Raw genomic sequence first — 56,610 nt, 5'->3', positions numbered from 1 at the left:
TCATGCTCCTCTGTAGTAGTCCTCGCTGATTATCTTTCCTGTTCCGGCGTTGATTATCATGACCCCGTGGACGCCTTCGATGCACCATACGGGAAGGTAGAACAAACCCTTTCCAGCAAGAACAACGTCCTCAGGACTAGGAGAGAGCACCTTCTTCTCCATGACCGTGACCTTCCCATCGTCCTTGATGAGCTCCTTCTCGTAGGTATGGAGATGGATTACCTCCTCCTGGACAGACTCCCGGGCCTCGTCGATGTCGATCATTGGCTCAAGGCGTCGGTGGTTCAATTCGATGCCGTACACCGTATCAAACTCCTCCTTCCAGACATCGACCTTTCGGGTCAGCGCGTTCACGGCCAGCATTCCGCTCTTCGAGACCATCTCCTCACCGTTGACATCCAGTCTGCATCTGTACTCGAAAACATAGTGAGGGACCAGTTCCAGCCTGTGCCTGAAACCTCCTACGGTCTGACGAGAGATCTCCTTGATATCGTCAATATCGATGACCGGGCGAATGATCCTCTCCCCCACTTCCGCGACATCCATTAGTTCGAGTTCTTCTTGAGAGACCATCTGAGGATAATCATCGGCGGATATCTCGTCCAGGAGACCGTGATCCTCCTCACCCAGTATCTTCTCTACCCGGGTCCGGCCGATCTCGTGTTCGATCGCTTCCCTATCCCAGATGAAGATCTTTTCCTCAGCGGCTCCCTTGGGCATATTATCCAGGGTGGCGATTATCTTGATCCCCTCGAACTCCTCGTACTCGTCCAGAAAACGACCTGCCGCCTCCCTGTCGTACTCGGGTAGAATGCAGAATACAACATTGACGTCCCCCTTCGTTCCGAAGAGGTGATTGTCCTCTTCCCAGACCTCGAAATCTCTGGAGAAAAGTATCTCTGAGATAACTCGCTTCAAGGAGGTCAAAGGTGCACCCAGGCCCAAATCAGGCTCTGGAAATAAAAAGATTGGGGCGTATAAGATATTAATAAGGCATTAAAGAATGGTCAATGGGGGGTTGACAATTGAGTGACCGCAAGGATCAGAGATTGCGGAGAATGCCTGGAATCCTTTCATTGGCATTGGGCATCATAGGGCTTGGGATCCTGGTCTTTCTGTCATTCTTTCCGGGAATGTTCATATTCATCTTCGGGATGCTCGTTTTCCTTACTTCGATTGGTCTGATCGGAGGGGAGAACGAACACACCAGATCCTTCTGGGCTTTCGACTGTGATGATAATGGCAAGTGGGAGGATGTCGACAGAATTATCCGTAGATGGCTAAACCAGGCAAGATACTATATGCTTCTATGCATCAGTCACCCGTTGAATGATGTCTAGAATGCTGGTCAGGGCATCTGGTTTGATCCTGATCGCGTCATCGGCTTTGCTCCTGATCTTTGCAGCGATAAGCGGGGACCTCGAGTTGACGATAATATTCATCATCCCCGTGATCGCTGGTAGGGGGTTGATACCGGCCCTGGGCGGAATTCTGCTATTCTTCGGAATAATGTTGCTCTTCCTGTCCTTCATGATGAGTCATGATGTTCCCAATGATGGAATTTCTGTGAGGGAGGTTCAGCCCTGGGAGGGGGAGAAAAAACGGGAAAACCGGTTCGGAGGAGTCGTTCTTGTAGGACCCATTCCCATAGTTTTCGGTTCCGATCGGAGGATGGCTTTGTGGGCGGTGGTCATCGCAATCATCTGTCTGATCGCGATTTCACTATCAATCTTCCTCTGGTCCAAGTAGATGCCTGGCAGCCTCATGGATCTCCTTCTCACCGCTTCGTGATTCATCCCGAAGGTCGGATATCAGGCGGATGTAGTCTTCGAAGGACCCGCCCTTACTCTTGACGGCCCTTGACAAGGCTGACTCGAAAGAATCCTTCCTGCGCCAGATGTTCAGCGCCTCCTTCAAGAACGCCCTGTCCTGCTCGCTCAACTGTGCCATTCCTCGACGACCCTCAGGAAGTTCTTGAAGATCTCGTAGCCGTGCTCGGTGTTCTCGACCTCCGGATGGAACTGTAGCCCATAAATGGGCCTGGAATGCATCTTCACTGCCTGGATTGAGCAGCTGTCAGAGTGGGCCAGTACCTCGAAATCCAATGGAAGCTCCTTCACCTCGTCGTTGTGACTCTCCCATACGGTGAACTCCCGCGGGAGGCCTAGAAACAGGTCATCCTCCTCGTCGACAAAAAGGGTGGTCTTACCGTACTCTGGAACCTTGGCGGGTCCCGTGCTCCCACCGAAGTGGCCTGCCATGAAATGGAGTCCCGCGCAGATTCCCAATATGGGGAAATCTGCCCTGTCCAGGTATTCGCCGTTCCTGCCCATCCTTGCTGTATCCATGGCGACCCGAGGAGCCCCTCCGGAGAGAACCAAGCCATCAACGTCTTCGATCTCCTCAAAGGGCGTGTCGTTAGGAACTATCTTGGTGTCCACCTTCAGATACCTGAGCACCCTCCACTCCCTGTGGGTCCACTGGCCACCGTTATCCACGACAAAGACCTTCATTACGGGTGAAAAGGCGGAGGCCTGTATTAAGGATTTCACTTAGTATGTTGACATTCAGGTCAATCAAAAGGTTAAAGACGGTTGCCAGCATCCATATTTAGGATGAAGGCGATCGTTTTCGACCTTGGTCACACGCTCATCGACTATTACGTCGATTGGAGAGTGCCCGAGAACCGTGCGATCTCTGATTTTTACAGTGTGATCTCAGAGAATGCGGATGAGCTACCAGACAGGAGTGTGTTCGCGAAGACCCTGGTCCATGAACTGGATAATGCCAGGAGAAGGCGGAGAGTGGAGATGATCGAAATTCCGCTTTACACCTTCCTGGGTGAGCGCCTGAAACAGTTCGGGCTTCCCTTTGACGAGGAAGTGATCCAAAAGGGGCTCGAGATCTTCTACGGTGCACTCCTGGAACACAGGAAGCTCATTCCCGGCACCTTGGAGATGCTCCATAACATCAAAGAGAATGGATACAGGGTGGGCCTCATCTCGGACGTGGCATGGGGGCTGCCATCATACTTCCCCAAAAGAGACATGGCATTCTTCAAACTGGATGTTTACTTTGACAATCTGGTTTTCTCGACCGACGTTGGATTGAGGAAGCCCAATCCGAAAATATTCCATATTGCGCTTGAGAATCTTGGGATCGAGGCTCAAGAAGCAGTGTATGTAGGAAACAACCTTCAGGCCGATATCAAGGGAGCACACAATTCAGGCCTGAAGGCCGTGCTGAAAAAGTCAAATTATTTCTTCCCGGATGATAGCATCGTTCCGGATGCATACGTGGATGACTGGTCGGAATTGGAGAGCATCCTGGATGCCCTGTGATCACTCCCACTCAATAGTTGCCGGGGGCTTGTTGGTGATGTCATAGACCACCCGGTTCACCCTGTCCTTCATCTCGTTGGTGATCCTTCTGGATATTCTGTCCAGTACATCGTGAGGAATCTTGGAATAGGCGGCGCTCATTCCATCAATGGACTCCACGGCTCTAACGGACACTGTGCCCCCATATGCTCTTTGATCACCATGGACGCCCACCGACATCACGGGAAGGAATGCCGCAAAGTACTGCCAGGGCATTTCCATCTCTCCCAGGGCAGCGGCTTTCTCTATCTCCTCCTCGGTAATTGCACAGGCCTCTCTCACGATCTCTATTGAGTCCTTTGTAACCTCGCCGATGACTCTTATCGCAAGCGCTGGTCCGGGGAATGGCTGCCGCTCCGAGACATCGATGCCAAGGAATCGGGCGACCTTCCTAACCTCGTCCTTGTAGAGATCCCTGAGAGGCTCCACAAGCTTGAGATGCATGTCTTCAGGAAGCCCACCAACATTATGGTGGCTCTTGATCGTGTCCCTGACGTGATCTCCGCTCTCGATCCAATCGGGAGCGATTGTACCCTGGACAAGATATTCGGCATCGTATTCCTTCGCCTCCCTTTCAAAGACGCGGATGAACTTCTCACCGATGATCTTCCTCTTTTCCTCGGGGTCTATCACGCCCTTCAACGCCTCAAGGAACTCGTCCTCAGCGTTCACAATCTTGAAGTTGACCCCTAGGCGCGTGAGGATGCCGCTCACGCTCTCCGTCTCGCCCTTCCTCATCAACCCGTTGTCGACGTAGATCGTCAGCAACTGGTCCCCAATAGCCCTGCTGACCAAGACCGCGGCCACGGTGCTGTCCACGCCACCGGAACAGGCGATGATCGCTCTCCCCTCGATCGAGGAGCGCAGTATCTCCACCGATTCGTCCACGAATTCCTTTGGGTCCATCAAGAATCCTCAACCTCCATGGAGTCCTTGATCACCTTGTCAGCCAGCTCCTCTCTGTATTCGAGGAGCTTCTTGTTGAGCTTCTCGTCGGAAAGCGCCAGGATGCTTATCGCAAGCAGTGACGCGTTCTCTCCACGGTCCAGCCCAACGGCTGCTACGGGAATCCCCGGGGGCATTTGCAGCACCGACAGAACGGAGTCGAGATTCATCTTTCCACTGACCGGTACCCCAATGACAGGCCTCGGGGTCGTGGAGGCGATGACTCCGGGCAACGCAGCGGAAAGCCCTGCAATCGCAATGAACACCTTGGCGGAGCTGGTTTCCACCATTTCCTTGACCCGCTCAGGCGTGCGATGGGCAGAGGCAACGACCATCTTCGCCTCTACATCGAATTGTTCTAGAATCGCAATGGCCTTGCGGCCGACATCGAGGTCACTTTTACTTCCCAGAACCACTAGGACGTCTGGCATTAGTGTTCACTCAAAGAGTAATAGAATAAAAAAATTTCGAAAGGCTGAGTTTTCAAGCTCAGCTCAGGATTTCATTATTGCTACAAGGAATATGCCAACTGCGATCAAGGCTCCGATTATTGCGGCCAGGATGTAGAGGAAGGCGTTCCAAATAACATCTGCAAGAGTCACTTCGATGATATCGGTGAACCCCGCAAGATAAACCCAGATTATTCCCACCACTAGGCCTATGATCAGAAGCGCTGCGCCGATAGCCCGGCTCCTCCCACTTCCGAAATAGGCGGTGAAGGCCCCCGCAAGCACCATGAACAATGCGAAGACCAGAATGACGATTGTTATGAATTCCCAAAATCCCATCATTGTAGTCACCCGTTAGAATTTGATACCGGTCAACGTTTTTGTATCTATGACGCCGGGAATGGACCTGATCCTATCGACCACGACCTGACCGAGAAGATTGAAGTCCTCGGCTTCGATCTTGGCGATGAGATCGAACTCCCCAAATAATGGATGGAGCTCAACAACCTCCTTGACCTTGAGCAGTTCATTGTATACCTCGTGCTCTTTGGCCGGAGCGGTACTTATCAGGACAAACCCCACTGCCATATTCCTACCTGTCGGCCCTTTACGGCTTGATTGGTCTTAAATATTTCGTTGTTGGTTCTTGGCACATTGGAGGGTTTCTGGGGGTCTGGCTTCTCTTACGTCGTTACCTTAGCATGTCCTCCGCTCGTTCAAGGACCTTTTCCCATATTGGTATGTTCGAGAGGCCTCCCATGGACTCCACCGCAAAGGAGGAGGTTGCACTTCCAAGAATGGCGCAATCGTGAAGGTCGTACCCACGGTATCTCCCAGCATAGAACCCTGCTCTGAAGGCGTCACCCGCTCCGGTTGTATCCACCACTTTCTTGGTCTTGATGGCGGGAACATGGATCTCCTCCTCGATGGTGTAGATGACGCTGCCTTCCGAACCCCTGGTGTTAATGATTACCCCCACTTGGGTGAGCATTTCCTGTGGCTCCTTCACACTCATATAGCGCATTGCGGTTTCCAGCTCACCTCGGTTGGCGAAAAGGATACTGCTCATCGGGAGCGCCTCGGAGAAGGTCTCCTCTGACCAGATGTGGTGTATCTCCTGCGCGGGATCGAAGGATATTTTGATGCCTTTCTGGGAGAGCTCTCTCATCAATCGCATATAATAACCTGGTCTCCCAGTGTAGATATGGACCTCCTTCGATCTTACGGCCATGTCGGTCCTGATCTCGTAGGTCTCCATGTCCTTCATAGCCCCCTGGAATACATATGCTATCTGGTCGTGCACAGCATCGGATACCACCCATACCGTGGGGGTCTGCTCTCCTTTGACGACAACCAAATCGTCTAGCAGCACCCCTTTCGATCGCATGAAATCTTCGAAGTCCTGCGGGAAGTCTCCCCCCACATAGGAGACAATGGCGGTGGGAACCCCCAGCGAGGCCGCTGTGGTAGCGAGGTTGGCGGCCGTTCCCCCATAGTAGAGCCTCTTGTCCAATACATCTATTGAGGTATTGATCGGTGGGAAGCGCTCCAGGGAGATTATGTAGTCGAGGGCCACGTGGCCGTATACGGTAAGGTAAGGTTCGGTCATGTCCCATCTTCCCATCCCGAGAGATACTTCCTCTGCGCCTCGGTGAGCTCGTCTATCTCGATTCCCATGGTCTTCAACTTCAGCCTAGCTACTCTGTCATCGATCTCGGCTGGGACGTCATGGACCAAAGGTTCCATCCCTTCCCAGTTATTGGCGAGGTACTCCAGGGAGAGGGCTTGAATTGAGAAACTCATGTCCATGATCTCCACGGGGTGACCTTGCCCCGCGCCCAGGTTCATGAGGCGTCCCTCGCTTATTAGGTACGCCCTCCTGCCATCTGGGAACCTGTATTCGTCCACGAAGTCCCTCGCCCTTCTGGATGAGATCGCGCGCTCGGACAGATATCTGCTGGAGATCTCGTTGTCGAAATGCCCAGAATTTCCCATAACGCATCCGTCCTTGAGCACCTCGAGGTGTTCGGGTCGAATGATGTCCTTGTCCCCAGTGGCGGAGATGATAATATCGGCTAGCGGGGCGGCCTCCATCATGGTCATTACCTGGAAACCATCCATTACCGCTTCTATCGCCCTGATTGGGTCGATTTCAGTGACGATGACGTTGGCACCCAAACCCTTCGCCCTCATGGCTATTCCCCGACCGCACCAGCCGTATCCGGCCACAACAAGACGCTTACCCGCCACCAGGAGGTTCGTGGCGTTCATGAAGCCATCAAATGTCGATTGTCCGGTTCCATACCTGTTGTCGAAGAGGTATTTCATGTGGGCGTCGTTGACGGAGATTATGGGAAAGCGCAAGATCTTCTCTTTGGCCATGGACCTGAGTCGGATTACTCCGGTTGTGGTCTCTTCGTTGCCTCCCTTTACCTTTGGAAGAGCATCTGTCCTGTCCATATGGAGCATGGTGATGAGGTCCGCTCCGTCATCGACTACGAAATCCGGTGAGAGATCGATGACCTTGTTGAGATTCCTGTAGTATTCATCATTGGTCTCACCCTTCCTTGCGTAGACCTCGAGACCATAGTGTTCTCTCAGCGCAAGTGCAACAGAATCGTCAGTGGAGAGTGGATTGCAGCTTGCGAGGCGGATCTTGGCACCGGCCTCCGCGAGGGTGATCGCCAGCATTCCGGTCTTGGCCTCCACGTGCAGAGCCATTCCCACTCTGAGTCCGTCCAGAGATCCCTCTCTGGTCATCCTATCTCGGATCTCCTTCAGTACCTTCATGTGAGTGAATGCCCACTCCAGCCTGCGGATCCCCTTCTCGAGTAATTCGCTCAATGGAACACCGTCACCGAATCGTGCATTTCGGGCTTATGCTTTCCCCTGATCGATATCCCCCACGAGATTATTGCACATCCTCCGGGCAACGCCCTGGAGATTCCTCTGGTTGTCGAAATCATCGATCAACCTGCGCCTCTCTTCTGGATCAGTTCTCAATTCGCTCACATAACGTTCGATGTTGGGAATTGCCCTTGTTACCTCATCGACGATCGATACCGTCGCTGTCCTTGAGGTGCGGGAGAGCGGGTTAAGATCGATGGCCATTGCGACCTTGCCTGCCGCAACAAGCGCCTCGGCCCTGTCACCATCCTCGAGGGGCACCAGTATCACGTCCGCCGAATAAATGCCCTCCTTGGTGCAGAGCGCTCTATCCGAAGCAATTCCTTCAAGTCTAGCATTTGGACTTCTACCCAATATTCGGTTCGCCCCCTTGGATTCCATGTACGAACAGACAGCTTCAATCCGCTGTTCGCTCCTGTGAAAGAGATTCACCTCCATCTTGGCGGGAACCGCCTTTGCTAAAGAGATTATATCCTCAGCGCATAGGGCCGCAGCGTTGCCGTTGATGGATATCACGGGATTACTAGCCTCAAGCAGATAGGCGGCAGCAACCCTCTCGGCATTCTCCCCCTCTCGTACCGTTCTCTCGCCTAGCAGATAGTCATAGGCTTCGCCCCTTCCGTGGGCAATGAGGCCAGTGGAGGCAACTATTCCCCTTCGGGAGAGTTCAGCCATCCTCTCTCTTATAGCCAATGATTTGTATCTCGGGTGGTCCTTGGATATCTCCACGACTGAATGAATGAACACCACAACTTATATTCTTTGATGGGCGGCGGTCGATCGTCTTTCGCAGCCATGTGACATATGTTAACACGGACGCAGAGGGGAGCCAGATTTTTTCCTGCGAGAACCGAAATATATTAAGTCTTTACGAAATATTTATATACCAGCTCTAGAATGTAGAGGGAAGTCGCCGGTCGATATAAGTCTCTTACGGTGAGGAAATGAAGGTTCTAGGCACCGTCCAAGAAATCGCTTTTGATGGTAAAATGATTGTCAGAGCGAGTATCACTCCACCTCCCAAATCGAAGGTCGTGGACAACCGCAAGAGGGCTATAGGCCGGGTGAGGAGGGTCTTCGGACCTGTTGACACCCCCTACATCTCAATAGATACCACTGGAGAGATCAACCTGATTGGAATGATAGGAAAAAAGGTCTTTATCGAAGGGGTCGATGACAATGGCAAAGGTAAGAGAAGGCACCGAAGAGATTGAGCGCTGCCCCGAGTGCTCAAGCAAGCACCTCGTTCGAGATTACGAGCGGGGAGAGCTCATATGCGAGGATTGCGGACTGGTGATTGACGATCAGTTCATAGACCAGGGACCCGAATGGAGGGCCTTCGACGTCGAACAGGGAGAAAAGAGGGCCAGGACTGGAGCCCCCATGACCTATACGATCCATGACAAGGGTCTCTCCACCGAGATCTCATGGAAGAACAAGGATTCTTACGGAAAGAGCATCCCCACCAGGAACAGGGCTCAGCTTTACCGGTTGAGGAAGTGGCAGAGAAGGATCCGTGTGTCGAATGCCACTGAGAGGAACTTGGCGTTCGCACTCAGTGAGCTGGATAGAATGGCCTCAGCCATGGGTCTGCCCAGGAATGTAAGGGAGACGGCTGCCATGGTCTACAGGAAAGCCGTGAACAAGAACCTGATCAGGGGAAGAAGCATCGAGGGCGTTGTGGCCGCTTCGCTCTACGCAGCCTGCAGGCAGTGTGGTGTTCCTCGTACACTCGATGAAGTGGCAAACTCGTCGCGCGTTGGCCGTAAGGAGATCGGGCGCACCTATAGATTCATGACCAGAGAACTCAAGCTCAAGTTAATGCCCACCCGCCCACAGGATTACATACAGAGATTCTGCTCTGAGCTCAAGCTCAGTGGAGAGGTCCAGTCCAAGGCGGCGGAGATATTGAAGGATGCGGCAAAGAAGGAGCTGACTTCAGGTCGAGGACCTACTGGGGTTGCAGCTGCCGCTATCTACATAGCCTCCATTCTATGCAATGAGAGGAGAACCCAGAGGGAGGTAGCGGACATTGCAGGTGTGACAGAGGTCACCATAAGGAACAGGTACAAGGAACTGACAGAGAAGCTTGGCATCGAAATACAGCTCTGAATGTCTGGAATTTCCTGCCTATGTGGGTAGGATTCTGGAAACCTATATAACGCTGGTTCCTGATTCACAGACGAGGTTGAGCTATTGACTAAAGTTCCTGCCTTTCTAAGAGTGTCCGGCATCTGGATGTTGATCGGCGGAATAATCACGTTGATCTCACCCATGATACTAATCTATTATTCACAAGTAGACACCGTGATTGGCATCGTCCTTACCCTGATCTTCATTCTTCTTGCCAGCTTTGAGATAGGAGCTTCGAGAGTCTCTTTTAAGGGGGAGGTCGGAGGCTGGAATGGGGTTGTCAATGCACTCCTACTCGCCTTGCTGGCCAGGGTGATAATGATCTTCCTGGCAAGGGATTGGTATCTTTATGCCAACGTGATCATGGGTGTTGGGGAATTGGGACTGCTGCTGGTCATCTACCGCCGCAAGGATCTCTTCATGCCCCCTGCTGAAGAGATAGAGAAGACCTTGAAGCGTCTGGCTGGTCCAACGGTCAAGGTTGCCTCTGAGTGCCCAACCTGCCATGAAGTGGTGGAGATAAATTGGGAGTCCTGTCCCTACTGCGGAACCAAGCTCATGAAACACTGCGGCAACTGTGGGATGGAACTCGAGGAAACCGTGGCAATCTGCCCCAATTGCGGAACCCCCATTGAGAGTATGGACGCAATCACCAAGACCATCGAATCCTTGAACCAGTCCATTCAGGAGCTGGATTCTCCTGAGACCCGTGCATCTCAGTATGCCAAGCTGGGTGAGAACCTATTGAAAACGGGAGACAACGATGGAGCGTTGGATGCCTACACAGAGGCGATCAAGAACACTGAATTCACCAGGAAGAGGAGTTATTTCATGGTGAAAATGGCTCGCATTCTCAAGAATATTGACAAAGAGAATGAAGCCCTGGAGATGCTCGATACCGCAATGGAGCTTGATCCCGAGGACTATGCTGGAGCAGCCGAGATGAAGCAGGCGATACTCTCTCCATCCCCTAAGGAAGAAGAATCGAAGGGTGAACCTCAATCATCATAGGCCCTTCAGGGGCGAATCCTTTTGAGCCTGAGATAATCGACCTTGTCTTCACAGACTCTTCCGAATAGAATCTCCTTCTTCACCCCATGAGCCAACCTCACGGCCCTAGAAATCTCGGGCCAACTGGCTTGGTATCCATCTGGAACCGCGTGAACAAGATACCTGGCATGAATCTTCTGAGGGTTTCTCTCGTAGACCCTGAAATGGCAACCGTACTTAAACCCCGTCTTGACTACCAGGCCCTTCTTTCGTAGATCGCGGTATGTATTAAGCCTGAGCTCAAAGTCTGGCTGCATCTTGGAAGCCATTCTTCGGAATCCCTTGGATGAGAGTTTCCTGCCACTAGCCGCGCTTCTGAGCTCTATCACATCATTCTCAAGAAGGAACGCGGTCTCTATCAGAGAGAGTTGAAGGCTTTGACCCAACGACTTCCCGAAGTACCCTCTCTCGAAGAGCGCCTTTGCATGATCCTCATCAAAGACGAGCACTCGGTCCTCCACGAGAAGACCAACTGAACCACTATCACCTGGACCTGGATCAGTCCCCTTTGGCTCACTGTTAGTTGCTTGGTAGAAGGTGATGTCGCCTTCCTCATCCACCACGGCCAGGAGCAGGTCCTTCCGGGTGCGATTGGCCTTCTTCAACTGCTCGAGGAAGGCCCCTATGTCAAAGACAGCCCTCTCCGATATGGCCATCACCCAGTACTTCGTTTGTGTCGAGGTTGGCGTGCCACCTCGGGGGAATACTCTGAAATCAAAATCCCCTGAGTGTGCCTTCACCACGTAGCCCCGCTGTCTGAGGTCCCTGTAGACGATGAACTTGATCTCGAAATCCTCGTAAGCCTCAGCGCCCATCCTTGCCATTTTGGAAGGTTCGACCGCCATCCCTTCTTGGAGTATTTCTAGCCTCCCGCACTCCATGAGATATGATGCTTCCAGGAGGTCAAGCTCGAGACCGCCGCCTGAAAGAGGATATCCATAGAACCCCTTATTGTATATCTGGCTGGCCTCCGCCTCGTCCTCCAAGATCACGCTTTCATCGACCAGTTCACCGGCCATGTCCCTCAAACCCCATCCAATAATTATAGTTTCTTCCTCGGATATGGTCACCGACCATCTCCTATGGTCTCAAGTTAATCTTATATAATAGTTGATGATAATTAGTATACAACTAAATGTTAACTAGTTGGTGTTTCCATGTCACAACTTGATATTCTGCTATCGATAATCGAGAATCCGACGAGGAGAAGGATATTGCAGGAGCTGGTCCGAGAACCTCATTACCCGCTTCAGCTCTCTAAGGAGCTTGGGGTCAGTCAGCAGGCTGTGATAAAGCACCTGAAGATCCTCGAGGAAAATGACCTGGTCTCGTGTTACATGGAGGAGAGCGATCTGGGGGGGCCCCAGAGGAAGCGGTATGTTCCCACCATGAAGTTCACTCTGATCGTGGATGTGGGCCCGGCCTACTTCAATGCCGAGCTTCTAGATGTCGATCTATCCAAAGGCGATGATGGAAATGAAACAATGGACGAACATCAGCTTGAGGATATTGGCTTGGGCGTCAGCAGGTTGAGGGATCTTATCTCCCAAATCGACGATGAATTGGGAAAGCTGCAGATTAGAAGGGGTGAACTCGTGGAGCTCAAGGAGAGAGTCCTGAGCGATGCGAGGAGGCTGGTGGAGGAGAATCTCGATGACTACCAATTGAGGAGAATACTGTACGAATACATTCACAGACCTAGTCTGGATCTCATTAAGATTGCCAGAGAACTTGCCCTCAGGGACGAGGTTGTGAGGGAATCTATCAAACGCATATTGGGTGAGGAGGAGATATGATGTGGGACAGGGTGAGACTGCAGAAGCTGGCGGATGAGTACAAGGAAGAGTTGAAAAGAATAGCGAAAGAGACCGAGGAACGCCTGGATAAAGCCATAGAGAAACTGGAGTATGTGAGCGAGGAGATGTACGAGGCGGTATGTAGGGAGACCAAGGAAGCGGGTGAGGAACTTCAGAAGTACGCCAAGGATATTTACGAGGACGTAAAGGAGGAGGGACCACGAATCAAGGAGGAGATTCGGGAGATGGAAAGAAAGGTCAGGCGAGGATTCGAGCGCCTGGAAAAGGAGTTAAAGGAGTAGTAAACTACTTATAGAAGTTTTAATAATATGTGTAATTTGAAATTAGTTGTTAACTTAAGGTTAACATCTTAGATGATAATCGAGGGAGGCAAGAGAATATGGTAAGAAGAGAAGATGAAAAGGACGTTGTGCCAAGGGACTATTGGAGCCTGTCCATACTGGATGAGATGGAGAGGGCCTTCGCCGACTTCAGAATGGGGATAAGAGATTTCTGGCTACCTTCGATTTCCAGCAAAGACTTTCGGGTACCGGCTGTCGATTTCAAGGACGCCGGAAACGAGTACATCGTGGATGTAGAACTTCCAGGCATAAGCAAAGAGGACGTGATTATAGAGATCGTTAGAGACGGTCTTTTGGTCAGTGCGAGAAAGGAAGAGATCAAGGAAGAGAAGGGGGAGGGTTACCTCAGACGAGAGAGGGGACATCTGTCCTTCAAAAGGCGGCTGCTGCTTCCAGGGAATTCAGACACGGAAGCAATTGAAGCCAAACTGGTTGATGGCGTGCTACACCTCAGTATCCCGAAGAAGGAAAAGGCGGATGATGAAAAGAGGACAGTGGAGGTCAAGTGAGGCCTCTTTTTTCATTTCAAAGGAGATAGAAAAATGAATTCAGAGAAGGTTTTGAAGGTTGCCGAGGCCAAGTCAAAGGACGCGGGGAGAGGTATTGCTAGAGTGGACCCTGCCGTAATGGAGGTCATGAACCTCTCTGCGGGAGATGTCATCCAGATAGAAGGCAAGAAGCGCACCGTCGCGATAGTGTGGCCGGGATACCCAGAGGATGCGAATCGTGGCTTGATAAGGGCCGATGGAACTATCAGGAGGAATGCTGAGGTCGGCATAGACGAGAAGGTGGCTATCAAGAAGGTGACGGTATTGCCGGCCAAGAAGATCAGCTTCGCCCCTACCGAACCATTGAGAATAATGGGTGGAGAGCAATACCTTGGACAAGCCCTGGAAGGGAGAGCATTGACGCGGGGAGATGTCCTCGAGATCAATGTTATGGGAAGGAAGATCGACCTGGTGGTCATCTCATTCCAGCCCGCCTCTGATGCCGTACTGATGCAGCGTGATACTGAGATCAAAGTCAGTGAGAAACCCCCCAAGGAAGCCATTGGGCAGATACCGAAGGTATCATACGAGGACATAGGAGGTCTTTCCGAGGAGGTGAAGAAGGTAAGGGAGATGATCGAGCTCCCGCTTAGACACCCCGAACTTTTCGAACGCTTGGGCGTGGAGGCTCCAAAGGGCGTCCTTCTGCATGGCCCTCCAGGAACTGGAAAGACGTTGCTGGCAAAGGCGGTGGCCAGCGAGACTAACGCCAACTTCACCTCCATCAGCGGGCCAGAGATCATGAGCAAGTTCTATGGAGAGAGCGAGGAGAGATTGAGGGAGCTTTTCAAATCCGCTGAGGAGAACGCCCCTAGCATCATATTCATCGACGAGATTGATTCGATAGCACCCAAGCGAGATGAGGTGACCGGGGAGATGGAAAGGCGGGTGGTTGCCCAACTTCTCGCCCTCATGGACGGATTGGAGACCAGAGGGAAAGTGGTAGTGATCGGGGCCACCAACAGGCCGAACGCACTTGACCCCGCCATCAGGAGACCTGGAAGATTTGACCGGGAGATCGAGATCAACATTCCAAACCGAAACGGCAGGTTGGAGATCCTGCAGATCCACACAAGAGGCATGCCCCTGGACGATGACGTGGATCTGGAGCGGTTGGCAGACTTGACACATGGATACGCTGGGGCAGACCTGGCGGCGCTCTGCAAAGAGGCCGCCATGCACTCCCTGAGAAGGATTCTTCCCGAGCTCGACCTTGAGTCAGAGAGCATCCCCATTGAGGTTCTGAATAAGATCAATGTGGAGCGGGCTGATTTCTTCGATGCCCTCAGAGAGATGCAACCCTCAGCGATGAGGGAGGTTCTCATTGAGTCGCCTAACCTTCATTGGGACGAGATCGGTGGACTAGTCGGTGCCAAGACCGAACTCAGGGAGGCGGTGGAATGGCCCCTCAAATACGGAGAGGTATTTGACTTCATGAACGCCCAGACACCAAGAGGAGTACTCCTCTACGGCCCTCCTGGTACAGGAAAGACCATGTTGGCCAAAGCTGTGGCCACGGAGAGCGAGGCCAACTTCATTAATGTGAAGGGGCCAGAATTCCTCAGTAAGTGGGTCGGTGAGAGCGAGAAGGCTGTCAGGGAGACCTTCCGCAAGGCCAGGACGGCGTCTCCATGCATCATCTTCATGGACGAGATCGATTCGATCGCCCCCACCCGCGGTGGGGGTTTCGACTCCCACGTGACCGAGAGGATGATCAGCCAGCTTCTCACCGAAATGGATGGGTTGGAGAGCCTCAACAATGTGGTTGTCATCGCTGCGACCAACAGACCGGACATGATCGACTCCGCACTGCTCAGGCCGGGGAGGTTTGATCGATTGGTGCATGTTCCTACACCCGATCTTGATGCCAGGAGAGCCATCCTGGAAATCCACAGCAAGAAGAAACCACTCGGGGACGATGTCAAACTGGATGATCTGGCCAAGAAAACGGAGGGCTACTCCGGAGCTGATCTTTCAGCACTTGTCAACGAAGCTGTCATGCTGGCCATAAGGGAATTCGTTTCCAGAGGGGAGGAGATAACCATTGATAACCTGAAGAAGGAGAAGATCGGGATGAGCTACTTCATCAGGGCACTTGAGAAGGTCAAGCCGGCGACCAGGAAGGGGCTAGGTAGAGTGGAACCCCTTGCAGAAGATTATGAATACGTGAGGTGATGAGATGAGGAAGGACAAGAAAAGGAGTCCCTGGGACGATTTCTTCCTCGACATCGACGATGAGTTCGATGATATGAAGAGGAGGATGGACCGCATTCTCGAGAGGATATCAGAGAGCGACTCCTCATTCGATGGCAACCCGATGATCTACGGATTCTCGATGAGGGTGGGACCGGATGGCAAGCCCAAGATACAGGAATTCGGGAACACCACCGACCCCAGCAACTACCAGGAGTCGAAGCGTGAGCCTCTAACCGATGTGATTGAGGAAGAGAACAGGATCCGGATAGTGGTGGAACTTCCTGGTGTAGTGAAGGAAGATATCCTCCTGGACACGACCGAGGACACCCTGAACATAGAGGTGGATACTCCCACCCATAGGTTCAGCAAGCAGTTGGACCTACCGTGTTGCGTTGATCCCGAGAGCGCAAGGGCGACCTACAACAACGGCGTTCTTGAGGTCTGCCTTACCCGGATCGAGATGCACAAGAACAGCAAGAAAATAGTGATCGAATGATAGGTTTTCGCCCCTGTGATCACGGGGCGTTTCCCAATTTTTATCTATTGTTTCCATCGTTCCACCTTTGGATAATCATTATATAGAAGAACAACCCGTTCGAATATTCGGTGCAGAGGAACGAGCTACTGGAACGGGTGAGATTCTTTCTGGCCAGAACAGGATTCTACGTTTCAAGACCGCTCCCCCGGCGAAGCATAAGCTTCGATATAGTGGCCAGGCGAGATGACACTCTGATGATCGTGAAGGTCCTCTCCAATGTCGATGCTTTCTCGAGGGATAACGCCGAGGAGATGAAGGTTCTTGCAGAGGCACTGGAAGCCTCGCCTCTGCTCGTGGGAGAGCGCTCGGGTTCCGGCAAGATAGAGGATGGAATAGTCTATTCCCGGTTCAGCGTGCCCATCATCGCGGTGGAGACACTGGCCGACTACCTTATGGAAGGCGTACCCCCATTCATCTTTGCTGCCCCCGGAGGTCTCTATGTCAAACTGGATAGCCCGCGCCTTAAGAGTATCCGGGAGGAGAGGAACATCAGTCTTGGCACACTAGCCGAGGTGGCCGGGGTGTCAAGGAGAACCATCCAGATGTACGAATCCGGAATGGGCGCGATGATCGACGCAGCTCTGAGGCTGGAGGAGTATTTGGATGAGTCGTTGGTTCTCCCCATAGACCCATTGGCACAGACCTCGGAGTGCAGTGGACATGAAATGGAACTTCAGGAGCTGGACATATTCAGCAAGGAGATCTTCGAAATGCTGTCCGGCATGGGATTCTCCATTCTGCCCACCGTTAAGTGCCCGTTCGAGGCTCTTACCAGTGATAATGACCTACTGTTCCTGACCGGCCTGGGAAAGGACGAGAGGAAATTGAAGGACAAGGCTCGGATGGTCACCGACATCTCCCGGATCACCGAGAAGAGGTCTGTCATATTCATCGAGAGGATCAGGAGCAGAGGGAGTGTCGAGGGCACCGCCTTGATTGGAAGGGATGAGCTGAAGAAGCTGATCAACACCGACAAGCTGCTCGATCTGGTCGAGAACAGAAGTGATTCAAGATGAGCGTCGTTCAAATCGGGACCTCTCGAATTACTGTGGTTCCGGTGATCAGGGGACTTCTTTCAGAGAGAGATAAGGTCCGTGAGGCGGTAAAGGGCACCATCCCCCAAGCTATAGCTGTTTCAATATCAAAGGAAGAGCTGGCAGGCTTGAAGAGCATGGATGAAGACCTTGAATATGATATGAGCGAGGTCGAGACCCTCTATTCTGATGTTCTAGGCGGTTTTGGTGAGGTGAGGCTGCCGCCTCCCTGTTTCTCGGTCGCGCTCGAGGTGTCCGAGGAACTCGCCGTGCCCATTCTGCCCATCGATATGAACGAGGAGTTGTATTCGGCCACCTACTGTACGATGGTGGGGACTGTGGACCTCATCCGGGAATCGCTTTTCCTGAAGAGACTGAGAAAGAAATTGATGAGATGTACTTCACCGGATGAATTCGTCATCACCTGGGATTCATTGATTAACCGCTCCAAGGGCTTCTCACTTCTAGCTGCGGAGAGGGAGGAGCATATGGCCGGGGTTCTCAAGAGGATATCCAGGAAGTACAGCGAGGTTGTTGCGATCATAGAGTTGGAGAGGGTGGAGGGAGTTCTTTCGCAACTCGAAGGGATTTCATCTGAAAAGGGATAGCGCATCAAACCAGGGATGAGAAGAAGAGTCTTGGGAATTTTCGAATCGTCTGACGGAGCAGTCTCATCCAGGTGACCTCGCCCCGTGCGATCTGGAGACAGGTCAACACGAGTTCATCATCGCCACTGAACACCTCGAAGAAGCGTTCAGTGTTGACCACACCCACCAGCCAGTGGAGAAGCGGACCGATGAGCATGGTCGCCCTCAGATCCGGGATGATACTGTCCTCGCACCAATGCTGATACCGCTCCAGTTTGCGAATGTCCCCTGTGGACAGGGCTTCCTCGACCGCCTTGGCCGCTAGGTGACCGCTTTCAAGTGCGTAGGACATTCCCTCACCGGTGATTTGGTTCACGAAGCCAGCAGAATCCCCGGTCGCAAGGCAGCGCCCAGAGCATACGATCTTCCTTGGAACCATGGGCAGCGGTGCGGAGCATATATCCATATCTTCTATGTCACCGCCCATCGCCTCGAAGGCACTGGCGGCTATTCCTCGAACTCGATCCCGTAGCGTCTCGGCCGAAGTTCCTCTCCCAACGACCCCGATGTTTGCTCCTTGCTTAAGCGGGAATAACCACCCGTTCAATGGAAAATTAGGACCCCATCTCAATTTGGGAGATGGCGTCTCCATGAGATGTATCTCAATAGAATCCTTTGGGGGATGTTCCAACCTGATCTCTGACGCTAGGCCAAGAGCAAGCCCGTTGGGGACATAGGGGCCCAGAACCTGCCTGGCTGATCTCGAAGCCGCCCCTTCGGCAATTACGAACGCCCTGCATCGATGCGAACCATCAGGAGTAATCACCTCCACGAAGGATGATGATTCTTTCACCTTCACGACTTGGGTGTCATCAATGAGTTCCGCACCCGCATTGCAGGCTGATCGCGATAGAAAGGCATCGAATGCACTTCGGTTCACGGTGATCCCTGCGAGCTTATCGAAGGACACCCCTAACCTGAAATCATCTTTGACCACCGTGAAGCCGTTTATCTCCCTCTCGATGATCTCGTCGGGTATCTCTAGACCTACCCTGTCCAGTGCCCTTCCCAGGACCCCCCCAGCACAGCATTTTCGACGAGGAAGGCGATTCTTCTCCAGAAGGAGGGTTTGGAGGCCGGCTCGAGCGGTTCCAAGCGCAGCGGCAGAGCCCGCCGGACCCGCTCCCGACACGATCACATCGTACACGACCCCCAATCGAGTTCTTGGAGAATAAATGATTGATGATAATCTGAAAATTCAGATTGTGAACGAGCGCCTAGCATTTATATAAACAGTGTTCGATGAGAGACTATGACTAGGGGCCAGGAAGGTGCAACGATAGAGGAACGCCTCGGTCATAAGATAGATTCGTTCGTCCTCTACCTCGAAAGGAACAGGCTGTCCATACTTACGATATTCCTCTATGTGGTCCTCATAGCTCTCCTTAGGGACCTTTCAGAGTACTTCCTGCTTGACCAAGAGTTCGTCACCACCTCCCACCCCTGGATATTCAGCATCGCCCATCACGTTTCATTCTTCGTCGTCACCTTCCTGGGCCTTGTGCTGCTTCTCTCGGCGTTCACTCAGAGGAGCGTTAGGAAGATCGTCAATTTCATCTGCACCTTCTGGTGGATAATAATCCTCCCGCCCTGGATAGACCACTACATCAGCGGACTTGATCACAACTACGAGTACTTCTCTCCCACGGACTTCATTGATGCACTGCTCCACTTCAGCGGCAAGGGCTTCCACATTGGCCAGGCTACCGAGGTGGTGATCATCCTGTTCGCTCTCTTCGCCTATGGCATATGGACTCAGAGGTCGAACCTGTACAGCGTTGCAGGGCGGGTGACCACCGGCCTAAGGGTCTTCTTCTTGGTCCTTTTCACCTTGATGACCATGTTCATCCTGGCCACCCCTGGTCTCTACCTTCCGGTGGGCAGCGTGGATGGGGTTCCAGTGTTTCCGGCCTTCGATCTCACGAAGTACTACCAGTACCACCTGTTCCTAGTGATGTACTACCTTCTTATGGGGGTGGCTCTGGTACTTGCCATTGGCTATTTGAACACCCGTGGGCGTTTCTTGGACATCCTGCGAAGCATGCGTCTGCCCCAAACGCTGTTCTTCTCCATTATCGTGGGCGCTGGTATCGTGGCGGGATGGAAATATAGTGGGGGACTCTACCTCGCGACGCGCATTTTGGAAACACCGTTCTGGGTGAACTTGAGCTTCGCGGTGATCGCAATGGTGTCTGCGATCATGGCCTGGCAGGTGGGCACCATGTGGAATGACATAAGCGACCGGGGAACGGATGAACCTACCAGGAGGAAACGCACACTGGCATCGGGGATGATTTCAACCAGAACATACCTTGAATTCTCATTGGTACTCGTTCTTGTGTGCCTCGCTCTTTCTGCACTACTGTCCCCTCAACAGTTCCTTGTTCTCGCCATAATATTGGTACTGGCATGGACCTACTCTTTCAAGCCGATAAGATTGAAGGAGAACGTGATGAGCCCCATGCTCATGGGTCTGGGCACATTCCTGGCGCTCCTGTATGGTGCGCTCACGCCCTACAGCGAAGTCCTGTTCATCGAGGGAAATCCTCCGGTCCCATACCTGACAGGAAGCGTGATCTTTCCATCGCTTGGGCCGGAATCCCTTCTGCTGGGGTTCTTCGTGTTTGCGGGATTGGTTGTGGGTTCCATAATCATGGACATCGAGGGATATGAGGAAGATCTCAAAGGAGGCGTCAAGACGGTCTACACCACGCTAGGCCTGGAAGGCGGTAAGAAGGTGGTATCGGCGTTGATCTTCATTGCCTCCCTGTTGCCCCTTGCACTATTCGACGAGCCTCATGATGTGATTGTCTTCCCTGCCCTGGGCATCGCCGCGGCTTGTTTATTCTGGAAGTATGGAAAGCCCTCTCAGGTGATGCTCTTATCGTTCATCGGGCTGGTCTACGCAGCGTTGAGATATCTGAACCTCATCTGAGACTCACATCAAAGTGAGGAGAAAAATAGCCTAGGGAAGCGCGTGATGACCTTGCTCAGCACCGGCCTCCAGTCGTATTCACCAGTGGCCGCGGTTGCAATTCTCTCCAGGAGCTCGTCTTCCTCACCAAAAGTTCGCATGAGCGCACCCATGTCGGTAAGACCGGTGAACCAATGGAGGATCGGGCTCAGAAATCTGGCGGCCTTCATGTGGAAGATTATCTCGCTGTTGCACATGGCCTGATAGCTCATCAGGGTTTCAGTTCCTTCCATTGCTCTGTCAATGGCCTCGAAGGCGAGGCGTGCGCTCTTGAAAGCGTAGGTGAGGCCCTCGCCTGAGAAAGGGCTCACGAGACCAGCTGCGTCACCGACCGCCAGCACCCCTTTGGAGCATAGCTTCTTCCTGGGAGCCAGCGGGATGGGGTGGGCGCAGGTGTCCCTCCGGTTCTTGATTCCGAAGTTATTGTTGATATCAGCGACCATGAGATCCAGTGCGGCGAGCAGCTGATTCTTGCTGGATTGATTGGAGACAACGGAAGCCGTGATCGCCCCCTTCAGTGGAAAGGCCGCACCATTCAGTGGAAATGCATGCGGCCCTCTCGATCTTGAGTTACCGAACAGATAGATGATTAGTGAGCTGCCCGTAGGGGATTCGACCTCGCACTCTTTGGCCAGACCGACAGCCATAGCGTCCTTTTCCCGGGGTCCAAGAAGGCTGTTGGACAGAGAGCCCTTGGCCCCCTCAGCGATTATCAGGAAGCGGCCATGGAACTTCCCGCGATCGGTCTCAACCTCTATACCGTCGGGCAGATGTTCTGCAGAAACGACCGGGGTATTCTCGAGTAGGGCCGCACCGCATCTCTCTGCCTCGCGGGCAAGGTGTGCGTCGAGCTCCTCCCTTCTTACGGTAACTCCAATCCGCTTCCTCAGGTCGTAAGTGGCCCTTTCATTCTGGTTCACCAAAGTGACCGAGTCGAGCTCCCGCTCGATCAAGCGGGATGGTATTCCTCCTTCTAGCTGATTGAGTGATCGCTCGAGCATACCTCCAGCGCAACACTTGGGACGGGGGTGGCTCGCTCTCTCGAGAAGGAGCACCTCCATCCCATGATCGGCGCATAGCCTGGCGGCTTGACTTCCTGATGGGCCCGATCCGGCCACGATCACTTCATAGCGGTCCAACTGGTCCACCCTTCTTCGACAGGGTCGATCGACTGATGGCTCACTCGCGCTTTCGGCGTACGTACTCGGTGACGGCGCTTGCCATCACGATGCCCAGTATGCCCATGAACGGTATGAGTATCGTCAGGTCCACGTATCCTGTAACCACGTTGATCGCTGACTCCCCTGTGCCCAGCACGTTGATGGTCCGGTCATCGAACTGCCAGCCGCCTGGAAGGGGCTCGTTCTCCAACAGCCAGAGGGTTGGCGAAGTGCCTCCCGATCTACCTGGGGAGTAACCTATAACCAGCACTATATCGAGGTCATAGTCACCATCGATGTCACCAAGGGCAACGTTCATTGTGTTGTACATGGCGTTGTCTGTAACTTGCGCAGCCAGATCTGGAGTGTCAAGACGCATCACGTTGGTGAATCCCCCGCCACCCAGGTTCTGAGGGAACAGGTACACCGAATGGGTGGAGTCCCCTGCGCCCACCTTGGAGGTGGTGGCAACAATGTCGGGGAAACTGTCCGGCTTGTAATCATAGGTGAACTTACCAAGATCCCCTACCGCGATGGCTGTGATGTACTCACTACTCACCAAATCTGTGGCAACGATATCGTACCGATCGGCGTTTGACCAGGTGACCTGGGGAGTGTAGTGCTCCAATGCTATCATGTTCATGCAGATTGTGTTGTTGAAGGAATCGGTGGCCGAGGCGTCGCTATCCCTAACCCTGAGATAGATTGTGTTCTGGGTGCTGTGGGGTATCGAATAAGCATATGTCAGCTCGGTGGTCCCGGTTATCTCTGAGCGGTCGTTGAGGTCCGTCAGGTTGAACCAGGTGGTGTTGTCCGGGGAGTACTGAAGATAGAATGAGCCGTTGGCCTCCAGGCACTTGGCCACGACTGTTAGCTCGTGGAATGGATAGTCGTAATCATTTTCCAGGGTCCAGACCCAGTCTAGCTGGGTGCCCTCGACGAAGTAGACCTCGGCCCACACATAATCGAAGAGGACGGCTCCGTCACCGGCACCTCCAGTGTTGAGCAGTTTTACTTTCAGAGCGTTCAGCTCTTCCCAGGTGTCTGCCCCTGCCGCTAGCAGATCATAGGTCACCACGACCATCTCTGTTTGAGAGGACAGGGGCTTGATGCTGGTAACATAATCGGAACCCCAGCCCAATGAGGTTATTGTAATGTTTTCAGATCCAAGATAGCCGGCTTCGACCGCATACTTGACCCGCATTGTCGCGTTCGAGATCACTTTGGTCTGGTAGTCGGTGCTGATATTGAACAGGGTCACGCACATCTGCTTGCCCCCGCCAACGTTGTAGGTCACACCATCGTCATTCATTATATCGGTGATGTTCGCCCCGGTGGTATCTATGGGACCTTTTTGCTGCGGTTTGCCGGTGTTCAAGGGATAGTTCTTCCACACCTCGGTGAGATTCTCGTAGCCTGTGTCGTTGGCCGTGAGGTTGGTTATTGAGCCAGTGACATGAGCCACCACTCCAGGCCCAGGACTGAACTCGCCTGATGGGTTGAATGTGACAGTTGAGGAACTGGAAGGCATTGTAAGGAACACCGATACTATGTTTGAAGCGGTGCTCGTCCTGACGATGTCGGGGTAGCCATTGGCGTCGATGTTGGCCACCTCAACCTTTGGATATCGGGTCTGGTACTCAGTGCTGTAGTAGTGAGCACTTGTATCCCATGGTCTCTTACCAGCTACGGTGGGTGTGAGTTCCACATATGAGCTTGGGGTGCCGAAGGCCCCCTCCTGCTTGTCGCCCGAGGCCTCGAGATAGCGGCTGAACCAGACGAATGTGGCACCGTTTGCATTGCCGTCGCGGTCGGCCTCACTGACTCCGACTATGTCATCGTAACCATCCTGGTTGAAGTCGCCAGTGTCGAGGTCCATTATCGCGGAATTGCGGTCCTCGTTGTCCCAACCGTTCGCGATCCAGTCAGTGGTGCTGTAAAGGGTGGTCCTCGTCCAAGAACCATCATTCCAGAAGACGTAGACGCCGCGGTTGAAGAACATTCCGTATGAGTTCGAAGGTCCTGCATTACTCCTGCTGCTTGCGGTGGTGTAGGTGACCGCGTGGACGAAGCTCGCCACTATATCATCATCACCATCGCCGTCAAAATCACCGACAGCCATGTCCGAGCATATCTCCGGAGTTGAGTAATCTCCATCATCGGGATAGAATCTGTTCATGGATGGCCAACTGGTCCTGTAAACCCAGACGCTATTGTCCTCGCTTGTGCTTCCCTTGGAGCTTGTCTCGGCGTTCTGGGTACCAGCCCGTGCGTCAAAGGCCGAGCTGATGAGGTAGGGGGTCTCGGACCACTCCGAGCCGTCTGACTTCTCATTGCGGTACCACACGAGGCTTACAGAGCTGTCCTGGAAACCGACGACCAGATCTTCGTACCCGTCGTTGTCGATGTCAGAGAGTACCATCGCGATTGGCCCGTTGTAGGTGTTCGCATCGATCGTGGTCTTCTTCCACTGATCGCTCCTTTCAGTGCTGCTGAACCATGCGAGCGCGCTGTCGTCCCACTCTGCCGCGGTGGCGCTCCAAGTGTAGCTACCTGATCCAATGCTAGTAACGATGTCGGTGGTGCTGAGAGGCGCGGTAATGTTAATCTGGAGTGTCAGGTCATGGTAGGTCTCACCGGGCATCTCCGAAACTATGGACACCTTTAGGGTGTAGGCGTTCGTCCTAGGTAACCACCAACCCTGGTACGCATCCTGAGGCCTGAGATATATCGTGTATGCGGTTCCAAGAACCACTGTGTTGTCAGCAAGACGCGTGGGACCTGTCCCATTGGTCTTGAAAAGTGAGCTGATGGGTGCACTGTAATCAGTTATTGGAAATGCGGAGAAGTCTGCTGGCACCTTCTTGATGATGTACTTGCCGGTGTAATCACTGACCTCGACCGTCCCCACATAGACGCTATCGAGGTTTGATTCCACGCTCTGGGTGATCATCCTGACATAAATGGTGTCGGTATGATTGAATGATGAAGGGGACTCGAACTGTCCAGTGGTCTGGTTCACCCTAAAGACCTCGAGCCTTGGATAGTCCGCCCCGGAGATCGTGATAGTATCGGCGATATTGACCACGGTTCCCGTGTTGTCCTTGAAGTTCATTTGGATCGTGTAAATATAGGGCGTAGTAGGAGCGGAGAAGTTGTAGACATATCTATTGAAGGTCGCGTAGATGCCGCCGTACGTGAATGCGTCAGATTTGGTCGGAGGGACCATGGGATCGCCCGTTAGCGGATGATACATGTAGAAGTTGTTCAATAGCGCCAGGTTCATGAGGGAATTGCTGTAGACCTCTATCATCACCCTGTCACCAGGCTCGAAATCACGCGTTATCTCTAGTGTGTCGGCATTCCTGACGTAGTAGAAGGTGGTGCCTACTACACCACCAGTTCCACCGCTCTCCCCACCAGTTGCGTCGGGTGGGTAGGTCCCATTCACAAGGTAAGAACTGTAGTTGTAATATGGCCCATAGTAGGAACTGCCCCCACCCTGAGAGGTAATGGTGATCACGAATCGACCGGTGGTGTTCCTGCCTGTCATGTCAGAGGCATTGAATATTACCTCCTTGCCATTCCAGGTCGCCTGCGCGGTGAATGTCTGTGCAGAGGTGAAGATGCCATCGTTGTTCGTGTCCGTCATGGGAACGGAACTGAACGAGGCTCCCAGTGAAGATGCGTTTGCGTAGACAGATGAGGTGTTCAGATTCCCATCTGGATCAATTACTTTAACGAACAGCGTGAAGGTGGTCCCAGCGTAGATTGTCGACGGGCTGGTTCCCCTGCTCCCGATTATGGGAGCGAAGCTCGTTTGCTGTCCACGAAGAGTGACATCATATACTACAGAGTTGGCCTCCGTATCTACCACCATCAAGCTGAGGGAGGTGGTGGAACTAACCCCTGTTACATTATACCACCCTGTCTGTCCAGTTTTCCATTCTGAACCCAGGTGAAATTCTGAGAATGTAAGTGTCTGGGGTGTTCCGTCGATGAAAAGGTAGATATTCGTACGGAAATCCTTCAATGTTTGACCCCCCTCGTGGGTGACGGTCACGTTTGCGTAATTGGCTCCAATATCAACACTGGACCCGAAGTCGGTATAGACCTCCTCCGAAGGCATAGGCATCGTTGACACGAAGATCATGATGCTGGAGAAAAGCGTCACCGTTATGCCTAAAATCAAGAGGTTGCCCACGATCTCCGAAACGCCGTGTTTCTGCCAGTGTTTCCTCTTTGTAATCCTTTTCATCGATACTCCCTCTGCAGAGATTCAGCCTGATGGCTTGCGCTTTCACTTACTCCCAATGTGGGTATATAAGAATTGTCTGATAATTACCAAATATCATTCTTTGATGGACGGCCACCAATCTGCAGGATAATAATCCCTGGAGCAGTCTTTTATACAATTACGCTCCTGTAAAAATCTAGATGCCCAGGTTGTCCTCCAGTTACAGAGCGCTGCTTTATCTCTACGACAGGAGAAGAGAGGTTACAGATGATCATGCCGGAGAGGGCGTCACTCAATTGGGGATATCCGAAGGGCTAGGAATCCCGAGATCACATATCACGAGGGTTGTAAGACCCTTGGTGGAAGATGGCCTTCTTGTCGAGGAGAAGCGGCATGTCGTGGACAAGGATAGGAAGCTCAATGTCTACTCGCTCACATCTAAAGGGTTGGCCAAAATAAAAGAGCTGATCGATGAGACATCCGACCTCGAAGTCACTGTAAGGGCGAGGGGAAGGACTGAGCGTATGGGGGTTTCAGAGCTTCTAGAAACACCAAATATCAGCCTCCTCGATCTGATCGACTCTGCCAGAGACGGAAAGACCTTGGAACTTGGAGGGGGCAGGTTCATCGTGTGCGATGGTGAGCTCCGCGCGAATCCTGTTCTTGACCGGGAAGAGGAGTTAATCATCGCTGAAGAATTCCTGGAGGACAAGGCTTCAACCTTGGTCGTTTTGTCTAACCGGGGATACGGTTCATCAAGCCTCATGAAAAAGATCGCCTTAGAGATGACGGACAAGCCCCTGCTTTGGCACGATCTCTCCAATGATGGATCGAGAACTCGTATCGAACGAGAGGTCAGTGCCTTCGTCAAGACCATATCCGATGAGGAATTGGTAGAGCTGAATGACGTGGGGGCCATACTCTGCTTCGATAATTACCACCTGATACCAGAGGATGGTGTGGACGCCATGATGGATCTGATGAGAAGGTTGTCCGGGGGATGCACCAAGCTGATGGTAGCCATGAGAAGAGACAATCCCTCATACAATAGATTCTACCAGAAGGAGGACGTTGACGCGGGGAGGGTGGTAGAGGTGTACCTGGGACGTCTGGGATATGAGTGTGTGGAAGACATGTTCGGCTCCGATATGGATCCCGAAGCGTTGAAGCTCATCTACATGATGACGCGTGGACAGCCTCTGGCCCTGGACCTGCTGAAAAAGGGTGACGATGAAGGTCTTCGCTCTATGTACCCCAATGAAGAGGTGCGGTTCATGATGTATCTCCGAACTAAGAAAAGAGAACGACTCTATGATTGATTGAGACCTCGTCAGTATTCGATACCCCTTCTGGCAGGCATCCCCTTTTCGAACGGATGCTTCACGGCAAGGAACTCAGTTATGTAGTCAGATATCTCATAGAAGATTGGGGGTGCGTACCTTCCGGTGACCACCACCTCAACTCCTTTGGCCCTGCCCTTGAGAACCCTGGCGGCCTCCTCGGCTTCCAATAGCTTGAGGTGGACGGCGACATTCAATTCGTCGAGAATCACCAAGTCATAATCTCCTGATGAAAGGACCTGCTCAGCGAACTCGAGACCCTCCTCAGCAAGCCGTACATCCTCTGGAGAGGGGGCTCCGTTACCGAAGAATCGACCGGCTCCGAACTGTCTTATCTCCATTCCCTTGATCGAACTCACCGCCTTGAATTCACCAGAGTATTCCGTGGATTTTATCCATTGGATAATGCAGACTCTGAGATCCTGTCCCCATGCTCTGAGCGCCAGACCAAAGGCTGCCGAGGATTTGCCCTTTCCATTTCCGGTGTATACGTGCATGAGACCTAGAGATCTCTCGCCCAATGCGGTTTCCCCCTTCCTCCCCTGAATTGAGGTTACAATAGATATCCGTTTCTAATCGACGGAAAGTACTTTCCAGTTCTAAAGCAAAGAGTAATCTAGCTGGAATGAAAGTCCATGTCTTATGTGCCCGGATATTGAGGTTGAAGTGAAGGTCCCCTGCTACGATTTGGATGAATTGGAGGATAGGCTGATGAAACGGGGTGCTAGAGCTGTCGGAGAGGTCACCCAGGAAGATGTCTATTTGGCTCACCCCTGCAGAGATTTCGGCAAAAACGACGAGGCTCTTAGAATCAGAAGGTCCGGAGAAGAATGGAAACTCACTTACAAGGGACCTAAGCTTGACGGGGAGACGAAAACACGGGAGGAATTGGAGATCCACGTTGACCCAAAGGTGAGGGGCATCCTGGAGAAAGTAGGGTTCGAAGAGGTCATGACCATTCGCAAGAGTCGGAGGATACTAATGCTGGATGAGATCGAGATCTCCTTGGATAGGGTTGAGGGGTTGGGGGATTTCGTCGAGCTCGAGTATAAAGGGGAATCGGTGGAAGCAGGCAGGATAATGATCTTCCAGACCATGGAACGGCTAGGATTAGAGGGCAGCGAGAGAAAATCCTACCTCGAACTGTTACTAGCTCGAAATAGAAAAAGAAACCCTAAATAAGGGCTCAGAGGTCAGTTATTCTGCTGATAACGAACTCCTTTACTTCCGCCTCGTCCGGGATAGTCAGGGACTTCTTAAATCGTTCTGTACCATCGGGGAGGTAGTATCCTCTCGAAATGGAAATAAACTCATTCTCACCGTCGTCCGTGACAGCTCTTTTCCTCGCAACCTCGATAAAGTTATTTCGGCCGAAGGATATCTTGTCTGCGGAAATTGTTACGAAATCTATCCTTTTTGTCCCGATGCTCTCCTCCATCAAAGGCCTCCTATTAAATTGGAGGATGGATTGTGAAGTCCTTATTAATCTTTTACATCTTCAAAGTTTCCGATAGGCTTGGGGAAGCGCATCAAGTATCAAATAATATCCATAAATCGCAGTATTATTTCGAATTATCGGAAACCGACTGAAATCAGGGAATAATCGTGAATGATTGATGAACCGACATCTAGAAATAGAAATCTGGGCATGATAGCGCTATGAGTTTGGGGGAGACGGGCCCAATCGGTGGAGAACTTGCCCCGACCTGCCCCATCTGCAGAATGACCATACCGGACGATGCGGTGTTCTGCCCATACTGTGGTAACAAGTTGAAAGAGATGCCTGTGTCACCTTCACCTCCACTTCCGCCTCCACCTCAATACAGGCCACTACCCAGCTCACCGACGCTTATTGATGTGGGTAGGGGCGTTGCTGCATACTCCACCCTGATACTGCTCATTCTGCTGACGGTCAACATATTCATACTGATATGGAGCATCTCCATCGTGCTGCCAGGTATCGATGATTCGACCTTTGCCTTTTACATCGTGACTCCATGGATAGTGGAGCTTATCGAGATCGGCGGTAACGTGCTAGGTGCCTACCACATATTGCTTGTAATAATCATCACGGCATCCTTCATATGGATCGTCTGGAAGAGCTGGCCCACCTTCACCGAGGAGCTGAGGATCCGCCCCCTGAAAAAGGGGCATAGCCCCCTGTATGTGGTGGGTACCTTCTTCTTCACCTTGCTCGCATTCAACTTCTTCTACTACATAGCCCTCGAAGCGGTAGGCATTACTCCCGAGACACCCGCTTTTCAAGGGGACCTTTGGAAGGCACTGTTCGCCTTTGCCAACGCCTCGGTCTGGGAAGAATTGATCACCAGGGTTCTGTTCATTGGAATACCACTAATCTTCGTTGATCTGATGCGAAAGGGTGAAATGCGCTGGAAATCATATTTCCTGGGAGGAAGTTTCAAGCTGGATCGGCCAGAAATCATACTGATACTGTTCTCCTCATCAGTTTTTGCCCTTGCACATCTCACTTCTTGGGACGCGTTCAAGATCCCCCCGACCTTCCTAGCAGGCTTAGTTCTTGGATACCTGTTCCTGAGGGTGGGCTTGTATGCATCCATAATGCTGCATTTTACGTTCGATTACCTGTCAATACCGATCGAGATCAGCCAGGACTTGGTTGTGAGCGTTGTCATTGGGATAGCGATGCTGGTTTGGATAGCGGTCGGTTCCTGCTACTTCTACTACTATGCGACCAAGGTGATAGGGTTCGTCATGGGGAAGGAATTCTGGCCTCCGAAAATGCTTAGGCCGAAACCTCAGCCAATGATCTATGCTCCCAGCGATTATTACGCATCGAAAGCACACAGACAAAACATGGCGCCTGCGCCCAGAGTCGCCTGGGAACAAAGCTTTGGGTTCTCTTGTAAATACTGCGGGAACACCGAGGCTCGATACAAAGACGGGGATTTCTACTGTCTGAGGTGTGGTAGAAAGAACTAGGAGACCGAATCCATAAGATCCATCAAGGTTCTCTTGCCTCTAATAGCGTCGTTGAGCGACCTCGACTCGATCACCATCTTTCCATCGTATCCGTTCAGTCCTCGAAGGACGGCCTGGAAATCTATACTCCCATCACCTATGGGAAGATGCTCATCCCTCGTCCCAGTGTTATCATGGATGTGGAGGTTCACGAAATCCCGAGAGCGATCAAGGAAGCGGTCAAGCGTGCCTGAAACGTTCGCATGGCCGATATCAAAACAGGCTCCGATGTTGGTCCCCTCTATGAGGTAGAATAGTTCATCGGGACGCTTACACATCGAGAATGGAAAATCTGGCATGTTCTCTAAGGCCGCTCTGACTCCGAAATCATCTGCGGCTCTATCGATTTCAGCGAGGGATTTCTGCATTGCCTCGTAAACCTTCTCCTTAGCCAGCAGACCAATTGGTGACCAGAAACCAGGATGGAAGGTGTAGGTGTCCATACCCATACGATCGGCAGCCTGCAAACCCCTGATCAGTTCAGCAACGCCTGCCTCTCTGATGCGAGGGTTCAGAGAACCAATGTTCACATCGCTCATGGGGGCATGGGCTGAGAACCTCATGTCGTAGGAGGATGTGACGTCCAGAAACCGCTTCTCCACCTCAGGAAGGAAATGCTGCCCTTCCCCCATGACCTCCCAGGCGTCGAAATGCTGATTGATGAAACCCAGTGCCATCTCGAAGTCCAACAGCGAGAAGACTGGCGATGACACAGAGATCATGGTATCTCCCCGTCGACCGTCTTTGGAGCGATATCGTCAATGACAGCGCCAAGCTCAACATCATCGATTACCACATCAATGCTTCCCAAGGCCAACCTCTCTTCCACAAAGCTCACCTTTCCCACATAGGCCACCTGCTTGTTCAGAGCGAAGGCCGTTCGGTTGCCTTCTCTTCCTTTAAGGAGCCTGGTCCTTGCGGTATCTAGAATTCTGAGGTCTCGCAGAACCTCTTTGAATCTTTCCAATGAGGTGGTCTTGGCGAAGTAACCTGTCTCGCCCTTTTCAAACGCGCTTCCAGGAAAGATATTGAGGATTGCCTGCTTCACTTTCTCGGGATCCTCTGTAGGGAAACAACTGACCCGCACGGTGACCTGGGGCATATTCGGGGATAATGGGGTGGGTGTCTTGAATCTTTCGGGGCAACGGTCGTCAATGTTGATGCTTTATTGGTTCTCTATGATCTTGAAATTCGCCAGAGTCCGTATCTTTTAATCTTGATTATCGACGCGTGCATCAATCCAGGTCTTCTTCGTAAGATTAATTATGGAGTTGGCCCTAACCCATAAGAGAAGATGAAGGGACGTGTTTTGGAGGCACTCGCAAGCGATGGCGTACTTCTGGAGCCCGACGCCATAGATTACCTTCTTGGCCAGAATGATCCGTTGACTTATGCGAAGACGGCGCTTTCAATGATGCCCCAGAAGCCCCTTATTCTGACGCTAGACGACCTTGTGCCAAACGGGGTGATTGAGGCTTTTCCCGATCCTCCGGCCCCCGTCATTCCCAGGAAGGAGACGGAAGTGAGGATCCTCCGGGACGTTACCGGCCTTTCCTGCTGCGAGGGCGATATCACCGATTTTGCCAGATGTTTCCTGGACCGCTTCCGCAAGATCAAGAAGATGCTGGTGAGGAGGAGAGAGCTCGCGGGCTCCATTTCAATCGAAAAGGCCATAAAGGTGTCCAGGGAGGTCCGCTTCATTGCCATGGTGAATGAGGTGAGGAGCACCAAGAACGGCCACAAGATGCTTGAGGTCGAGGATGAGGAAAGCAGATGCCTGGCTCTGATCACGAAGAGCTCGGATCTCATCAACGAGTCTATCATTCCAGACGAAGTCATCGGCATCGTAGGCAAGACCTCGGCAAAAGGCGATATGGTCATCGTGGAAGAACTGATCAGACCTGACATCCCTCTGACGAAAACCCTCCAGCCCATCGATTCTTCTGCGTCGGTTGCGTTCGTCTCAGACATACATGTTGGCAGCAACACTTTCCTTCAGAAGCAATGGGAGCGAATGGTTTCCTGGCTCAGGAGCACCTGGAAGGAGGATGGGATCGAGTACATGGTGATATCGGGTGATATCGTGGACGGCATCGGCATCTTCCCCAATCAGGAGGATGAGCTGGAGATAGACGACATCTTCAAGCAATACGAGAGACTCTCAGAATTCTTCAAGGACATTCCTGACGGGATTAAACTCGTCGTACAACCTGGGAATCACGATGCGGTGCGTCCGGCGGAGCCCCAACCCACATTCTCGCAGAAGATAACTGATCTCTTCGACTCTTCGATAATATTCGTTGGTAATCCCTGCCTCCTTGAGATCGAGGGACGGTCCATTCTCACATACCATGGTAGGAGCATGGATGACCTAATCAATAACGTCCAGTCCTTGAGTTACGAGACGCCAATTGAGGCCATGAAGGAGATGCTGAAGCGCAGGCATCTCTCACCAATGTATGGAGGCAAGACCCCCCTGGCCCCAGAGAAGGAGGATTACCTGGTCATAGACCAAGTTCCTGATATCTTCGTAACCGGGCACGTTCACGGCGCAGGCTTGTCCGAGTACCGGGGGGTGAAGCTTATCAACGCCTCCACCTGGCAGGCCCAGACTTCCTTCCAGAGAATGCACAATTTTAATCCAGATCCGGCGAAGGTCCCCATCATCCACCTGGGAACTGGAAGAAGCACAATGATGGATTTCAATTCTTAGTGCTGCCCTGGAAAACAGTAATGGGGAAGGGGTTTAGAATCAATAGTTCCAGAAGATTAGTATGAATATCCAGCCCATGATGAGCATGAGAAAGGCCACGAGCTGCGCTGCACGAATCATCAGCGCTCTCTTCCTCTGGGGATCCATGTCTCGGAACATTACTTGACCGCAGCCTCCGCCTTCTGCTTTATGCGCTTCAGGCGGAAGATGTTTTCCCTCTCCATCTCCTCAAGGCGGAACTCTATGAATGCTTCCGCCTCCTGGAGATCGGGGATGACGCGGTACTCGAGAGCGTTCACCCTTCGCTTGGTCTTCTCCACCTCGTCAAGCAACCGCTTCATGGTGGTCTCCACCTCGGCCGCAAGAACGATGGTCTCTGCCAGGTTCTCGAACGCGTCGGCGGCTTCGTCGATGTAGCTCGATGTTCCGATAACGCCGTAGCCACGCTCATCCACCTTGCTCTTGATGGAGGTGGTCTCTATCTCGGGAACCACCAGGCCCATTACGTTCTTGCTCCGGAGCTTGATCTCGGGGTGTGACTTGAGGGCGAAGGCGGCTGATTGGACGGCGAGAACGCCATCGACCGCCTTGGCCACGGCGATCTTGTCCATCGCGACCTGGTAGTCATCGACCACCTTCTGCCTGATCTCCTTCGCCTGCTCAAGGATCTTGAAGAATTCCAAGACAAGTCCGTCCCTCTTCATCTTGAGGATCTTGTGACCTGCCTGGGTGAGCTTGATCTTCTTCTTGATCTGAAGCAGCTCGGACCTGGTTGGTTTGACCTCCTTCTGGGCCATTCTACTCACTCTTTCTGTACTTGGGGTGGTATTTCTCGATGTACTTCCTGTCGATACGGACCAGTTGCTCTTCGGGCAGTGTCGCCAGTATCCCCCACATCAGATCCAGGGTCGTCTCGATTTCCCTGTCCTCATCCGGTCCCTGCCTTACGATCTTCTTCTCGAACAGGTCGGCGAACTCCAGGAACTTCTGGTCCCTCTCGGAAAGGGAGTCCTTCCCAACGATGGCCACCAGGCCCCTGAGATCACGCCCCTCCGCGTATGCGGCATAGCACTGATCCGATACGGCCTTGTGGTCGTCCCGGGTATGACCGGGTCCGATACCAGCGTTCATGAGACGGGATAGCGAAGCCCCCACATCGATGGGCGGGTAGATTCCAGCGCGGTGAAGCTCTCTGGAAGCCACGATCTGTCCCTCGGTGATGTATCCCGACAGGTCTGCGATCGGATGGGTGATGTCGTCACCGGGCATGGATAGGATCGGGATCTGGGTAATAGAGCCCTCCTTGCCTTTGATCCTACCAGCACGCTCATACAGGGATGCAAGGTCGGTGTACATGTATCCGGGATATCCGCGCCTTCCTGGAACTTCCTCTCTGGCTGCTCCAATCTGTCTGAGCGCCTCACAGTAGTTGGTGATGTCTGTGAATATGACCAGCACCTGCATGTTCAGCTCGAATGCCAGGTACTCTGCGGTCGTCAAAGCAAGCCTAGGAGTGATTATTCTCTCGATCGCGGGGTCGTCTGCAAGATTCAAGAAGACGACGGCTCTCTGCAGAGCGCCCGTCCTCTCGAAGTCCTGCATGAAGTGCTGCGCTTCCTCGTTGGTGATTCCCATGGCCGCAAAGACCACGGCGAATTCTTCCTGTTCTCCAAGCACCTTGGCCTGTCTGGCGATCTGAAGCGCGATGTCGTTGTGGGGAAGCCCGCTTCCTGAGAATATGGGCAGCTTCTGTCCGCGGACAAGGGTGTTCATACCATCTATGGTACTCAGACCGGTTTGGATGAACTCCTCTGGATTATCCCGAGCGAAGGGGTTGATCGCCGCGCCCACGATATCGAGTCGATCGTCAGGCACTATGGGCGGACCCCCATCCATGGGCTCTCCGGACCCCGAGAGGATCCTTCCAAGCATATCCTTGGAAACCGGCATCTTCATGGTCTCCCCGAGGAATTTGACCGCGGACGCCTTCTCAATTCCGGCGGTACCTTCAAAGATCTGGACCACAACGATGTCGTCAGAGGTGTCAAGAACCTGGCCACGCTTGATGTTTCCATCGGGGAGCTGTACTGATGCCAACTCCTGATATCCCACCGGCTCTGTCTTCTCTACGAAAACGAGCGGGCCTGCAATCTCAGTGATAGTCCTGTACTCCTTTGAAATCATGCACTACCTCCCAGCTCTGCGAACTGCTTGTCCATGTCCTTGATGGCTTCCTTGAGTTCCTGGTCCACGTTCTCTTCGTACTTGGACTTGGTAAGGCGGTACCTCACGGGAAGGTCTATGATTGCATCTACTGGCATGTCTGCATCCAGGGCCTTCATCGACATGTCGTTGAACCGCTTGATGGTCTTCAGCATCTCGTACTGCCTGGACAGCGGGGTGTAAGTATCGACGGGGTGGAACGCGTTCTGCTGAAGGAAGATCTCCCTGATCATCCTGGCAATCTCCAGTATGAGCTTCTGCTCATCGGGCAGGGCATCGGAACCAACAAGCTGAACGATCTCCTGAAGCTCCGCCTCTCTCTGCAGGACCTCCATGGTCCATCCTCTTAGCTCGGGGAAATCGTCCGCTACGTTCTCACGGAACCAGTTGTTGACGTTCCCGACATACAGTGAGTAGGATGTTAACCAGTTGATTGCGGGGAAGTGCCTCCTCTCGCGAAGCTTGGAGTCCAGGGCCCAGAAGACCTTCACGATCCTCAGTGTGTTCTGCGTGACGGGCTCGGAAAGATCTCCCCCTGGGGGAGAAACTGCACCCACCACCGAAACCGATCCGTTCTCTCCTGCGAGGGTCTTTACCCGTCCGGCACGCTCGTAGAACTCGGAGAGCCTCGCCGCGAGATACGCGGGATAACCCTCCTCACCGGGCATCTCCTCAAGACGGGAGGAGATTTCCCTCATGGCCTCCGCCCACCTGGATGTGGAGTCGGCCATAAGCGACACATCGAATCCCATGTCGCGGTAGTATTCTGCCATTGTTATACCCGTGTAAACAGAGGCCTCTCTAGCCGCCACAGGCATGTTGGATGTGTTGGCGATCAGGACGGTCCTTTCCATTAGGGGATCACCAGTCCTGGGGTCCTCCAGATCGGGGAATGTGGTGAGAACCTCTGTCATCTCATTACCCCTCTCGCCGCATCCGATGTAGACCACGATCTCGGCATCGCTCCACTTGGACAGTTGCTGCTGGGTAACCGTCTTTCCAGTTCCGAATCCACCGGGGATGGCTCCAGTACCGCCCTTGGTTAGTGGGAAGAGGGTGTCGAGGATCCTTTGACCTGTGATGAGAGGGATGTCGGGTAGGAGTTTGTTGGCGAACGGTCTGGCCCTCCTTACTGGCCAGTATTGCATCATCTTGACCTCCTTTCCGCCAATGGTCGCCACAATATCATCGACGGTGAAGTCCCCTTCCTTGATATCGTCAACGGTCCCCATCACTCCGTGTGGAACCATGATCCTGTGCTCGAATCTGCTCTCGGGCACGGTGCCTATTGTCTGGCCTGGAACTGCCTTTTCCCCCTTCTTGATGGCGGGTGTAAAGGCCCATTTCTTCTGGTGATCCAGGCCTGGGGCAGAAACGCCCCTCTTGATGAAGTCTCCCATTGCCTTCAGCAGGTTTGGGAGAGGTCTCTGGATACCGTCATACACGCTACCCAGGAGTCCGGGTCCCAGCTCGGCAACCAGGGGCTGCCCAGTATCCACGACCTCCTCCCCCGGCTTCAGTCCGGAGGTGTCTTCGTAGACCTGGACGACCGTCTTGTCACCGACGATCTTGATGACCTCACCCATCAGGCGCTCTCCACCCACCTGTACCACATCGTACATTCTGGGTGAGATGCCCTGGGCGGTCACCACCGGCCCGGCGATCCTGTAAATCTTTCCCAATTTCGCCATTTCAATCCCTCTCGGTTTTATACAAATCAACGCCAATGGCTCTCTTGACCTTTTCTCGAAGGTCTCCTTCTTCTACGCCCACCGGAACCACGACGGGCGCGATGCTCTCCATCGCCTTCAACCTGACGTTGGAGCTAAGATATTCAAGATCCGATGATTCTATAGCTAATACGCCTATGCTGGAATCATTGAGGAGTTCCAGCATTTTATCCTCATAGTCATCAGGACCCGCGGTATAGATACGCTTCAGACCTGCGAGTCTGAAACCAAGCACGAATTCTTCATCTCCCAAGACCGCGATTTCCATTATATCACCAATAGACTCTTGATGACCTCAGAATCCATCCCGCTTTCTTTTCCGCGAGCTATGATCCTGATGTTCTCAACCTCAATCTTCTTCCTTATCAAGTAATCCAGAACGGGAAGCACGGACAGCGGATAGATGTGAGAGAACCTCTCAGATTGTCTCATGAGATGCCTCTGCAGCTCCCGCATGACCGTTGTCAACGAGTCACCTTTCTTGGCTTCCTCCAGGCCCTCGCTGATGTTTTCAAAGAAGCTGAACTTGCTGAATTCATCCACCATTTGCTCGAAGGTATCTATCCCTGCCAGCCGAGTGAGCTCATTTATGCTGAGTTCCTCACCCCCTCCGATGAACAAGTCGCACATCCTCTCCGCGGGGATCTTGGCCCGCTTCAACTTGAGAAGCGTACGAACATTAGTAACATCGATCTCCCTCCTCATGAAGGAGAGGAATAGCTTCATGGGCTTGCTGGTTGGCTTGATTCTCTCGAACAGCCTGGTGTAGTAGATCTTATCCAGGAAATCCTCTATGGACTGAAGGGATCCGGACTCCTCGAAGATGGTCATCACATCATCTGGGATGCTCAGACCCTCCTTTCTCCTGACCGCCTCTAATATTTCTACATTGCTCTCCATAGCGATCAGCGAGTTCAGATACTCCTCGTTGAGCTTGCCTGCTGGGACAAGATCCTCCTGAATCGCCTCGGCCGTAGCCCCATAGAACTTGCCCCTCAAGATGGTCTTGATGTTCCAGAAATCCCACCTGAAAAGGTAGGCCTCGATCATCTCCTTGAGTTCCCCCGTACAGAATCCAAGCACGTTGGAGTTCATCCTTGCCAGATTTCGGCTTGTGCCCAGTTCAATCAGGTTCACACCAGAGTACCGGGATGCCAACTCCGCCATCTCGTTCTGGTACTGGGTCTCCCCAAGGAACCGACCGATCTCGTTCAGGTCCATCATGAGTAGTTTGGGGTAGTTGTCCCTGGTCAGCAGAAGGCTCTTCTTAGCCTTCACCCTTGCGCAGGCGTACGAATAGTTACCCTTTCTACCCCAGTTTAAGACCATATTCTCACCCAAACAGGATCTCTGAGACCTCTTTGAGTTCTTGCTCCCATATGCCTTCCAATATGTTTCTGAAACGGTAGTCTAGACGTACAGACCCATCCTCGTTCTCGAGTATGAGTCCGGCCTCGATGTCCGTTTCGTTGATGGTACCCAGTCCCTGGACGCCATTCAGCAGTGCTGAATCTCCTCTAGGACAGTAGACATTCGGTCTGGGAATGACTGTCTTAGCAGCGTCGATGCACTTCCGGTACACCCGTGTCTTGTCATTGGAGGGCATGGCCGAGAGCTCACTCAAGGCCTCCTCGAAGGTGCGATCTAGGATCTCCTTCTTCTTGTTCAGCACGATCTTCTTTGCCTCAAGCTCGGCACTTGATATTTCTTGCCGGCGAAGGCGTTTGAGGGTGTCTTCGAGCTCCTTCTCCTGCGCTTTGCGCATCTTGGAGATCTGCTCTTCAGATTCCCCGAGGATCGCTTTCTTCTCTTCCTCGGCGCGCTCGATGAGCGCGCCAGCCTCCCGCCTGGCGCTGTCTATGATATCCTTAACTACTTTGTCTAGCGCCATGAAACGGCCCCGTTCAAATCAGCTTACGCTGTACCGATAGTCGTCCAGAGCAGGATAGCGATGATCATACCGAAGATGACGATGGTCTCCGGAATCACAGTAAGGATCAGACCCTTACCGAACAGCTTCTCGTTCTCGGCCATAGCGCCGATAGCAGCGGAACCGATGTCCTTCTCCGCGATACCGGAGCCAAGGGCACCTAGACCTACTGCGAGTCCTGCACCCAGAGCGATTAGCCCTGCCTCTATTGCCATTTCTTCACACCTCCGTTGTGTACTTCCTAACGATTTTGAGCGGGTTGAACTTCGACCCGCCGCCCTCAAAGAACTTGGTGAAGAACTCGACATACTGCAACCTGATGCCGTGCAGTCCTGCCGAGAGTATCGCCAAGATGAAGATCATCAGATGTCCTATTATGAAGATCAAGAGGGCGAATACGATCATGATTCCCCCACCGGGGGCAATCAGCACGATGGCGATGGTATTGAAGGCCAGCGCCATACCCGCCTTGGACATGCCAATGGCGGTAAGACGAGTGTAGGAGAAGATGTTGCTCATGAGCTCGGGCAGCTCAAGTATTGCAGCCCCTCCCTCGGCTTTTACGGCGAGTATTGTGCCCACTATGATGAGGGCGATGCCGCCGATGAATATCGGACCCAGGACGAAATCCTGACCAAGAATCAGGATGTTTATCATCTCCAGGCCGAACATCACACCACCGATGAGTATGAGCATCCAGCTCCCTTTCTCGAACAAAGCCTCCTTGGCACCATGTCTCATAGCCACGTTGGCCGCGCCCATGACGAAACCCACGAACAAGTGGGCGACGCCAATCCACAGACTGATGTACAGCAATATCTTCACATCGTGCAGCTTGCTGTATATCCCCAGGGGTATGGCCGTGAACCCGAGGTCAATATGGTGGGGGAACTCGAATTCAATGCCCATCTGGTGGAAGAGCGCTGTCCAAGTTATATCCCCTTCGTGTCCGGTCGGGGCAAAGTGCATACCCAGCGCTTCTCCGAAGAAGAAAAGACCAATGATGGTGGCCCAAATACCTCCGTAGAAGAGCATGGTCGAGATCGTGCGCCACTCAGGAGTGGTGCACTTCTTCAGTCCTAGCCATCCTAGTATAAGGAAAGAAAGACCGTAAGCCACATCTCCGACCATGAAGCCGAAGAATAGTGGGAAGAATATTGAAACAAGCCAGGTAGGATCGGCCTCGTTGTACTTGGGCATCGAGACCAGCTCGATGAGGAATTGGAACCTGCTGACCGTCTTTCCGTTATCGAAGTCTACCGGCACATTGTCAGGGTCTTCCTCACCCTTGTGCTCGGCTTCCTCCTCTCCCTTTCGATCCTGTTCCTTCAGGATCTCCAGGTGGATGTCGCCGCCTACCCCATCATTTAGTGATTTCTCTATGAACTTGACTTTCTTGGTCGGGACCCATGCGTCGATCACGAAGGCGTGTTCGGTCGCTCCGAAGCGGAGGGGTGTTTCCGCCTTCTCGACCTCGATGCTCAGCTCCTCATCGGCCGCCAGCACGAAGGAAATGTGCTTATCCCTCAGTTTCTCAAGAACGCCGGAGACCTCTTCGAGTTTTTCATTGAGCTGGGCCTCCTCCTTTTCTATTGTGTTGATGATGTCCTCTGGGTTGCCCTCACCCTCGGGAATGGCGACCTCGGAGTAACCGTTCTGGACCAGGAGCCTCTGAGCCTCGGTTGCCTCCTTGTTATCTACGAACAGCGCAACGTGCTTGGCACCTGCGCTCTTGAAAAGCTCGAAGTTCTCCAGCGACTCTCTCAAAACACCCTCTGGATCCGCCCTCACCGGTCCAACGAAGACGGTGATGCTCTCGTAACCCTTGTAGAGGTCAAGGTCCAGGGGCAGCCCTCGGAAGAGTTCAAGCTCCTTCTTCTTGGAATCAAGCTCACTGAGCCGCTGCTGGATCTTGTTCTTGGAGTCTGCCACGCCGGCCGTCTCTATCTGAAGGGCGGTCAGGGCTTCGTCGAACTCCTTCCGAATCCTCTCAGCGGTCACTTTCTCTTCTACTGACCCTTCCTCGATCTCAAGGTCTTTCTCAACCGCCCTGAGCTTGAGGAGCTTCTGGGACGCTGATGACGCCTGTTTTAGGGGCGCCCCCAGGCTCATTCCCTCTTCCTCTGAGGAAAAATCGACGAGGTGAACAGATTCCATATCGTAGAGGAGCTCTATTGTCCTCTCGAGTTGTTCCTTCGAGCCTACGATGAGAATCTTTGTCATTGACTCAGGAAGTAGCATCTATTGTCCTCTCGAACAGTGATTTAAGGTGGATTTTAGCCTTCTTGACGAGTTCGCTAGATCTCTTGTCTATCGCCGCCGCTTCTTCCTTTCCCTTCTTTAAAAGCTCGTTCCGGAGACCGGCAACGCGGTCTCTTTCTGAAGAAAGGGCAGAACTATGTTCTTCTCGAAGCTTTGCCTCAGCCTTTTGCACCATATCAACGGCTTCCTTTCGAGCTGAGGAGACGATGTTTTTCTGCTTCTCCTGAGCTTCAAAAAGTATCTGCTGGGCATCCTGTTCGGCGTTTTTTATTTTAAGGAGTATATCAGCCCGACTCAAGTGCCTCTCCCCGTAAGATTTCGGGGGAAATAGGCTCATGATACTTATAGTATTTCCCAAAGTGCGAATGTCGTAGCCGAAAGAAATCGACATCAGTCGAATTTTTGATGCTTTGTCCAGTCGGTTAGCTAGAACTAGAGGGAGCTGCTCTTCTAAATGCCGTTTATCATGTTTTTCTTGTCGAAAATTCTCTTTAAAGATGTAAATCGTAGTTTGATGCATCATATGTAGGGGACATCCTCGATTTGCCCGTTGATTGGGTGTTCCTACCTACGAATATCCCAATGATTTACCTACTTGGGTGCATATCGAAGCGCCTGACCTTGACTTTGCTTTCGTCTAGAATGCTCTTCGAGAGGTTGTCCACATAATCGTCCATATACACGACCTCCCTGATCCCGGCGTTCACCAGGATCTTGGCGCATAGAACGCAGGGGAATGCCGTGGTGTAGATTTTACTATCCTTAATAGACACCCCGAAATAAGCTGCCTGGATGACCGCGTTCTGCTCGGCATGCACACCTCTACACAGCTCGTGCCTGGTACCGGACTCGACGTTGTTCTTCTCCCTGACGCATCCAACCTCGGCGCAGTGTTTAATCCCTTTGGGTGCACCGTTGTAACCAGTGCTGAGCACTCGCTTCTCCTTGACGATGACAGCCCCCACCTGACGTCTGAGGCAAGTCGACCTCTTGGATACTAATTCGGCCATCATCATGAAGTACGTGTCGTTGTCAGGTCTTTCCATCTAACAAGTCAACTTCTCCAGGGTATTTCGCTTTTTTCCTTGAGGGCAATGAACAGTGCCTGACCAAGTTAGCGCCATTACTACAAATATAAATAATGAAAATACGTTTGAAGCCCCGTGCCCCAAGAGGACAGGAGATCTAAGGGCATCCCTGGTGCCATCAAGGGCGTGATAGTGGCCGTTGTTGTGGTCGTTATCATCATGGCTTCTCTCTATGCCTACACTGGGAAATGGCCCCCGATGGTCGTGGTGGAATCCGACAGCATGCAACACTCCAGCGATAGGAGCTTCATCGGCATAATTGACACAGGAGACTTGGTCTTGGTCAAGGAAAAGGACCCCGCTACCGTCATTACCTACCTTCAGGGCCAAGAAATTGGGTACCAGACCTATGGGGAATATGGTGACGTCATCATTTATCAACGATACGGTAACCCCAACTACAAATCGATCATCCATAGGACCATGTGCAGAGTGGAGTACAACACCACCGGAGGCGGTTTCGATGTTCCAGAACTGGCGGACATACCCGCGGATCAGTGGAATGTGCTTGGATCCAGCCAGCAGGTCTGGTGGAACCTTGATGGCATAGTGGAGATATATGACATAGGATACATGGAGGTCACGATCCATTTGGATCTTGGTGCTTTGATCAATTATTTCCATGGCAGAGGGCGTGTCCCTCACAGCGGTTTTATTACCATGGGGGACCACAACATGGCCTACCAGGGGGGTGAGCTGGTGGGTCTTTATGATCAGCTGGCCATTTGCAGGGAGCCCATACAATACAACTGGGTATTGGGCGCGGCAAGGGGGGAGCTTCCATGGTTCGGCCTGTTCAAGCTTTGGGTGACCGGCGAAGCCCCAGATAACGTTCCTCAGAATAGTGTCACGAACCTTTGGCTAACTTTGGGGATAATCATAGGAGTGCCGATAGTGCTCGATGTGACGACGGTCATAATGAAGCACAGGGGGGTGGACATCTGGGCGTGGACCAAGAGGTTCGGTCTGAGGCGTTCCAGCAAAGAAAAAGATGAGTGTCTTTCGGATGTTGCCTGCGAGCCCGAGAAGAAGGGGCCAAAGAAGAAGATCAGATGAGGGTTGTCTGAGTCTTGGGCTTGTATTTCTTCAGATCGTGTAACATCTCATCCTCCTCCAGGATCCTCTTGGTATCGGCTGTGGAGACGCTGCACTCTATCTCCCTCGTTCGGCCTCCCCTGCCGAAGGATTTCACCCTTGCGTGAATTATTCCCAGCATGTCGAGCTCTGATATCAGATCGGCGACCCGTCTCTGGGTTATCACACTCACTCCGGCCATTCTGGCAAGATCCTTGTAGGTCTGATAGACCTCCCCCGTTGTCTGGCGGTTGGTGCCGCGTTCCTCGTTCGTGATTATCGCATAAAGGACCAGTTTGGATTGCGCCGGTAGCGTCCGAACCGTCTCGGTCACGCAATCGAGCTCGATTTTGTTCTTTGCCTTGTAAACGTGAGCCTCGGTGATCCGCTCGTCGCTGACCCTCTCCGCTATCTCCGCCGCAACACGCAGTAGATCAAGGGCTCTCCTTGCGTCTCCGTGCTCCTGGGCGGCTAGCGCGGCACATAGTGGAATTACCCCTGAGTCTACGGCGTCATTGAAGAAGGCCAGCTCGGCCCTCTGATGAAGAATGTCTTTCAGCTGCTCCGCATTATAGGGTGGAAACACCATCTTCTCCTCGCCCAACCTGCTCCTTACCCTTGGATCAAGGAATTCGGTGAACTTGAGATCGTTAGATATGCCAATTAACGACACTTTTGCGTTCTTTAGGTCGTCATTGATCTTGGAGAGGTGATACAAGACGTCGTCACCACTCTTGTAAACGAGTTTGTCGATCTCGTCCAGAACGATGATTGCGATCTTGCTCTCTTCGTCTATTTTCTCCCTCAGGATGTTGTAGACCCTTTCTGTGCTCCATCCAGTAAAGGGGATTCTTTCGTCGAAATCCCCAATGAACCTGTTACCAATGTTCTGCAGAATTCCGTACTGGGTATCGACCACCTCGCAGTTCATGTAGATGAAGGTAACACGTTTGAAATCCGAGTCTGCCTTGTGGATCTCGTTCCCGAGAAACTTCACTGATGCTGTCTTTCCGGTGCCAGTCTTTCCGAAAATCAGTATATTGGATGGTCGCTCCCCTTTCAGGGCGGTTACCAGGACTGAGGCGAGCTGGTCTATTTCATGCTGTCTATGAGGGAGCTCGTCTGGTATGTACGATGGTCTCAGGATCTCCCTGTTCCTCCTGAAAATGCTGTTGGCCCTGAGGTGCTGAGTGAATATGTTGTTCTCCAGATACTCTCCCCCATTTGAGTTGAGTCGGTGTCTAAAAGGAGTCCCACCCCTTTATTTCCTGTGGAAAAACGAGGTATCCCGTCTCCAAGTCAAAATGGGAAAGCGGATAGATGTACTTTACTTTTATCGACGAGGGGGGCTTTAAAGAGGTTCATCCTTTGTGGTTAACAGGGGTAACCCAGAATTCGAAGACCCACCCCTTTATTTCCTGTGGAAACTCAAACACGCCTGTGGCGAGCGTTTTTGCATTGTTCACTAACCTTGAAATAATGATTGTCAGATAGAACGTTGGATTACATGAAACACAAGACCGCTGAGAACGTGATGATAATAAAATTGGATGATGGGGAGGACGTCCACGAAAGTCTCTTGAGTATTTGTGGAAGGGACGGCATCAGAATGGGGTGGATCCATTCGGGGATAGGTATACTTCGTGATTTTACCCTTGGGTATTACACCAGAGAGGGATATTTAAAGAGACTATTCGAGGAGCCGTACGAGCTCCTATCGTTGACTGGGACCGTCACGCTTGACGCTGAGGTTCCCATACACCTCCATGCATCTCTTGCTAGCAGGAAATACGAAGTGGTTGGAGGACATCTTTTTGGGGGAACTGTAACCAACCTAAATGAAATCTTGATATCCAAGATACCTGATGATATTTGGATAGGTAGAACGCTGAATCCCGTGACAGATTACTATGAACTCGATATCAAGTAAGATGGGGCAATCGAAGCAGAGGCGTTCAGCGGCAATCATTACTTTGACTGAGGATGTTTTTGAGTTGGAAATGTTGGCCGAATCCGCAGGGTTCGAAGTAATATTCGAAGTCATACAGAGAAAGTCTGATGGTAACTCTCCCACGTTCTTGGGAAAGGGCAAGTTCAACAGTCTTAAGAGTTTGTTGCTAGTCCATCCGGTTGATGTTGTCTTGATCAATGGAAATCTGAGGCCGAAGCAACATTTCAATCTCGAGAACTCTCTAAAAATCGAGTGTCTGGATAGAATCGGTTTGGTACTTCTCATATTTGCTGAGAAAGCTAGGGATAAGAAAGCGAGATTGCAGGTTGAGAAGGCTCGTTTAGAGTACGAGATCCCCCTCCTCAGAGAATGGATACACAGTGCAAAAATGGGAGAACACCCGGGTTTTCTGGGAAGCGGTGAGTATCAGATCGATGTTTATTATGATCTTGTGAAGAGGAGGATAAGAAAAATAAGTGAGGAATTAAGTACTATAAATCTTGAAGAGGATATTAGAAGAAAGCATAGAAGAAGTAAAGGATTCTTCCTAGTTGGCATTGCAGGCTATACGAACGCTGGGAAGTCTTCTCTCCTCAACAGACTTACTGGTGAGAGAGTTGTGGTCGAGGATCGCATGTTCTCCACTCTCTCTACCACCACAAGAAGATTGAGTGATGTAAAAAAAGGGATACTGATCTCCGATACGATAGGGTTCATTCAGGATTTACCCTACTTCATGATAGAATCTTTCATGACCACCATAGAGGATCTGTATCTATCTGATCTCATACTCCTGGTCATCGATTCATCGGATTCTGTCGATACCATCCAGAAAAAACTTGAAACTTCAAGAAAGATACTTCTACCAGAAATATCACCTGACAATATCATAATTGTTTTAAACAAGACAGACCTAGATCCCGATGGAGTGGATGGTAAGTTAAAGAGATTAAGAGAACTGTTACCGGAAGCAGGGACACTATCAATATCCCTCATGCTCAACCAAGGCGTGGACACTCTACTGGAGAGTGTTGTTGACTTCTTTAGATATGGATGTATAATGAATTTCTCAATACCCAATACATCTGATTCGCAACCCTTCGTTTCCCATCTTTACGACGTATCTGACGTGATCGGCATCAAATATGACACAGACATCAACATATCCCTTGAATGTAGGGATAAAGATCTGGAGAGGATATCAAGGTCCATCATTGCCCTTGACGGTCACATAACCTCCATCTATCACAGAGAAAACACTCACCAAAACGAACTGGATGAACGACCATTCCCCAGTTAAAAGATCTCATAAGAACATTTTCGACTCCCGCGCTACCCCCGATTTTAATTTCCACAGGAAATGAAGGGGTCCCCCCTACTTGATCCCTAACTTCCTCTTCTTCTCATTAAGTTCCTCTTCGTAACGAACGGGCAATCTCCAAGCCACATACTCGACTTCGTCGAGGTTCTTGATGAAGACGGCTTTCTTGTTCTCGGAAAGCAGGTTGTAGAATTTTCTGACCCTCGACTGAAAGGTCACTATCCAGATTAGCCCGATTAGAAGACACAGGATTCCAGCTATGAGCACGACCAGATCCGCTCCCCCCAAATCAATCAGGTCGGGACTGAACGTACCAGCTATTCCAACCAGGGTCAGAGCCAAACCCAGTATGAACAACAGACCCGAGACGACAGGGGCTCTTTCGATCAAGAAAGGCTTCGCCATAAATTGGCCAAGATAAAGGTCTCTATTCAATCTTTCTCTACCTTTACAGAAGTATATGGAACAAGAAAGGATATGCTGCAATTAGTACCATGATAGAATAACCCCCTCATCCGTCAGCATCCTGTGGACCCGAAAAACATCAGAAAGAGGACTCTTCGTTCTCTCGCTGACCTCGATAGCACTTTTACTCCTGGCCTCAGATCTCGCACCTCCGCAAATATCGGATTTCGGGAGCCTGCGGGACGACGGAGAAGAAGTTCTCGTCGTCTGCGCTTTGGTCGATATGAAAAAGACTGATAATGGGTGGATACTCACACTCATGGATCTCGAATCCATGACTGTAAAGGGTTTCTGCCCAAAGACCTTAATGCCCGCCCCGTTCCCGGAAGGGACCATACTGGAGATCAGGGCAATAGCGTCATTCGATCCCGACCCATTCCTGTTCATCGAAGGGATCTCGCCCCGCACTCCTGGCGAAGGAAAGATATAAAGACCTCTGAGGTCTAGCTGGCGAAGAGGCTAAATGTACGTTGCCATCGACGATACGGATTCCAAGAGCTGGATGTGTACCACGTTCTTAGCCGGGCAACTCATCGCCTCTCTACCTGACCTTGATCTCATTGGCCACCCCCGCCTAGTAAGACTCAACCCAGCGGTTCCCTGGAAGACGCGAGGAAACGGCGCGATATGCCTTCGTTTCGGGCACGGAGGGGGACGAAGCCAGCTAATCGGGGAGATCGGCGGGAAGGAGGTACGAGCCTTTGAACGCAGTAAAGAAGCGCCGGACAGAGATCTGCTGATGAATGTGGCGATGGGGCTGGTGAAAGAATGGTCCAGAGTGGCAGAGGGGGCCTCACCCGGCGTAGTCGTGTCACCCAACAAACCCGAGCAAGCACTGTACTGGCAGGCTGTAAGGGGTCTCGTCCTCAAGGAGGACGTCGTGGAAACACTCTCCTCCGGCGGTGCGAGTTGGGGCGGACTCAATGGCGCCAGAGGAATCATAGGGGCCTCGGCAGCCATGTCGTGGAGACCAAGAGACAGGACCTATGAGATCCTAGCCTATAGGAAGCGGGATAACTGGGGGACGGAGAGGTTCATCGACGAAGACTCGGTCAAATCCATGGACCAATCTTTTCCCTCTACCTTCAACAACTATGATTACGAGGAAGGAAAGATAGTGATCTGCCCCAATTCACCTTGTCCCGTGCTCTACGGGATACGTGGCGAAAATCCCGATGATCTGTTCAAAGCCCAGAGAAGTCTGATCTCTGAAGAGGGCGATGGACACCTCCTCTTTCTCACCAACCAGGCTACCGACGATCACGTCATCAATAGATTCAAAGAACTCCTTCCAAACCGGTCATACTCGATTATAGGTAAGGTCATAGGTCAACCAAGAGATCTGCCGGGCGGTCACACGTTTCTGACCATCGAAACCTCAACGGCATCGTTGGAAGTAGCTGCCTACGAACCTACAAAACGCTTCAGAGGAGTGGTCAGAGCCCTCCTTCCAGGCGATTCTCTGAGAGTTGTGGGAGAGCTGAGGGAGGAGCCGAGAACCCTCAACCTCGAGAAGCTTGAGCTGTTGGATCCAGTCACTCAGTGGCGGAAGACCTCCAATCCGCGGTGCTCGTCCTGTGGAAGACGGATGAAGTCCATCGGCTCTGGAAAGGGGTACAGGTGCAGGCATTGCAGCACTCGCGCAGGAGAATCCTCAGCTGAGATTCACCCCGTTGAAAGAAATCTGAAACGAGGTTGGTACGAGCCACCCGTATCGGCCAGAAGACATCTGAGTAAACCCCTGAAGAGAATGACCAAATCATAGGACTTCGTTCAAAGTCGAATAGAGATACCGACAATTTTTTATACACTCAGGTTTTAGCAACGAACAGCCTGTAAGGGAGCTCAGGGAGCGAAACACAGGAGTTATGATCATATGAAAGAAGTTGTCATTCTCAGCGCGGTAAGGACCGCGATTGGCAAATTTGGAGGAAACCTCACAGGCATGCCGATCACCAAGGTTGGTGCAGAGGTAGTCAAAGAGGCGGTTTCCAGGGCTAATGTAGAACCCCAAGCGATAAACGAGTGCCTCATGGGACAAGTTCTCCCTGCCGGGGTTGGCCAGAACCCTGCAAGGCAGTGTGCGATATATGCCGGTCTTCCGGATGAGATGGGCTCTACGACAATTAACAAGGTCTGCGGATCAGGCATGAAGGCCGTGATGTTGGCCGCCAACTCCATCAAATCAGAGGAGCACGAGGTCATTGTGGCTGGAGGAATGGAGAACATGAGCGCTGCCCCATACCTCATGAGGGACGTCCGTTGGGGGTTGAGGATGAACGACGGCAGTATGGTGGACTCCATGGTCTATGATGGTCTATGGGACATCTTCAACGACGTTCACATGGGATTGACCGGGGAAATAGTGGCCGAGAGGTACAACGTGACAAGGGAGGAAGCCGATGAGCTAGCCTGCCAGAGCCATATGAAGGCTAAGCGTGCCACTGATGAAGGCAGTTTCGAGGAAGAGATCCTCCCTCTCACCATCCAGATAAAGAAGAAGGAAATCGAGCACAAGGTCGATGAGGGCATCAGACCCGACACCACTATGGAAACCCTGGCTCGATTGAGGCCAGCCTTCAAGAAAGACGGGATCGTTACCGCGGGCAACTCCTCACAGATTAGCGATGGGGCTTCTGCCCTGGTCATCGCCTCCAGAGAGTTTGCCGATTCGAATGGAATAGAGCCCTTAGCCACCATAGTTGGATATGCAACGAGCGGGACCAAGCCCGAGTGGATAATGGAGGCGCCCATCGTCACAACCCGAAAACTCCTTGATAAGACGGGGTTGACAATTGACGACATAGACCTGTTCGAGCACAATGAAGCCTTTGCCACGGCCTCCGTCGCAGTCAAGAAGGAGCTGAACGTTCCCGAGGACGCATTCAACGTGAATGGGGGGGCAGTTGCGCTTGGCCATCCAATCGGATGCAGCGGTGCAAGGGTCCTGACCACACTCCTGTATGCCATGAAGCACAGGAAAGCAGAGACCGGCCTGGCTACGCTGTGTCTTGGCGGCGGGAACGCCGTCTCCATGATCCTGAGGCGTTAACCTCCAAACCCCCTTCCAATCTTGATGAATCAGCCAATGACCGAATTGATTGGGTAGATCATTCTAACGATTCGATCATGTTGAGACACAATGATTGCGGGTTCAAGGATGTCAGGCCAAATCCCCAACACTCGAGGACTTAGACGAGAGGCCGTCCAATGTCATCGGGAACGAATATAGACAGCCACTCATCGTCCCAATATCATCTTCGGGCATCTGGACAATTCTCAATCAATTATTATCAAAATGGAATCCGAGCGTAAATCCTTTATTATGAGAAGGCTCTTTTCCACCGGGATTCATATGCCATCCATTGATGGACTCATCGCATCTATTGACGGCTACAGAGACGAAATGGCCGACGCTCTAAAGGAGCTACTCCGCATCCCAGCAATAGGACCAGAGAATGGTGGGGACGGAGAGTTCGAAAGAGCCCGCTATGTGAGAGATCTGGCAGGGCGCTGTGGCCTCGAAGACATCGAGATGCTTGACGCCCTAGATGAGAGGGTCCGCCTCAGGCTTAGGCCGAACATCGTGGCCAGGCGGAGGGGTAGATCCAATCGAACCGTTTGGATAGTAACCCACATGGACACGGTACCACCCGGCGATCTCGATGCCTGGAGCCACCCACCCTTCTCTCCCAAAGAGGAGGACGGCAAGATCTTTGGGCTAGGCGCCGAGGATAACGGCCAGGCCCTGATCGCATCCATGTTCGCTGTCAAGGCCCTCAACGAGATGGAAATGAGCCCGGATATGACTTATGGCCTTGTCATGGTGGCCGACGAGGAAACGGGAAGTGACAAAGGAATAAACTTCCTCATTCAAGAAGGGGTCTTCAGCAAGGATGATATAATCTATGTGCCAGATTTCGGCGTTTCTGATGGCTCGGTCATCGAGGTCGCTGAAAAATCCGTTCTGTGGCTCAAAGTGACGGTTGAGGGGAAGCAGAGCCATGCTTCGATGCCCTCCAAGGGAATAAACGCGATGAAGGTGGGCTCCGAGTTCATAGTATTCTTGTTGGATTACTTGAAAGACAAGTACGGGAAAATGGATCACATGTTCATTCCTCCCCGATGCACGTTCGAGCCCACCAAGAGATTGCAGACGGTTGGAAACATCAACACCATTCCTGGAGACGACGTTTTCTACTTTGACTGCAGAATCATTCCAGATTACGATCCTGACGATGTGCTGGAATCGATTAAGAAGGTGGCAAGCCTCTTCGAAGATCGTACGGGCGCTAAAATTAGCGTCGAAATAGAGCAGGAAACGAGATCTGGGCAGCCATCTGACCACGAATCCGAAGCGGTGAAGCGTCTCAGCGATGCAGTCAAGAAAGTGAGGAACGTGGAGCCGCAACCCCGGGGAATCGGAGGCGGCACCTGTGCCAACCTGTTCCGGTTGGAAGGGTACCCAGCCTACTCCTGGCAGACGGTTGAGGAGATGGCACACAGCGTAGACGAGTTCTGCCGGATTGACAATTTGGTTGATGACGCAAAGGTTTTCGCCACGGTCCTGGCATTCCTGTGCTTCCCTAACGATTTTGGCATAGAAGAGTGAAAACAGTAAGGGGGATAGACCCCCCAATCTCTAATATTTCAGGAAAAGATCCTTTCTATCATCCATTTGGGATCATATTTGACGAACTGGTCATACTCCTGTCCGGTCGAGAGGAAAGCCAGGGGTTTTCCTACCGTGTATGCGATGGAGAGTGCCGCACCCCCCCTGGAATCAGCGTCTATCTTGGTTAGGATCACCGCATCAATACCAACGGCAGCATTGAATGCCCTGGCCTGTTCTATGGCGTCGTTGCCCGCGAGCGAATCGCCAACGAAAAGAACAAGATCTGGCTTTGCGACCCTCTTTATCTTCTTCATCTCATCCATGAGGTTGATGTTGGTCTGCATTCTTCCCGCGGTGTCTACCAGCACCACGTCCTTCCTGCGAGCCTTGGCGTGTTCAACCGCGTCGTAGGCCACCGCGGCCGGGTCTCCCCCAGCCTTGTGTTTGATGACCTTGCATCCCAACCTATCGCCGTGGATCGTCAGTTGCTCTATCGCCCCCGCCCTGAAGGTATCCGAAGCCGACAGGACGCAACTGGTCCCCTGATGAATCAGGCGGTTAGCCACCTTGGCGATGGCCGTGGTCTTGCCTGTACCGTTGATACCTACGAACATTACTATTACCGGTTTGTCCCGGTGTGAGACGAACTCGTCGAAATCGAACTCATTCTGGTTCAGAACCCCCCCAACAGCCTCGCGGAGGGCATCCGTCACCACCTCTCCTAGATCGGTTTTCTTACTGATCTTTGATCCAGTAAGGGAGTTCTTCACTCCACTTTTGATCTCCTCGACCACCTCGAGAGCAACATCGGCCTCCATAAGCTCTACCTCGAGGTCCCAGAGCAACTCATCAAGCGCTTCTTCGTTGATCTTTCTGCCCGCTTCCCCGAAAAATCCACGCCTGGATTTCTCTTTTATGGGTTCTGGGGGCTTGCCTTCCCCGACCTTTGGTATGGAAGACGCAGTCGACTCCTTCTCCTCGATTTCGACATCCTCGGGGAGCTGCTCCTCCGCCTTCTTCTTGAATAAAGAGAGCTTCTTCTTCAACGAGTCAAACATCTAATATCTACCCTTTAGGCCCTTGCTGGAGTTTCTGATAGGCCTCCTGGAACTGCTGGTTCAGCTTTGCGTGCTCCGCTTCCAGGAACCCCCTTCTTTCCGAGATCTTCTTGACGGTCTCAGCCAGCTCGCTTATGCGAACTTCGACGATGTCCTGAGCCTCCTCTGCAGACTTCTCCACAGTCACCCCGCTCCCAAGCCCAACAAGAACCTTTTCACTGGATGCCACTTTAGCATGCACGAATGAGCTGCCACCCACAGGAACCAGGATCTCAGATCCATCACCAGCGGATTGGTATTGTTTCAAAGTCTCTCTAGCTCTAATGTTCTCCTCTAGGGAGAGTTGGATGATCTGCTGCTGCTCCGCCAGCCCCTCTAGCTGAGCCCGATAGTATTCCATCGTAGCCATCATCTGTCGGAGTTCTTCCTCGTTCATCCCTTCTCCTCCACTAGGTATTTGACCGTCAGGTCGCTGATATCTTCTCCAGATATCTCCACTATGTCCTTGATTTGGATTTCTTTCCTGTTAAGCCTGTGACGGCTGCCTAGGGTGGAGAGCACCTTGTCAGTAGCCCCCTCCACATCTTCAGCGGCGACCTCTAGCTTGAAATCCTGCCACTTCCGCTTGTCTATCTTGAATGAACCAATTACCCTGAACGCTTTCATCAAATCTCCGCTCGATGTGAAGCGAAAGCATCGAATAAAGCTTTTGGTATGCTATACCCGGAGGTCATTCATGCCAAGAAAGGCGGCGTTCTTCTATTCCGCAAAGGTATTTCCTGCTGTTTCGATAACAGCTAACGATTGTTGGCTTGGATGTGACCATTGCGATGGGAGATACCTTTCAGGAATGCTTCATGTGACCGAACCCCAGGATCTTATCAGAATGGCGAGTGATCTTGAGATCCAGGGGGCCAAAGGCCTTCTCATAAGCGGCGGTTGCCTCCCCGATGGGTCGATTCCCTTGGCTCCTTTCATCGATGCCATTGGGGAGGTGAAGCGCCTCACCGATCTCGAAATCAACATCCACACCGGCCTTCTCGACAAGGAAACCGCCGAGCGGTTGGTGGGTACAGGCACCGACTGCTTCTCCCTGGACGTGATCCAGGACCCCATAGTCATCCGAAGGCTTCTTCACCTCGACCTCGAACCCAAGATGTACGCCGACACACTCGAGCATCTTCGTTCATCGGGGGCAGAAAGGGTCGTCCCTCACATCTGTGTCGGTCTTCCATTCTCTACCGTTCAGGGGGAGAGAGAAGCCCTCGAACTCGTTTCCGGTTTCGATATATCCTCTCTGGTCGTGCTGGGTTTCATACCAACCAGGGGCACCCTTGCCCAGGATCATCCACACGCTCCGTCCTCAAGGATTCTAAAATTCATCAGCGAAGCCAGGGAAACGCTGTCCTGCCCCATCCTCCTGGGCTGCATGAGGCCCAGGCATGATAGGACCTTAGAGTGGCGGGCTCTGGAACTCGGTGTTGAGGGAATAGCTGCCCCTTCAATGAAGACAGTTGAGTGGGCCAAGAATGCTGGATATCAGGTTGTCTTGGGGGACAAGTGTTGCGCCCTCTATCTGTAGATCGCCTTGGTCGAATACCTCTTCTTCATTGGCAGTAGGTAAGAGAGCCATCCCACGTTCACGATGATGAAGAATATCGCGAACAGGGGAACGTAAGTGGTGAAGGTGGTCGATATCGTCTGATGCACCGTGTACTGGACAGTATCAACCGAGCTGAAACGGTAGTCGATGACCATGTAGAACTTGCCGTAATCCGAATCAGGGAAATTGAACGAGGTCGATGGATTGACTATGTAATTATCGCTATTGATCCTGTAGAATCTAAGCTGATCCATGTTGCCTGAATGTATGAGGAAGTTCTCCTCAGTCACTACATATACATATGCTTCGCCCTCGCAGGCGAAGGATAACCGGTTGGTAGTAGTAAGTCCAAGAACGTCCTTGTTGTAGAATGATCGAACACCATCGATCTCGCCGGATTCGCTGAGGACCGACTCCACTCCATCAGAGATAACTGGCACCCAAAGTATGATTATCACTATTGCGGAGACCGCTATGATTGCCAGGCTCCGCCGGATCGACCTCTTCGTCATGTAATACTTGGCGCTGTCTGTTTTGACGACCCTCATCTCTAAGCCCCGGAAGAAGCAACCCTCAACATTGATTAGAAGGAGCATGAGGATGACGAAATATATGAATGAATCCAGCGGAAGGTAGAATGGTTTAACCGAGAAACCGCCCTCCACGTTCAATAGAAAGATGGCTATTGCCAGTATCAGCACGAGCTGCACGGCGTACAGATAGATCTTCGTCCTTTGGATACGCACCATGCGGTATCCGCCTTCCAAGGCATCCTTTCCTTCCACCATGTGCTCAGGGGCAACGATTGGTGTGTTACATAAATAAGTTTCCGATATTTTTCTCAAGCCAGAAATTATCTCTCAATGGGATTTTCACCCTTCCAGGCGAGCCTGTCTCCTGCAAAGGAAGAACATAGCAGCATACGCTGGCACCTCACATTCATCCTCGAGAACGAACCTCTCCCCTCTCAGCTTGATATCCTGTCTCTCATCCATGAATATCGTGATGGGATCATCGGAAAATGCCCAAGGGATGGCATCCCTAAGTGGATCGAACCCTTCCAGCTGAGATCTCGTGAGCTCAGTGACACGAAGTGAGGTCTTCCCATGCAGAGATCCCGGCATACGTATCAGTCTCTTGATATCGCTGGTCACGGGCTCGTCAACTTGACCAGCCATTCCGGTTTTGATATCTTGCTCGACCAGTGCAAGAAGAAGAGCCTGATCACGTGGGGCCAGATCCTCCAGGTTACCCTTCTCTAGAATGAGGTCTCCAACATCCTTTCCGCCCTTATTCGAGCGGACCGCCTCCCCCAAGCTGACCAATCGGTTATCCGACACCTCGATCGTCGATGGATATCTTTCCTTAATCTCGGCGATATCCAGCGATCTCAGATCACCAAGGAGGCCCTCAAGTCCTTCACGCATCCTCAGGCGCCATCCCCCCGAGGAAGCGGAAGGCACAATTCGGGCCTTTTGGACAACCTGCCTATCCCCAAACCGCTTCTCGAAAGAAGCCCTCTCCTCAAAGGCCCAGTCAATGTCCAGGTCAGTTCCCGTTATGTAATCTACGATCTCCCGCCTTTCGTGGCTTCTTAGCTGGAGCACCTCCTCAGCAGAGACGTGGGCGTGATAGCCCCTACCTCCCGAGAATACCAGCCTTAACTCGGACTCACCGAAGCCCAGATCACCCAAAAGGAAGTCATCGACCAGCCTGATGAACTCCTTCTTCACCTGGGCTAACATATCAGGATATGAAAGCCCCCCCGCTCCTCTTATGTGGTCAGCATCGAGATCGAATATCAGGTCCGCCCCAAGCCAGGACTTCTCTTCCATAGTGGGTGCCCCAGGCGTTGCATAGTACGCTGAGGAGTGATAGGCG

General features: G+C 52.2%; 61 protein-coding genes. 26 read left to right on the top strand and 35 right to left on the bottom strand.

The genetic code is table 11. The features are described 5' to 3' along the window. Nucleotides 1–927, bottom strand: a complete 927-nt coding sequence (locus GKC03_03760) for a hypothetical protein (protein ID NYT11652.1) — start codon at nucleotides 925–927, stop codon at nucleotides 1–3. Nucleotides 928–1,025: 98 nt separating this feature from the next. Here GKC03_03760 and GKC03_03755 point away from each other — a divergent pair, with 98 nt between their 5' ends. After that, nucleotides 1,026–1,340 (top strand): hypothetical protein, encoded by a 315-nt coding sequence (locus tag GKC03_03755; protein ID NYT11651.1) that lies wholly within the window; start codon nucleotides 1,026–1,028, stop codon nucleotides 1,338–1,340. After that, the gene (locus tag GKC03_03750) at nucleotides 1,330–1,749 is read left to right on the top strand and encodes a DUF131 domain-containing protein (protein ID NYT11650.1); all 420 of its coding nucleotides are present in this window, start codon (nucleotides 1,330–1,332) and stop codon (nucleotides 1,747–1,749) included. Before GKC03_03755 ends, GKC03_03750 begins: the two co-directional genes overlap by 11 nt. On the opposite strand, the gene GKC03_03745 is transcribed toward GKC03_03750, so the two are convergent. Together GKC03_03745 and GKC03_03740 are read right to left on the bottom strand one after the other, a co-directional pair. Next, complete coding sequence (locus GKC03_03745) at nucleotides 1,726–1,950, bottom strand: hypothetical protein (GenBank protein NYT11649.1); 225 nt, start codon at nucleotides 1,948–1,950, stop codon at nucleotides 1,726–1,728. The two genes, GKC03_03750 and GKC03_03745, sit on opposite strands and share 24 nt — an antisense overlap. After that, the gene (locus tag GKC03_03740) at nucleotides 1,938–2,513 is read right to left on the bottom strand and encodes a GMP synthase subunit A (protein NYT11648.1); all 576 of its coding nucleotides are present in this window, start codon (nucleotides 2,511–2,513) and stop codon (nucleotides 1,938–1,940) included. Before GKC03_03740 ends, GKC03_03745 begins: the two co-directional genes overlap by 13 nt. A gap of 102 nt (nucleotides 2,514–2,615) precedes the next feature. On the opposite strand from GKC03_03740, the gene GKC03_03735 reads away from it, so the two are divergent. After that, nucleotides 2,616–3,341, top strand: coding sequence for an HAD family hydrolase (locus tag GKC03_03735; protein ID NYT11647.1), 726 nt, complete (start codon nucleotides 2,616–2,618; stop codon nucleotides 3,339–3,341). On the opposite strand, the gene guaA is transcribed toward GKC03_03735, so the two are convergent. From guaA to GKC03_03700, 7 genes are all read right to left on the bottom strand, one after another. Next, nucleotides 3,342–4,289 (bottom strand): glutamine-hydrolyzing GMP synthase subunit GuaA, encoded by a 948-nt coding sequence (gene guaA / locus GKC03_03730; protein NYT11646.1) that lies wholly within the window; start codon nucleotides 4,287–4,289, stop codon nucleotides 3,342–3,344. Beyond that, the gene (gene purE, locus GKC03_03725; GenBank protein ID NYT11645.1) at nucleotides 4,286–4,756 is read right to left on the bottom strand and encodes a 5-(carboxyamino)imidazole ribonucleotide mutase; all 471 of its coding nucleotides are present in this window, start codon (nucleotides 4,754–4,756) and stop codon (nucleotides 4,286–4,288) included. The genes guaA and purE overlap by 4 nt, the downstream gene beginning before the upstream one ends. A gap of 63 nt (nucleotides 4,757–4,819) precedes the next feature. Next, entirely contained in the window at nucleotides 4,820–5,116 is a 297-nt protein-coding gene (locus GKC03_03720) for a hypothetical protein (GenBank protein NYT11644.1), read from the bottom strand. 12 nt (nucleotides 5,117–5,128) lie between these two features. After that, on the bottom strand, nucleotides 5,129–5,362 hold the full coding sequence (locus tag GKC03_03715; GenBank protein ID NYT11643.1) for an Lrp/AsnC family transcriptional regulator: 234 nt from the start codon (nucleotides 5,360–5,362) through the stop codon (nucleotides 5,129–5,131). A gap of 103 nt (nucleotides 5,363–5,465) precedes the next feature. Continuing rightward, nucleotides 5,466–6,398 (bottom strand): carbohydrate kinase family protein, encoded by a 933-nt coding sequence (locus GKC03_03710; GenBank protein ID NYT11642.1) that lies wholly within the window; start codon nucleotides 6,396–6,398, stop codon nucleotides 5,466–5,468. Beyond that, nucleotides 6,380–7,618, bottom strand: a complete 1,239-nt coding sequence (locus GKC03_03705) for an adenosylhomocysteinase (protein NYT11641.1) — start codon at nucleotides 7,616–7,618, stop codon at nucleotides 6,380–6,382. The genes GKC03_03710 and GKC03_03705 overlap by 19 nt, the downstream gene beginning before the upstream one ends. A 33-nt stretch (nucleotides 7,619–7,651) precedes the next feature. Continuing rightward, nucleotides 7,652–8,410: a phosphopantothenate/pantothenate synthetase gene (locus tag GKC03_03700; GenBank protein ID NYT11640.1), complete on the bottom strand. Its 759-nt coding sequence runs from the start codon at nucleotides 8,408–8,410 to the stop codon at nucleotides 7,652–7,654. 215 nt (nucleotides 8,411–8,625) lie between these two features. Between GKC03_03700 and GKC03_03695 the strand changes: the two genes are divergently transcribed. From GKC03_03695 to GKC03_03685, 3 genes are all read left to right on the top strand, one after another. Then, nucleotides 8,626–8,895 (top strand): hypothetical protein, encoded by a 270-nt coding sequence (locus tag GKC03_03695; GenBank protein ID NYT11639.1) that lies wholly within the window; start codon nucleotides 8,626–8,628, stop codon nucleotides 8,893–8,895. After that, nucleotides 8,861–9,793 carry a transcription initiation factor IIB gene (locus tag GKC03_03690; protein ID NYT11638.1) on the top strand — a complete coding sequence of 311 codons (933 nt, stop codon included), beginning with the start codon at nucleotides 8,861–8,863 and terminating at the stop codon, nucleotides 9,791–9,793. Before GKC03_03695 ends, GKC03_03690 begins: the two co-directional genes overlap by 35 nt. 84 nt (nucleotides 9,794–9,877) lie before the next feature. Next, nucleotides 9,878–10,825, top strand: coding sequence for a tetratricopeptide repeat protein (locus GKC03_03685; GenBank protein ID NYT11637.1), 948 nt, complete (start codon nucleotides 9,878–9,880; stop codon nucleotides 10,823–10,825). Between the two features lie 5 nt (nucleotides 10,826–10,830). Here the strand turns inward: GKC03_03685 and endA are convergent, their stop codons facing one another. After that, nucleotides 10,831–11,934 (bottom strand): tRNA-intron lyase, encoded by a 1,104-nt coding sequence (gene endA, locus GKC03_03680; GenBank protein NYT11636.1) that lies wholly within the window; start codon nucleotides 11,932–11,934, stop codon nucleotides 10,831–10,833. A gap of 87 nt (nucleotides 11,935–12,021) precedes the next feature. Here endA and GKC03_03675 point away from each other — a divergent pair, with 87 nt between their 5' ends. The 7 genes from GKC03_03675 (at nucleotide 12,022) to GKC03_03645 (ending at nucleotide 17,946) form a co-directional block, all read left to right on the top strand. Next, nucleotides 12,022–12,660: a helix-turn-helix domain-containing protein gene (locus tag GKC03_03675; GenBank protein ID NYT11635.1), complete on the top strand. Its 639-nt coding sequence runs from the start codon at nucleotides 12,022–12,024 to the stop codon at nucleotides 12,658–12,660. Beyond that, nucleotides 12,657–12,962: a hypothetical protein gene (locus tag GKC03_03670; protein NYT11634.1), complete on the top strand. Its 306-nt coding sequence runs from the start codon at nucleotides 12,657–12,659 to the stop codon at nucleotides 12,960–12,962. The genes GKC03_03675 and GKC03_03670 overlap by 4 nt, the downstream gene beginning before the upstream one ends. Nucleotides 12,963–13,060: 98 nt before the next feature. Next, entirely contained in the window at nucleotides 13,061–13,531 is a 471-nt protein-coding gene (locus GKC03_03665; protein NYT11633.1) for an Hsp20/alpha crystallin family protein, read from the top strand. A 33-nt stretch (nucleotides 13,532–13,564) separates the two neighbouring features. Then, on the top strand, nucleotides 13,565–15,745 hold the full coding sequence (locus tag GKC03_03660; protein NYT11632.1) for a CDC48 family AAA ATPase: 2,181 nt from the start codon (nucleotides 13,565–13,567) through the stop codon (nucleotides 15,743–15,745). A gap of 4 nt (nucleotides 15,746–15,749) precedes the next feature. Next, nucleotides 15,750–16,262, top strand: coding sequence for an Hsp20/alpha crystallin family protein (locus GKC03_03655; protein NYT11631.1), 513 nt, complete (start codon nucleotides 15,750–15,752; stop codon nucleotides 16,260–16,262). A gap of 128 nt (nucleotides 16,263–16,390) precedes the next feature. Continuing rightward, nucleotides 16,391–17,320 carry a transcriptional regulator gene (locus tag GKC03_03650; GenBank protein ID NYT11630.1) on the top strand — a complete coding sequence of 310 codons (930 nt, stop codon included), beginning with the start codon at nucleotides 16,391–16,393 and terminating at the stop codon, nucleotides 17,318–17,320. Next, on the top strand, nucleotides 17,317–17,946 hold the full coding sequence (locus GKC03_03645) for a hypothetical protein (protein ID NYT11629.1): 630 nt from the start codon (nucleotides 17,317–17,319) through the stop codon (nucleotides 17,944–17,946). Before GKC03_03650 ends, GKC03_03645 begins: the two co-directional genes overlap by 4 nt. 4 nt (nucleotides 17,947–17,950) lie before the next feature. Here the strand turns inward: GKC03_03645 and GKC03_03640 are convergent, their stop codons facing one another. Then, the gene (locus GKC03_03640) at nucleotides 17,951–19,132 is read right to left on the bottom strand and encodes an NAD(P)/FAD-dependent oxidoreductase (GenBank protein ID NYT11628.1); all 1,182 of its coding nucleotides are present in this window, start codon (nucleotides 19,130–19,132) and stop codon (nucleotides 17,951–17,953) included. 105 nt (nucleotides 19,133–19,237) lie between these two features. On the opposite strand from GKC03_03640, the gene ubiA reads away from it, so the two are divergent. Next, on the top strand, nucleotides 19,238–20,920 hold the full coding sequence (gene ubiA / locus GKC03_03635) for a UbiA family prenyltransferase (GenBank protein NYT11627.1): 1,683 nt from the start codon (nucleotides 19,238–19,240) through the stop codon (nucleotides 20,918–20,920). A gap of 8 nt (nucleotides 20,921–20,928) precedes the next feature. On the opposite strand, the gene GKC03_03630 is transcribed toward ubiA, so the two are convergent. Both GKC03_03630 and GKC03_03625 read right to left on the bottom strand, forming a co-directional pair. Continuing rightward, entirely contained in the window at nucleotides 20,929–22,098 is a 1,170-nt protein-coding gene (locus tag GKC03_03630) for an NAD(P)/FAD-dependent oxidoreductase (protein ID NYT11626.1), read from the bottom strand. Nucleotides 22,099–22,138: 40 nt separating this feature from the next. After that, entirely contained in the window at nucleotides 22,139–26,377 is a 4,239-nt protein-coding gene (locus GKC03_03625; protein ID NYT11625.1) for a type IV pilin, read from the bottom strand. Nucleotides 26,378–26,556: 179 nt separating this feature from the next. On the opposite strand from GKC03_03625, the gene GKC03_03620 reads away from it, so the two are divergent. Continuing rightward, a complete protein-coding gene (locus GKC03_03620) occupies nucleotides 26,557–27,675 on the top strand; it encodes a hypothetical protein (protein NYT11624.1) in 1,119 nt (372 codons plus the stop codon). An 11-nt stretch (nucleotides 27,676–27,686) separates the two neighbouring features. Here GKC03_03620 and GKC03_03615 read toward each other — a convergent pair whose 3' ends face one another. Then, the gene (locus GKC03_03615) at nucleotides 27,687–28,193 is read right to left on the bottom strand and encodes a cob(I)yrinic acid a,c-diamide adenosyltransferase (protein NYT11623.1); all 507 of its coding nucleotides are present in this window, start codon (nucleotides 28,191–28,193) and stop codon (nucleotides 27,687–27,689) included. A gap of 145 nt (nucleotides 28,194–28,338) precedes the next feature. Between GKC03_03615 and cyaB the strand changes: the two genes are divergently transcribed. Then, a complete protein-coding gene (cyaB, locus tag GKC03_03610) occupies nucleotides 28,339–28,878 on the top strand; it encodes a class IV adenylate cyclase (GenBank protein NYT11622.1) in 540 nt (179 codons plus the stop codon). Nucleotides 28,879–28,882: 4 nt separating this feature from the next. On the opposite strand, the gene GKC03_03605 is transcribed toward cyaB, so the two are convergent. Further along, nucleotides 28,883–29,134, bottom strand: coding sequence for a hypothetical protein (locus GKC03_03605; protein ID NYT11621.1), 252 nt, complete (start codon nucleotides 29,132–29,134; stop codon nucleotides 28,883–28,885). A gap of 221 nt (nucleotides 29,135–29,355) precedes the next feature. Here GKC03_03605 and GKC03_03600 point away from each other — a divergent pair, with 221 nt between their 5' ends. Then, complete coding sequence (locus GKC03_03600) at nucleotides 29,356–30,657, top strand: CPBP family intramembrane metalloprotease (protein ID NYT11620.1); 1,302 nt, start codon at nucleotides 29,356–29,358, stop codon at nucleotides 30,655–30,657. Here GKC03_03600 and GKC03_03595 read toward each other — a convergent pair. Together GKC03_03595 and GKC03_03590 are read right to left on the bottom strand one after the other, a co-directional pair. Beyond that, a complete protein-coding gene (locus GKC03_03595; protein ID NYT11619.1) occupies nucleotides 30,654–31,418 on the bottom strand; it encodes a sugar phosphate isomerase/epimerase in 765 nt (254 codons plus the stop codon). The genes GKC03_03600 and GKC03_03595 overlap by 4 nt on opposite strands. After that, complete coding sequence (locus GKC03_03590; protein NYT11618.1) at nucleotides 31,415–31,798, bottom strand: hypothetical protein; 384 nt, start codon at nucleotides 31,796–31,798, stop codon at nucleotides 31,415–31,417. The genes GKC03_03595 and GKC03_03590 overlap by 4 nt, the downstream gene beginning before the upstream one ends. A gap of 192 nt (nucleotides 31,799–31,990) precedes the next feature. Between GKC03_03590 and GKC03_03585 the strand changes: the two genes are divergently transcribed. Further along, the gene (locus GKC03_03585; GenBank protein NYT11617.1) at nucleotides 31,991–33,409 is read left to right on the top strand and encodes a DNA-directed DNA polymerase II small subunit; all 1,419 of its coding nucleotides are present in this window, start codon (nucleotides 31,991–31,993) and stop codon (nucleotides 33,407–33,409) included. 158 nt (nucleotides 33,410–33,567) lie between these two features. Here the strand turns inward: GKC03_03585 and GKC03_03580 are convergent, their stop codons facing one another. From GKC03_03580 to GKC03_03535, 10 genes are all read right to left on the bottom strand, one after another. Beyond that, entirely contained in the window at nucleotides 33,568–34,206 is a 639-nt protein-coding gene (locus GKC03_03580) for a V-type ATP synthase subunit D (GenBank protein NYT11616.1), read from the bottom strand. Between the two features lies 1 nt (nucleotide 34,207). Beyond that, entirely contained in the window at nucleotides 34,208–35,593 is a 1,386-nt protein-coding gene (locus GKC03_03575; protein ID NYT11615.1) for a V-type ATP synthase subunit B, read from the bottom strand. Then, nucleotides 35,590–37,323 (bottom strand): V-type ATP synthase subunit A, encoded by a 1,734-nt coding sequence (locus GKC03_03570; GenBank protein NYT11614.1) that lies wholly within the window; start codon nucleotides 37,321–37,323, stop codon nucleotides 35,590–35,592. Before GKC03_03570 ends, GKC03_03575 begins: the two co-directional genes overlap by 4 nt. 1 nt (nucleotide 37,324) lies before the next feature. Next, nucleotides 37,325–37,630, bottom strand: coding sequence for a V-type ATP synthase subunit F (locus tag GKC03_03565; protein NYT11613.1), 306 nt, complete (start codon nucleotides 37,628–37,630; stop codon nucleotides 37,325–37,327). Beyond that, a complete protein-coding gene (gene ahaC / locus GKC03_03560; protein NYT11612.1) occupies nucleotides 37,630–38,691 on the bottom strand; it encodes an ATP synthase A1 subunit C in 1,062 nt (353 codons plus the stop codon). The genes GKC03_03565 and ahaC overlap by 1 nt, the downstream gene beginning before the upstream one ends. Before the next feature lie 4 nt (nucleotides 38,692–38,695). Continuing rightward, on the bottom strand, nucleotides 38,696–39,253 hold the full coding sequence (locus GKC03_03555; GenBank protein NYT11611.1) for a hypothetical protein: 558 nt from the start codon (nucleotides 39,251–39,253) through the stop codon (nucleotides 38,696–38,698). Between the two features lie 23 nt (nucleotides 39,254–39,276). Further along, a complete protein-coding gene (locus GKC03_03550; GenBank protein ID NYT11610.1) occupies nucleotides 39,277–39,507 on the bottom strand; it encodes a V-type ATP synthase subunit K in 231 nt (76 codons plus the stop codon). Between the two features lie 4 nt (nucleotides 39,508–39,511). After that, nucleotides 39,512–41,533 carry a V-type ATP synthase subunit I gene (locus GKC03_03545; GenBank protein ID NYT11609.1) on the bottom strand — a complete coding sequence of 674 codons (2,022 nt, stop codon included), beginning with the start codon at nucleotides 41,531–41,533 and terminating at the stop codon, nucleotides 39,512–39,514. Continuing rightward, the gene (locus GKC03_03540) at nucleotides 41,520–41,852 is read right to left on the bottom strand and encodes a hypothetical protein (GenBank protein ID NYT11608.1); all 333 of its coding nucleotides are present in this window, start codon (nucleotides 41,850–41,852) and stop codon (nucleotides 41,520–41,522) included. The genes GKC03_03545 and GKC03_03540 overlap by 14 nt, the downstream gene beginning before the upstream one ends. Before the next feature lie 289 nt (nucleotides 41,853–42,141). Then, nucleotides 42,142–42,600, bottom strand: coding sequence for a cytidine deaminase (locus tag GKC03_03535; protein NYT11607.1), 459 nt, complete (start codon nucleotides 42,598–42,600; stop codon nucleotides 42,142–42,144). Nucleotides 42,601–42,717: 117 nt separating this feature from the next. Here GKC03_03535 and GKC03_03530 point away from each other — a divergent pair, with 117 nt between their 5' ends. Then, nucleotides 42,718–43,698 (top strand): S26 family signal peptidase, encoded by a 981-nt coding sequence (locus GKC03_03530; protein ID NYT11606.1) that lies wholly within the window; start codon nucleotides 42,718–42,720, stop codon nucleotides 43,696–43,698. Here GKC03_03530 and GKC03_03525 read toward each other — a convergent pair. Next, the gene (locus GKC03_03525; protein ID NYT11605.1) at nucleotides 43,691–44,926 is read right to left on the bottom strand and encodes an ORC1-type DNA replication protein; all 1,236 of its coding nucleotides are present in this window, start codon (nucleotides 44,924–44,926) and stop codon (nucleotides 43,691–43,693) included. The genes GKC03_03530 and GKC03_03525 overlap by 8 nt on opposite strands. Nucleotides 44,927–45,223: 297 nt before the next feature. Between GKC03_03525 and GKC03_03520 the strand changes: the two genes are divergently transcribed. Then, the gene (locus tag GKC03_03520; protein NYT11604.1) at nucleotides 45,224–45,646 is read left to right on the top strand and encodes a DNA-binding protein; all 423 of its coding nucleotides are present in this window, start codon (nucleotides 45,224–45,226) and stop codon (nucleotides 45,644–45,646) included. A gap of 43 nt (nucleotides 45,647–45,689) precedes the next feature. Continuing rightward, nucleotides 45,690–46,967 carry a GTPase HflX gene (hflX, locus tag GKC03_03515; GenBank protein ID NYT11603.1) on the top strand — a complete coding sequence of 426 codons (1,278 nt, stop codon included), beginning with the start codon at nucleotides 45,690–45,692 and terminating at the stop codon, nucleotides 46,965–46,967. Nucleotides 46,968–47,042: 75 nt separating this feature from the next. Here the strand turns inward: hflX and GKC03_03510 are convergent, their stop codons facing one another. Next, nucleotides 47,043–47,393: a DUF3198 domain-containing protein gene (locus tag GKC03_03510; protein NYT11602.1), complete on the bottom strand. Its 351-nt coding sequence runs from the start codon at nucleotides 47,391–47,393 to the stop codon at nucleotides 47,043–47,045. Between the two features lie 283 nt (nucleotides 47,394–47,676). Here GKC03_03510 and GKC03_03505 point away from each other — a divergent pair, with 283 nt between their 5' ends. From GKC03_03505 to GKC03_03490, 4 genes are all read left to right on the top strand, one after another. Next, nucleotides 47,677–47,883, top strand: coding sequence for a hypothetical protein (locus tag GKC03_03505; GenBank protein ID NYT11601.1), 207 nt, complete (start codon nucleotides 47,677–47,679; stop codon nucleotides 47,881–47,883). 33 nt (nucleotides 47,884–47,916) lie between these two features. After that, nucleotides 47,917–49,218 carry a DUF1743 domain-containing protein gene (locus tag GKC03_03500; GenBank protein ID NYT11600.1) on the top strand — a complete coding sequence of 434 codons (1,302 nt, stop codon included), beginning with the start codon at nucleotides 47,917–47,919 and terminating at the stop codon, nucleotides 49,216–49,218. Between the two features lie 111 nt (nucleotides 49,219–49,329). Next, complete coding sequence (locus GKC03_03495; GenBank protein ID NYT11599.1) at nucleotides 49,330–50,505, top strand: acetyl-CoA C-acetyltransferase; 1,176 nt, start codon at nucleotides 49,330–49,332, stop codon at nucleotides 50,503–50,505. Between the two features lie 303 nt (nucleotides 50,506–50,808). Continuing rightward, nucleotides 50,809–52,065 (top strand): M20 family metallo-hydrolase, encoded by a 1,257-nt coding sequence (locus GKC03_03490; protein NYT11598.1) that lies wholly within the window; start codon nucleotides 50,809–50,811, stop codon nucleotides 52,063–52,065. Between the two features lie 38 nt (nucleotides 52,066–52,103). Here the strand turns inward: GKC03_03490 and ftsY are convergent, their stop codons facing one another. The 3 genes from ftsY to GKC03_03475 are packed head-to-tail and all read right to left on the bottom strand — an operon-like array spanning nucleotide 52,104 to nucleotide 53,792. Then, nucleotides 52,104–53,126, bottom strand: coding sequence for a signal recognition particle-docking protein FtsY (gene ftsY, locus GKC03_03485; protein ID NYT11597.1), 1,023 nt, complete (start codon nucleotides 53,124–53,126; stop codon nucleotides 52,104–52,106). Between the two features lie 7 nt (nucleotides 53,127–53,133). Continuing rightward, nucleotides 53,134–53,562: a prefoldin subunit alpha gene (gene pfdA, locus GKC03_03480; GenBank protein NYT11596.1), complete on the bottom strand. Its 429-nt coding sequence runs from the start codon at nucleotides 53,560–53,562 to the stop codon at nucleotides 53,134–53,136. After that, on the bottom strand, nucleotides 53,559–53,792 hold the full coding sequence (locus GKC03_03475; protein NYT11595.1) for a 50S ribosomal protein LX: 234 nt from the start codon (nucleotides 53,790–53,792) through the stop codon (nucleotides 53,559–53,561). Before GKC03_03475 ends, pfdA begins: the two co-directional genes overlap by 4 nt. Before the next feature lie 70 nt (nucleotides 53,793–53,862). Between GKC03_03475 and GKC03_03470 the strand changes: the two genes are divergently transcribed. Next, the gene (locus GKC03_03470; GenBank protein NYT11594.1) at nucleotides 53,863–54,708 is read left to right on the top strand and encodes a radical SAM protein; all 846 of its coding nucleotides are present in this window, start codon (nucleotides 53,863–53,865) and stop codon (nucleotides 54,706–54,708) included. On the opposite strand, the gene GKC03_03465 is transcribed toward GKC03_03470, so the two are convergent. After that, a complete protein-coding gene (locus GKC03_03465; protein NYT11593.1) occupies nucleotides 54,699–55,517 on the bottom strand; it encodes a hypothetical protein in 819 nt (272 codons plus the stop codon). The genes GKC03_03470 and GKC03_03465 overlap by 10 nt on opposite strands. Before the next feature lie 84 nt (nucleotides 55,518–55,601). Beyond that, nucleotides 55,602–56,564, bottom strand: a complete 963-nt coding sequence (locus tag GKC03_03460; GenBank protein ID NYT11592.1) for a DNA primase catalytic subunit PriS — start codon at nucleotides 56,562–56,564, stop codon at nucleotides 55,602–55,604. Nucleotides 56,565–56,610 lie beyond the last annotated feature (46 nt).

Source organism: Methanomassiliicoccales archaeon, from assembly GCA_013415695.1.
Lineage (GTDB): Archaea > Thermoplasmatota > Thermoplasmata > Methanomassiliicoccales > JAAEEP01 > JAAEEP01.
This window is presented reverse-complemented; position numbering and strand designations above follow the sequence as displayed.

Bases quoted from the DNA above. Each gene is read 5' to 3' on its own strand.
- GKC03_03750 (NYT11650.1), top strand. From the start codon at position 1,330: ATGATGTCTAGAATGCTGGTCAGGGCATCTGGTTTGATCCTGATCGCG.
- GKC03_03745 (NYT11649.1), bottom strand. From the start codon at position 1,950: ATGGCACAGTTGAGCGAGCAGGACAGGGCGTTCTTGAAGGAGGCGCTG.
- GKC03_03740 (NYT11648.1), bottom strand. From the start codon at position 2,513: ATGAAGGTCTTTGTCGTGGATAACGGTGGCCAGTGGACCCACAGGGAG.
- GKC03_03735 (NYT11647.1), top strand. From the start codon at position 2,616: ATGAAGGCGATCGTTTTCGACCTTGGTCACACGCTCATCGACTATTAC.
- purE (NYT11645.1), bottom strand. From the start codon at position 4,756: ATGCCAGACGTCCTAGTGGTTCTGGGAAGTAAAAGTGACCTCGATGTC.
- GKC03_03720 (NYT11644.1), bottom strand. From the start codon at position 5,116: ATGATGGGATTTTGGGAATTCATAACAATCGTCATTCTGGTCTTCGCA.
- GKC03_03715 (NYT11643.1), bottom strand. From the start codon at position 5,362: ATGGCAGTGGGGTTTGTCCTGATAAGTACCGCTCCGGCCAAAGAGCAC.
- GKC03_03710 (NYT11642.1), bottom strand. From the start codon at position 6,398: ATGGGAAGATGGGACATGACCGAACCTTACCTTACCGTATACGGCCAC.
- GKC03_03695 (NYT11639.1), top strand. From the start codon at position 8,626: ATGAAGGTTCTAGGCACCGTCCAAGAAATCGCTTTTGATGGTAAAATG.
- GKC03_03690 (NYT11638.1), top strand. From the start codon at position 8,861: ATGGCAAAGGTAAGAGAAGGCACCGAAGAGATTGAGCGCTGCCCCGAG.
- GKC03_03675 (NYT11635.1), top strand. From the start codon at position 12,022: ATGTCACAACTTGATATTCTGCTATCGATAATCGAGAATCCGACGAGG.
- GKC03_03670 (NYT11634.1), top strand. From the start codon at position 12,657: ATGATGTGGGACAGGGTGAGACTGCAGAAGCTGGCGGATGAGTACAAG.
- GKC03_03665 (NYT11633.1), top strand. From the start codon at position 13,061: ATGGTAAGAAGAGAAGATGAAAAGGACGTTGTGCCAAGGGACTATTGG.
- GKC03_03660 (NYT11632.1), top strand. From the start codon at position 13,565: ATGAATTCAGAGAAGGTTTTGAAGGTTGCCGAGGCCAAGTCAAAGGAC.
- GKC03_03655 (NYT11631.1), top strand. From the start codon at position 15,750: ATGAGGAAGGACAAGAAAAGGAGTCCCTGGGACGATTTCTTCCTCGAC.
- GKC03_03645 (NYT11629.1), top strand. From the start codon at position 17,317: ATGAGCGTCGTTCAAATCGGGACCTCTCGAATTACTGTGGTTCCGGTG.
- ubiA (NYT11627.1), top strand. From the start codon at position 19,238: ATGACTAGGGGCCAGGAAGGTGCAACGATAGAGGAACGCCTCGGTCAT.
- GKC03_03625 (NYT11625.1), bottom strand. From the start codon at position 26,377: ATGAAAAGGATTACAAAGAGGAAACACTGGCAGAAACACGGCGTTTCG.
- GKC03_03620 (NYT11624.1), top strand. From the start codon at position 26,557: ATGCCCAGGTTGTCCTCCAGTTACAGAGCGCTGCTTTATCTCTACGAC.
- GKC03_03615 (NYT11623.1), bottom strand. From the start codon at position 28,193: ATGCACGTATACACCGGAAATGGAAAGGGCAAATCCTCGGCAGCCTTT.
- cyaB (NYT11622.1), top strand. From the start codon at position 28,339: ATGTGCCCGGATATTGAGGTTGAAGTGAAGGTCCCCTGCTACGATTTG.
- GKC03_03605 (NYT11621.1), bottom strand. From the start codon at position 29,134: ATGGAGGAGAGCATCGGGACAAAAAGGATAGATTTCGTAACAATTTCC.
- GKC03_03600 (NYT11620.1), top strand. From the start codon at position 29,356: ATGAGTTTGGGGGAGACGGGCCCAATCGGTGGAGAACTTGCCCCGACC.
- GKC03_03595 (NYT11619.1), bottom strand. From the start codon at position 31,418: ATGATCTCTGTGTCATCGCCAGTCTTCTCGCTGTTGGACTTCGAGATG.
- GKC03_03590 (NYT11618.1), bottom strand. From the start codon at position 31,798: ATGCCCCAGGTCACCGTGCGGGTCAGTTGTTTCCCTACAGAGGATCCC.
- GKC03_03585 (NYT11617.1), top strand. From the start codon at position 31,991: ATGAAGGGACGTGTTTTGGAGGCACTCGCAAGCGATGGCGTACTTCTG.
- GKC03_03580 (NYT11616.1), bottom strand. From the start codon at position 34,206: ATGGCCCAGAAGGAGGTCAAACCAACCAGGTCCGAGCTGCTTCAGATC.
- GKC03_03575 (NYT11615.1), bottom strand. From the start codon at position 35,593: ATGATTTCAAAGGAGTACAGGACTATCACTGAGATTGCAGGCCCGCTC.
- GKC03_03570 (NYT11614.1), bottom strand. From the start codon at position 37,323: ATGGCGAAATTGGGAAAGATTTACAGGATCGCCGGGCCGGTGGTGACC.
- GKC03_03565 (NYT11613.1), bottom strand. From the start codon at position 37,630: ATGGAAATCGCGGTCTTGGGAGATGAAGAATTCGTGCTTGGTTTCAGA.
- ahaC (NYT11612.1), bottom strand. From the start codon at position 38,691: ATGGTCTTAAACTGGGGTAGAAAGGGTAACTATTCGTACGCCTGCGCA.
- GKC03_03555 (NYT11611.1), bottom strand. From the start codon at position 39,253: ATGGCGCTAGACAAAGTAGTTAAGGATATCATAGACAGCGCCAGGCGG.
- GKC03_03550 (NYT11610.1), bottom strand. From the start codon at position 39,507: ATGGCAATAGAGGCAGGGCTAATCGCTCTGGGTGCAGGACTCGCAGTA.
- GKC03_03545 (NYT11609.1), bottom strand. From the start codon at position 41,533: ATGCTACTTCCTGAGTCAATGACAAAGATTCTCATCGTAGGCTCGAAG.
- GKC03_03535 (NYT11607.1), bottom strand. From the start codon at position 42,600: ATGGAAAGACCTGACAACGACACGTACTTCATGATGATGGCCGAATTA.
- GKC03_03520 (NYT11604.1), top strand. From the start codon at position 45,224: ATGAAACACAAGACCGCTGAGAACGTGATGATAATAAAATTGGATGAT.
- GKC03_03510 (NYT11602.1), bottom strand. From the start codon at position 47,393: ATGGCGAAGCCTTTCTTGATCGAAAGAGCCCCTGTCGTCTCGGGTCTG.
- GKC03_03505 (NYT11601.1), top strand. From the start codon at position 47,677: ATGAAAAAGACTGATAATGGGTGGATACTCACACTCATGGATCTCGAA.
- GKC03_03500 (NYT11600.1), top strand. From the start codon at position 47,917: ATGTACGTTGCCATCGACGATACGGATTCCAAGAGCTGGATGTGTACC.
- GKC03_03495 (NYT11599.1), top strand. From the start codon at position 49,330: ATGAAAGAAGTTGTCATTCTCAGCGCGGTAAGGACCGCGATTGGCAAA.
- GKC03_03490 (NYT11598.1), top strand. From the start codon at position 50,809: ATGCCATCCATTGATGGACTCATCGCATCTATTGACGGCTACAGAGAC.
- ftsY (NYT11597.1), bottom strand. From the start codon at position 53,126: ATGTTTGACTCGTTGAAGAAGAAGCTCTCTTTATTCAAGAAGAAGGCG.
- pfdA (NYT11596.1), bottom strand. From the start codon at position 53,562: ATGAACGAGGAAGAACTCCGACAGATGATGGCTACGATGGAATACTAT.
- GKC03_03475 (NYT11595.1), bottom strand. From the start codon at position 53,792: ATGAAAGCGTTCAGGGTAATTGGTTCATTCAAGATAGACAAGCGGAAG.
- GKC03_03470 (NYT11594.1), top strand. From the start codon at position 53,863: ATGCCAAGAAAGGCGGCGTTCTTCTATTCCGCAAAGGTATTTCCTGCT.
- GKC03_03465 (NYT11593.1), bottom strand. From the start codon at position 55,517: ATGGTGGAAGGAAAGGATGCCTTGGAAGGCGGATACCGCATGGTGCGT.
- GKC03_03460 (NYT11592.1), bottom strand. From the start codon at position 56,564: ATGGAAGAGAAGTCCTGGCTTGGGGCGGACCTGATATTCGATCTCGAT.